We start from the raw sequence: 57,671 nt of genomic DNA on the forward strand, positions 1-57,671 counted from the left end.
GGCCCGGTGGCAGGTGCAATAGCGTGACCGCGCCGGCCGCTCCCGCGGCGGCCAGACAGATGGCGGCCGGTGGCCAGGCGGTGCCGAACGCCTGGAGGAGCAGTGCTGTCCACAGGGTGGCCGCGAGCAGGAGCAGGGTGGCCGGTGCGGCGCCCGTGAGGTACGCGGCGGGCAGCAGCGGGAGCAGATAGCCGAGCAGGCACAGTCCCAGGACCGCCGCCGAGCGCAGCAGGAATCCCGTGGGGGTGGCGGCCCTGCGCAGGGCGGCGACGGACAGGCCCCGGTAGCGGTACAGCAGCCATTCGGCGGGGCCCATGCTGACGGTCAGCACGATCACCGCGTACGGCTCCCGGCGGCCTTCCAGCAGGACGAGCAGGCCGGCGGCGAGCCCGAACAGCCCGTACGGCAGGGACCACCGCAGCGGGAGCCTCTTGGCGTCGGCCGCCACCGGGGCGGTGAGGGCACCGCGCAGCGCGTGCGCGGTCACGGCGAGCGTGGCCAGCAGCGCCAGCAGGGGCAGTCCGGTGCGCAGCAGGTCGCCGGGGTCCCGCCAGGGCAGTACCGCGGTACCGGCGACGAGCGGGCTGAGGGCGGCCAGCAGCAGCCGTTCGCGGGCCAGGACGAGCAGGACGCCCGCCGCGGCAAGGTACAGCGACTGCGCCGCCGCCGCCAGGATCGCCGGGCCGCCGCCGGCGAGCGGTACGGCGGTGGCGGTGGCGACCGCCGCGCCCAGGACGGCGCCGGTGAGCAGGGTGCGGGCGGCCTCCCGGCGTCCGGCCACCATGCGTAGGTGGGCGCGGTGGCCGAGCGCCTGGCCCCACGCCCAGGAGACCAGGCCGGCCACGACCAGCGCGGCGGCGTGCCGTCCGGGGTGCCACAGGGGGGCGGTGAGCAGGTAGGCCGTTCCCGGCAGCGCGAACAGCACGCCGCGCAGGAGGCACCGGAGGGTGTCCGGCCGCCAGGGGTCGGCGGCCGGCGCGGGCTCGGGGAAGGTGCGGGGCACCTGTTCGTAGAGGGCGGTGGCCAGGGAGAAGAGGTTCGGGTAGCCGTAGCGTTCCTTGATCTGGTCGGCGGTCAGGCCCTCTGCCTCCAGCAGGGCCGCGACTTCGTAGGGGTGGACGGCGGGGCCGACGCGGTCGGCGAGTTCGGCGGCCAGTCGGCTGACCGCCTCCTCGTCGGGGCCTTGGCCGGGCAGGCGCAGGGTCAGCGTGTGGTCGTCACGGCGCAGGGGTGGGCCGACGAGCCGCAGCGCGAGGGTGTCCTGTTCCGTGCCGCCCGGTTCGAGGGCCATGGGTCCGCTCATCCGGCCAGGCTCCCCGCGGCGGCGATCCGGAGGTCGGGCACCTGTTCGACCGGTGCGGTGAACGGGGTCGCGTGGGTGGGCAGTTCGAGGTAGATGGAGCGGAAGGTGTCGATGGTCTGGCGCAGGGTGAACTGTTCGATGACCCGCAGCCGGGCCGCCTCCCCCATCGCCCGGCGCCGCGGGCTGTCGCCCAGCAGGCGCAGCGCGGCCTCGGCCATCCGGGCCGGGTCGCGCGGCGGGACGACGAGTCCGGTGTCGCCGACGGCCTCCCGGACGCCGCCCACGTCGGTGGAGACGGTCGCCCGGCCACAGGACATCGCCTCGATCAGGGTGAACGGGAAGCCCTCGCTGATGCTGGAGAGCATCACGACGTTCCCGGCCGCGTAGGCGTCCTTGATGTCGTCGACCCGGCCCTCGAAGGTGACCGCGTCGGCGTGTCCCAGTTCGGCCGCCAGCGCCTCGCACCGTTCCCGGTACGCCTCGCCGCCTCGCGGTGTGCCGCCGAACAGGCGCAGCCGGGCCTCGGGTATCCGTGCCCGGACCAGGCCGAAGGCGCGGATGAGGGTCTCCAGGTCCTTGATGGGGTCGACCCGGCCGGCCCAGCTGAGCGTGGGCACGTCCGGCTCGGGTCCGGCCGCCGGGAAGGCGGCGGGGTCCACGCCGTTGTAGACCGTGCGGATCGACTGCGGGTCGGCGCCGCCCTGCTCCTCCCAGAGCCGGTTGTAGCGGTTGCCGGGGGTGATCAGGGAGGCCCGGCGGTAGCTCTCCTCGGCGAGCAGCCGGAAGAACCCCAGGACGACGGCCTTCACGGGCCAGCGGTAGGGGGCGGTGCGGTAGCCGAGGTAGCGCTCGCGCAGATAGACGCCGTGCTCGGTGAGCAGGAGCGGCACCTCGTAGCGGTCCAGGCCGGCGAGGCCGGGCAGTACGGCGACGCCTCCGCTGACGGCGTGGGCGACGCCCCGGCGGGGCGGTGGGGCGGCGAGAGGGCGCAGGGCGTGTTCGAGGAGGGCGGTGGCGGTGACCGCGTCGTGCAGGGTGGGCCGGGACTCGTGGACGGCCAGTCCCGGGCGGTTCCACACCGCCGCGAGGATGGAGATGGCCTGGTCGCCGCGGAGGAACGGGCTCAGCGCGCCGTCGGCCGCGGCCCGCGCCATGGCGTACAGCGCGGGCGCGAACTGGTCCTCGGCGTGCGGGTCGAGGAGGGCGGTCAGGAAGCGCTCGTAGGCGGCGCCCAGTCGGTTGCGGGCGCGTCCCCGGGGCGGGCGGCCGCCCGGCGGGGCTCCCCACATGGGGACCGTGAGTACCTCGCCGACGTGGGTGGGCAGGTCCCATACGACGGGTTCGCGTCCGGTGCCGGTGACGGCGATGACGTCGAAGTCGAGGTCGGGCATGCCCTGGACGAGTTGGTCGCACCAGACGCTGACGCCGCCATGGCTGTGCGGGTAGGTGCCTTCGGTGAGCAGGGTGACGTGTGCCGCGCCGGGGCGGCGCACACCGTGCTGAACGTGCATCGATTGTGCTCCACGGCCGATGTGTGGGGTGGTCGTGCGGGTTGCGGCCGCCGGTGGGCGGCCGGAACCCGGGCCCGTCCGGGCGGCTCCCGCCGGCAGTGGGCGGGAGGCGTCGCAGGGGCCCTCGGGTCGGTGCGCCGTTCAGTGGTCCGGAGTGAAGGGGACCTGCTCGCTCACGCCCGCCGGGACCTCGGTGCGCGGGGCCGGTGCGGTGGCCGCCGCCTTGGCCCGCGGGCCGGCGGCCGGGGCGGTGGTGGCGGACGGCAGGGTGTAGGTGAGCGCGTTGCCGTCGGAGACGGTCCAGCCGGACACCTCGCCCGCGTATGCGCTGCCGAAGGCGTTGCCGCCGAGGGTGGTGCCGCCGGGCAGGGTGGCGGTGACGGCGGTGCCGTCCGGGGCCTGCACGGCCACGGTGTCGCCGATGCGGTACGCGGTGACCTGTCCGGCGGTGAGCGCGCTCTTCCAGGCGGCGCGGCGCTGGAGTTCGGTGCCGATGTCCTTCATCCGCAGGTTCACCACGGGGGTGTTGTCGGCGAACAGGGCGTCGTAGCCGTCGAGTACGCCGCTCAGCACCGGGTAGGCCAGGCGGTCCTCGGCGAGGTTGGACTGGTGGATGAAGTGCGGCTTGGGGTCGTTGGACAGCACGTGACCGAGGGCGGTCCGGGTCTCCAGCGGCACGATGTAGTCGCCGTAGCCGGTGGCGGTGTCCAGCGGCGCCGGCAGACAGGTGGTGGTCGCGGGGTTGTCCTCGCAGATGCCGCTGCCGCCCTGGGCGCGGCTGGTGTAGAGCCAGTTGTACTCGTCGACCTGTTCGGTGGCGTGGCCGGCGTTGTAGAAGACGTTCATCGGGTAGCGGGAGACCGTCGTGGCGGGGCCGACCCGGCGCTGCGCGGGGTCGCGGGAGTTGTCCGAGGCGAGCCACTTGACGCCGTCGTCGGCGAGAGCGGGGGCGAGGTAGGGGTTGTCCTGAGGCTGCTGCGGCAGGATCCTCAGTCCGGAGTGCTCCCCCGTGACCAACTCGTCGGTCTGCAACGGGAGTCCGGCGGCCTGACCCCAGGCCCGGTTGGTGGCGATCTCGTGGTCGATCGTGGCGCGGTCGACCCACTTGGTGCTGCCGTCCGCGTTGGTCTGGCAGGTCCAGGGCACGACGGTGACGTTCTGCTCGCAGCCCAGGAAGGCGTGCGTGTAGGTGTGGTTGACCCAGCGGAACCGGTCGCGGTCGGCGATGAGCTTGTCGGCGAGCAGGTCCACGCCGTCGTTGTCCTCGCGTTGGTCGACGCTGCCGGAGCCGTTGTAGACCAGGTCGAGGGTGAAGTCGTGGCTGTCCTGCCAGGCGGTGGCGTAGTCGACGTCCGCCGGGGTCATCCGGATCGGGCTGGGTGTGCCCGCGGCGCCCGCGCAGTCGACGTCGCCAGGGGTGCAGTCGAGACGGGTGTCCCAGCGGTCGTCGGCAGCGAAGACGTCGTCCACGTGGACGGCGAAGTAGTTGCGGGAGGCGCCGAGGTGTACGCCGCCGGTCATCCACTCCACGATGCCGCGGGCCAGCAGCCGGAACTGCTGCTGGTACTGGTTGTAGACGAAGGTGACGACCAGCTCGCGCCGCCCTTCGTGCCGGTACTCGCCGATCAGGGAGCCCTGGGTGGTGGTGCCGGGGATCGGCGCCTGGACGTACGGCGTGAAGTCGGCGCCCGGGGCGGGGGACGACAGATAGGCGTAACTCTCTCCGGCCGTGGGCGAGTTGTCCTCGAACGGTACGGCGCCGTCGAGGTAGCCGAAGGGTCCGGCCTTGCCCGCGGCGGTGACCTGGGCCCGCACCCCGTCGATGCTGCCCGAGTAGCCGCCGGAGGACGGGACCTGGAGTCCGGCCTGGGGGCGGGCGTAGGTGTAGGCGTCGACCTGTGGGACGGCGTAGGTCTGCTCGTAGGCGGAGAGGGCGGCCATCTCGGCGGAACCGGTCGCGAACGGGTTGTCGTCGGGCAGGACGACGGCCTGGAACCTGGCCCGGGGCCGGCCGTCGACGGTGTCCGCCAGGAAGGCGGCGTCGATGGTGGGCCGGTCGGAGTTCGTGAGGTCTATCTCGGTGTACGGCGTTCCGGCGGCGGCGAGTTCGGCGGCGATGGCGTCGGTGGCCGGACCCCCGTCGCTCACCACCAGGACTCTGAGGTCGATGCGTGGAGCCGTGGTGTCGGCCTGTGCCGGGCCTGCCTGCAGGCCGAGCGCGCCGACGAGCGCGCCCACCGTCAACGCGGTGGTGCGTATGGTCCGCTTCATGCGGTGAAGTTCCCCTCCCCGGGCAGGGGTGAGCACGGCTCACATGGAGCGGACGCACCCCCTTGTGCGGCGCCGGCATTCCCCCTCAGAAGCCGGTCGACGCACATCCGTCGCGTCACATGGTGATGGCGCTGTGTAGCTTTTGTGGTCGAATCACGAAACCAGACGGAAAAGTGTAAGTGTCCGCCAACATTCGGAAGCAACCTGACAGACCGTTCTTCCATCCCGGTCACAAAGGGGCGGCGCCACCGGCGGGACCCCGACCCCTGGTCCGGCCGCTCGACGCCACACCGGCGGACCGAGGGGGTCCGCCGGTGTGGCGTCGATGTGATCCGCGATGCGGCAACGAGTCGACGGACAGGGCGTTTTCGGGCCATCCGCCCGGAACCGGGTGGTCCGTCAGGCGCAGAGCACGCGGGTCTCGGGTGTGTAGACGGGCCCGCCGCTGGTGTTGCCGCTGTCGCTGAACTCGGCGTAGAAGTACGAGTAGAAGCCGATGTTGCCGTTGCAGCCGGAGTCGGCGGCGACCTGGAGGGTCAGCGTGACGGTGCGGCTCTGGCCGGGCGGGATGGTGGAGCCGTAGTCGGCGCCGAGGTTGCTCGGGCCGGTACCCGAACAGGGGGTGCTCCCGGTGGCGGTGGCCAGGCTGCATCCGGTGAAGCCGTACTTCAGGTCCGGGCGCTGGGTGGTCAGCCAGGTCGGGTCGATGGTCTGGTACACGAACCAGACGTCGTAGGTCTTGTTGTTCGTGATCGTCATCGACAGGTTCACCGTGCCACCGGGCGTGGTGGTCGCGCTGTCGGTGGCGAAGGTGAGCGCGGCCGGTGCCGGGTCGGCGCTCGCGGCGGGTGCGAGGCCGAAGACGGCGAGGAGGACAGTGAGGACGGCGGTGAGGCCGAGGCGCCTCATCAGAGGGGATCGCATGGCCCGGGAGGCTAGGCAGGGCGCCGTGACGGCGTCTGCCCCGCCGGACGCCCTCGAACGGCGATCGGCCGAAAGTGCTTGTCCCGTGAAGAAGGTGCGACGGAGTTGTGACGAGGCGTCTCGGGCCGTGGACCCGCGCTTCCGGTTCGCGGCGGCGCGGTGCGCCAAAGGGGCGGCCCGCGTGACGGCATTGGCGCGGAGGCGACCTCCCCGCGCGGCCGGAAGCACGGCCACCGGTTGCCCACGGCCGCCTTCTCGGCCAAACAGCGCTTTTCGGACCGGGGAGCGGGTGGGTTCGCGCGGGTCGGGGCCGGCGTGGGCGCCCGTGCCGCCAGGGGGCCGGTGTCCGGCCCCCTGGCGTCGGTGGACGCGGTCAGTGCGAGGTGCGGGTGTGCGCTCGTTCGAAGGCGGCGAAGGCGACCTCCTGGCTCCATTCGAGCCGCGCCCTCGGGCTGTCCGCGAGGAGGTGCCGGCAGGCCGCGCCGCGCACGGGCAGACCGGCCTGTTCGGCGTGGCAGGCCGTGCCCAGGCGGTAGCCCCGGGCGGTGGGGTCGTCCCGCCACAGGCTCGTGCCGGGCAGGAAGCCGTACTCCAGCGAGGCGCGGGCCAGATCCTTCAGCTCGGGGTAGCGCAGGCCGTAGGTCGCGGCCGCGTATTGGTACTCGTGGCTGATGTCGATCCGGGACACCCCGGGGTCGTCGGTGGCGAGGACCACGGGGACGCCGTAGCGGCGGTAGGTGGTGAAGGGGTGGTCGGCGCCCTTGACGCCGAGGATCTGGGCGTTACTGGAGAAGGGCACCTCGACGGCGATCCGGCGGGCGGCCATGGTGCGGGCGGTGTCCTGCCAGTGGTCCTCGTGGACGAGGTCGACGCCGTGTCCGACCCGTTCGGTGCGGGCGACGTCCACGGCCTCGCGGATGTGGAAGCGCAGGTCCTCGGGCTTGACCAGGCCGGGCCACAACTCGCCCGCGTGCAGGGTGACATGGGCCTTCGGGTACTGGGTGCGCAGATAGCGGACCATACGCATCTGCAGGCTGTAGTCGCGCAGCGAGCTGTCCCAGTCCTCCGGCTGGACGAGGTTGACGGCGACGAACCGCGGGTCGGCCTCGGCCAGCCGCATGCCGAGGGCGAGCTGGGTGAAGACGCGTTCCGGTGCGCTGCCCCGGGAGGCCTGGGAGATCCAGCGGACGGTGAGTCCGCAGCCGGGCCGGGCCCGTGAGGTGCCGCAGTGCTCGGTGGCCCGGAACTCCTCGTCGCCGTCGTCGGCCTCCGCGCGGGCGTCGGCGACGAGCTTGTCCAGCCTGCCGCCCGCCAGCAGTTTGCGGTGCAAGGCGGCGAGGTCGTCGTCCCAGCCGACCTCGGCGGCGAGGTTGCGCGCGCCGTCGGAGGCGGGCGTGACCATCGTCTCCAGATAGAACTGGTTGCCGCGCACGACGGTGTCGGCGACCTCGGCGAGCAGCTTGCCCCGGTGCCGCCAGGTGACCTCGCCGAACTTGCCGAAGGTGTCGAAGAAGTGGTCGTGGCCGTTCCGGTCCGGCGGGAAGTCCTCCATGGACCAGGCGCGCACGATCGCCTCGCGGAAGGCGCTGTCGGTGCGCGCGTCGGCGGCGGGGCGGGTGCCGGGGCCGCAGGGCGGGGCGAGCGCGGTCAGCGTCGCGGTGTCGACGCACAGCCCGTCCTCGGCGGCCAGCTCGATCAGGTACTCCGTGGACACCGCGCCGGACAGGTGGTTGTGCAGATCGCCGCCCTTGGGCAGCTGCCGGAAGAAGTCCCGCAGGGCCGTGGGCCGGTCGCGCACGGACCGGAGGTAGGCGTCGGTGCGCGCCTCCGCCGCCGTGACCTGCCGGGGCGGCGGGGCCGCACGGTGGTCGTCCTGCCGAGCCGGCTGTGCGGCGGCGGGCAGGGCGGACAGCAGGGAAAGGGCACTGAGCGTGCCGAGCGCGGCCGGAACGACCCGGTGGCGTACGGCTCTTCGACGTTGCAGAGTCACACGGGCATGATCACGGAAAGATCACGGCCGGATCGTCGCGCCGTGCGGGCCGCGACCGGAGAGCACCCGACCGGGTGACGCCCCGCGGTGCCGGCGGGGTGATGGCGGTTCGACGGCGTCGTGGTGGTGGGGCGAAGGCGGGCTGACGGCGGGTCGACGGCAGGGGCGGATGGACGGGGCAGACGGACGGGGCAGATGGACGGCGGCCACCTGGTCGACGGCCATCGCGCGTGCGGGCGCCGGGAGGCGGGCGGCCCGCGCACGCGGGTACGTGCGCGGGGATTTCGCACATTGGCGACCGACCAGGAGGCCCCACCCATGCTGATGGCACACCCCGCGGTACTGAAGGACCTCATCGCCCAGTACGAGGCCCTCACGCTGCTCGGGGCCGAGGAGAGCACCTCGCAGGGCCGCCGGCGCCTCGCGGACATCTCCTGCTCGCTGTGCGTGGCCACCGGCACCAGGGACGTCGACATGGCCCTCATCGCCGCCCGGCACCGCCTCTCCGGAGCCCGCCCCGAGGACGATTCCCTGCTCACGCCGGCCGCCACGGCGGCACCGGAACCCGCCTGCGGGGTGTGACGCACCCGGTGCGCGCACCTTCCCCCTGAAGTCGTCGCCTCCCGCTTCTGGTCGGCGCGACCTACCGGACGGTATACAGGCCCCGTCGAACACGCGAGGGCCGCTCTCCGTTGCCGTCCCGCGCGTGCAGCAGCGGCTTTTCAGGGGGAGGATCCATGGCGCACGACACACGCCGGGCGGACAGGGCGGGACACCGGCGGCGAGCCGCCGTACTGGGGGCGGCGTTGAGCGGCTGCGCCCTGGTCGCCGCGTCCACGACGCCGGCCGCCGCGCACACCGGCGGCTCCGGCCGCGACATCGCCTACGTGGCGCTCGGCGACTCCTACACCTCGGGGCCGGGCATTCCCCGCCAGGTGGACGTCGACTGCGCCCGCTCCGACCACAACTACCCCTCCCTGGTGGCGGCACAGCGACGGGTGGCCTCGTTCACGGACGTCAGCTGCGGCGGGGCCACGACCGCGCAGATGTGGCAGGCCCAGGGCGACAACGGGCCCCAGCTCGACGCGCTGGACCGGAACACGGACCTGGTGACGGTGCAGATCGGCGGCAACGACGTCGGGTTCGGCCCCATCATCGCCACCTGCGCCCGCCTCGCCGCCCAGGATCCGGCGGGCAACCCCTGCGAGCGCTCCTACCGCACGTCCGGGTACGACGAACTGGCCGTCGCCGTCGTGCGGACCGCCCCGAAGGTCGACCGGGTGCTGCGGGCCGTGCACGCCCGGGCGCCGCACGCGCGGGTGGTCGTCGTCGGTTATCCGGACCTGCTTCCCGACGACGGCAGCGGCTGCTTCCCGCAGGTTCCGTTCGCGGCGCGGGACTTCCCCTACCTGCGCGACACGGAGAAGCGGCTGAACCTGATGCTGCGCCTGGTGGCGGCCGTGAACGGGGCGGACTACGTCGACACCTACCGCCCCACCGTCGGCCACGACATGTGCAAGGCGCCCGCGGACCGCTGGATCGAGCCGCTGCGGCCCGCCTCGCCCGCGGCTCCGGCCCACCCCAACGCCGTGGGTGAGGCGGCGATGGCGGGGGCGGTGCTTGACCGGCTGGACGCGGGGCACGGGCACCGCTGAGCCGTACGGCGGCCCCCCTGACGGTGTCACGGGGGCCGCCGTGCGGTGCCGTCAGCCGCCGAGCGCCGCCAGCACCACGTCCTGGGCCTCCTGCTGTACCCGGGCGAGGTGGTCGGGACCGAGGAAGGACTCGGCGTACACCTTGTACACGTCCTCGGTGCCCGAGGGCCGGGCCGCGAACCAGGCGTGCTCGGTGCCGACCTTGATGCCGCCGATGGGGGCGCCGTTGCCGGGCGCCTCGGTCAGCACGGAGGTGACCGCCTCTCCGGCCAGGGTGTCCGCGGTGACCTGGGCCGGCGACAACTTGGCCAGCAGGGCCTTTTGTTCGCGGGTCGCGGGCGCGTCGATGCGCGCGTAGGCGGGCTCCCCGAAGCGCGCGGTCAGGTCGGCGTAGTGCTGCGAGGGGGTACGGTCCGTGACGGCCGTGATCTCCGAGGCCAGCAGGGCGAGGATGATGCCGTCCTTGTCGGTGGTCCACACCGAGCCGTCCCGGCGCAGGAACGACGCGCCGGCCGACTCCTCGCCGCCGAACCCGAGCGCGCCGCTGCTCAGTCCGTCCACGAACCACTTGAATCCGACCGGTACCTCGACCAGCGGGCGGCCGAGGTCGGCGGCGACGCGGTCGATCATCGTGGAGGAGACGAGGGTCTTGCCGACGCCCGCGTCGGCCGGCCACCGCTCGCGATGCCGGTAGAGGTAGGAGATGGCGACGGCGAGGTAGTGGTTGGGGTTCATCAGACCGGCGTCCGGGGTGACGATGCCGTGCCGGTCGGCGTCGGCGTCGTTGCCGGTGGCGATGGAGTACCGGTCGCGCTGCTCGATGAGGGAGGCCATCGCGTACGGCGAGGAGCAGTCCATGCGGATCTGCCCGTCCCAGTCCAGCGTCATGAACCGCCAGGTAGGGTCGGTGTGGGGGTTGACCACGGTGAGGTCGATGCCGTGCTGGTCGGCGATCCGGCCCCAGTAGGCGACGGAGGCGCCGCCGAGCGGGTCGGCGCCGATGCGCACCCCGGCCGCGCGGATGGCGTCGAGGTCCAGCACGCTCGGCAGGTCGGCGACGTAGGTGCCGAGGAAGTCGTACCGCCCGGTCGTGTCCGCGGCGAGCGCGCGGGCGTACGGCGTCCGGCGTACGTCCTTCAGGCCGCCGGAGATGATCTGGTTGGCGCGGTCCTGGATCCAGGAGGTCGCGTCGGAGGCCGCCGGGCCGCCACTCGGCGGGTTGTACTTGAAGCCGCCGTCGGCGGGCGGGTTGTGCGAGGGCGTGACGACGACGCCATCCGCGAGGCCGGCGCTGCGGCCCCGGTTGTGGGCGAGGATGGCGTGCGAGACGGCGGGGGTGGGCGTGTAGCCGTCCTCGCTGTCGACGAGCACGCGCAGCTCGTTGGCGGCGAACACCTCCAGCGCCGTCACCTTCGCGGGTTCGGACAGGGCGTGGGTGTCGGCCCCCAGGAAGAGGGGGCCGTCGATGCCCTGGGCCGCGCGGTATTCGCAGATGGCCTGGCTGGTGGCGGCGATGTGGTCCTCGTTGAAGGCGGTGTCCAGGGACGAACCCCGGTGCCCCGAGGTACCGAACGCCACCCGCTGCCCCGGGTCGGCGGGGTCCGGGTGCAGTGCGTAGTACGCCGTGACCAGCCGGGCCACGTCGACAAGGTCCTCGGGACCGGCCGGCCGGCCGGCTCGCTCGTGCGGCATGAGTCCTGTTCCTCCGCATCGTGGGGTCGTGCACTCATCGCCCATCTTTCCTCGTCAGGGGCGTGCCATGCACGTGCGCCGGCCGGCCTGTCGCACGCCTTGCGGGACGGCGGTCAGCCGATGTGGTAGCTGTCGCCGTACACCTTCCAGTCGAGCGGGGTGTTCAGGTCGAGGTTGCCCTTCTTCAGGAAGACCCGCTGTTCGGTGTCCACGCGGGTGGTGTCGCTGTGTGCCTCCTCCTGCTTCATCGCCCAGACCCGGGCGTCGAGGAAGGCGTTCAGATACGTCGTCTCGTTGCCGCCCTGCGCCGGGGGCTTGGCGCTGCGCAGGGCGCGCCCGCGGATGTTGCGGAAGCTGGTCGGGTCGTCGCCGTCCCCGTGCATGACGATGGCGTCGTAGTAGGCGAACTGGCCGAGCGCGCGCAGTCCGTCGGTCTTGCCCTGGGCGACGGCCGGGTTGAAGTAGACGCGGTCGCGCTCGTCGTTCTGGGCCTGCTGGAAGACCGTGTCCTGGGCGGCCGTGCGCCAGTCCTTGGGGAAGTTCGGGTCGAGGCCGGAGTGCGAGTCGGTGCCGTTGACCCTGCGCAGGGCGGGCAGGTACTTGGCGAGGACGTTGCCGGGCTTGCGGTCGGTGTAGAGCTGGACCAGGTCGAGCATGTCGCCGGTGCCGGAGCAGAAGCCGATGATGCCGGCGGTGTAGCCGCGGCCGTCGCCGATGTCCTCGATGTACTTGTACTGGGCCTTCCAGTCGAGCGAGGAGTTCTCCGCGCTCGACACCAGCTTCATCGCCGTCTCCTTCTTCGCCGGGTCGTCCAGGCCCGGCGCCGCCGCCGGCGCGGCGACGGCGGTCCGGGTGCCCACCAGGGCACCGGTGGCGATGGCGCCGAGCGCGGCGACCACGGTTCGGCGGGAGAGGCGGGTGGGGACTGCCGTGTCGCGTTCTGCGTGCACCACAGGGACTCCAAGGGGGAGTGGGGGGTGGGTGGTTGGACCGTACCGGTACTGGTAGGAAAGTTTCCTATCAAACTCGGTGCGGACCGGAAACCCGGCACGCGAGAACTTCGTAGGATCCGACAGCTCCCGGACGGTCAGCCGTGCCGCGCCTTCTCCCGCTCCTGCGCGTAGGCGTACAACTCCTGGGAGGTGGTGATGAGTTCGCCCCGTTCCGCACGCGAACCGACCATCGGCTGCGAGCCCTTGAGCGGCACCTGGGCGCTCTCCGGGAGGAACTTGACGGTCACCAGGCCGATGAGGCCGGCCAGCATCAGGTAGTAGGCCGGCATCAGGTCGTCACCCGTGGCGTCGACCAGGGCGGCGGTGACCAGCGGGGTGGTGCCGCCGAAGGCCGCCACGGCGAAGTTGAAGCCGATGCCCATGGCGGCGTAGCGCACCGCGGTCGGGAAGAGGGCCGGCAGGGTGGCCGCGCTCGGCGCCGCGAAGCAGGCCAGCAGGGTGGACAGGAGCAGCACACCGAGGATCGGCGGCCAGGTGCCCTGCGCCTTGATCAGCAGGAAGGCCGGAATGGCGAGCACGATCATCGCGACGGCGGCGACGGCGTAGAGCGGTCGCCGGCCGACGCGGTCGCTGAGCCGGCCGAGGAAGGTGATCAGTACGACGATCCACACCATCCCGACGAGCACGAGGATGTCGGCGGAGCCGCTGGAGCGGTTGAGGGTCTCGGTCTGGTAGGTCGGCAGATAGCCGGTGACCATGTAGTTGGTGACGTTGTAGAGCAGCACCAGACCCATGCAGACCAGCAGCGACCGCCAGTGGTTCTTGACGATGTCCTTGAACTCGCTGCCCGCGGACTCCTGCGCGAGGCTCTTCTCGTGTTCGTCCAGTTGCTGCTGGAAAGCCGGGGACTCCTCCAGCTTGAGCCGCATGTAGAGGCCGATCACCCCGAGCGGGCCCGCGATCAGGAAGGGGACACGCCAGCCCCAGGAGAGCATCTGATCGTCGGTCAGCGCCAGGTTCAGCACGGTGACCAGGGCCGAACCCAGGGCGTAGCCGACGAAGGTGCCGAAGTCGAGCCAGCTGGAGAGGAAGCCGCGCCTGCGGTCCGGTGAGTACTCGGCGACGAAGGTGGTCGCCCCACCGTACTCGCCGCCGGTGGAGAAGCCCTGGACCATGCGGGCGAGCAGGAGCAGCACGGGTGCCGCGACGCCGATCGTCGCGTAACCGGGGATGACGCCGATGACGAAGGTTCCCACCGCCATCATGATCATGGTGGTGGCGAGTACTTTCTGCCGGCCGATCCGGTCACCGAGCGGCCCGAACACCAGGCCGCCCAAGGGCCGTACGACGAACGCCGCGGCGAAGGTCGCGAACGAGGAGATGACCTGCGCGGCCGGGGAGGCGCCCGGGAAGAAGACCTTCCCGATGGTGGCGGCGAGATAGCTGTAGACGCCGAAGTCGAACCACTCCATGCAGTTGCCGAGCGCGGAGGCGCCCACGGCGCGCCGGAGCAGGGGCCCCTCGACGACCTGGACGTCGTCCTTGCCCAAGGCCCCGCGGTTGCGGCGGAGCCTTAGCGTCAGCTCCTCACGGACCTGATGCGGCAACCTGCCCACGGCCTTGGGCACCCGGGGCCGGTTCCCGTTCTCTCGCTCCCCGTCGGGCATCGCGCCGCTCACTGACGTCTCCATTCTCTCGCACCACTGATCACCCGCCTGCCCCGGCGGCCGATTCAGAAACGGAACCGCTCAATCCCATACGGGACGGCGGTTGGACTTCACCTGGTGCCAGGACGGAGGGTGGGCGAGCCCCCGCGCACCCGCGGGGCCCCCTACGGCACCACCCGGAGAAGACCCGATGACGTACGTCGCGGACCCCGCTCGCTACGACGGCACCATGCGCTACCGGCGCACCGGCCGCTCGGGGCTGGACCTGCCGGTCCTGTCCCTGGGCTACTGGCACAACTTCGGCGACGACCGCCCCTTCGAGGCCCAGCGCGAGATCGCCCTGCGCGCCTTCGACCTCGGGATCACCCACCACGACCTGGCCAACAACTACGGTCCGCCGTACGGGGCCGCCGAGGTCAACTTCGGCCGGCTGCTCCGGCGGGACCTGGCGCCGTACCGCGACGAGCTGGTGATCTCCACCAAGGCGGGCTGGGACATGTGGCCCGGCCCCTACGGGCAGGGCGGCGGCTCCCGTAAGTACCTGCTCGCCTCGCTGGATCAGTCGCTCCAGCGCATGGGCCTGGACTACGTGGACATCTTCTACTCCCACCGACTGGACGCGAGCACGCCGCTGGAGGAGACGATGGGGGCGCTGGACACCGCCGTCCGCCAAGGCAAGGCGCTGTACGTCGGCATCTCCTCCTACGACGCGGAGCGCACCCGGCAGGCGGCCGCGATCCTGCGGGACCTCGGCACCCCACTGCTGATCCACCAGCCGTCGTACAGCATGCTCAACCGCTGGATCGAGACCGACGGCCTGCTGGACGCGGCCGCGGAGGAGGGCTTCGGCGTGATCGGCTTCACGGCGCTGGCCCAGGGACTGCTCACCGGCCGCTACCTGGAGGGCCTGCCGCCGGACTCGCGCGCGGCGCGGGGGACCTCCTTCGACCCGGCGTGGCTCACGGACGACATGCGGCACCGGCTGCGCGCCCTGAACGACATCGCGGCCCGGCGCGGGCAGACCCTGGCCCAGATGGCACTGGCCTGGGCGCTGCGCGACGAGCGGGTGACCTCGCTGGTCGTCGGCGCCTCTCGCACCGAGCAGCTGGAGCAGAACGTGGCCGCGCTGGAGAACCTGGAGTTCGACGAGGCGGAACTGGCCGAGATCGACACCTACGCCACCGAGGGCGGCGTGGACCTGTGGCGCGAGGCCCGGCTCGGCACGCTCGGATAGGCCCTTGTCACTCGGTGCCGAAAAGTCAGGCACCAGGTGACAAAAACTCTGGACAATGCGGAAAAGTAAGACATAATAGAGGCAGGTCGGACAGCGTTGTCACCGTTACCACTGTCCCGCTCGTCCCCCTTCTCCCCCGCTTTGTTCCCCCCGCGTTCGTCCCGCGACTTCGAGGAGCCGCTCTCCGCATGGCGTACGGAGCTCACCACACCCCCCTGCTGCCTCCCCACCCCGATCTGGCCCTCGCCCGCGACTGCGAGCACTGCTTCGGCTGGGGAACCGTCGTCACCCGCGACGGCGACCACGAACTGTGCCTCGAATGCCAGCAACCCTCCGGTGACGACGAGGGCACCGCCCGCGCCGGCTCCTAGCGGAACCCACGGCGCCGGGCGCCGCCCGCACCGCCGTACCGGAAGGGCCGTACCGTGGGGGGATGTCCGCACCCCTTCCAGGACCGCTGGCCCCACTGGGGCCGCTGCTCGGCCACTACGGCTACTGGGCCGTGGGGGCCGTGATCCTCGTGGAGGACTTCGGGGTACCGGCACCCGGCGAGACGATTCTGCTCGCCGCGGGGGTGTACGCGGGCGCGGGACGGCTGAACATCGTGGCGGTGGCCGCCATCGCATTCGCCGCGGCCGTCGTCGGCGACAACATCGGGTATCTGATCGGCCATCTCGGCGGGCGGGCCTTCGTCCACCGCTGGGGCAAGTACGTCTTCCTGACGCCCGAGCGGTTCGCGACGGCCGAGGCGTTCTTCGACCGGCACGGCGGCAAGATCGTGACCGTGGCCAGGTTCATCGAGGGCCTGCGCCAGGTCAACGGCATCATCGCGGGCACGACCGGTATGCGCTGGCGCCGCTTCCTCGCCTACAACGCCCTCGGTGCCGCCCTGTGGGTCGGCCTCTGGGCGAGCCTCGCCTACCTGGCGGGTGACCACATCATGGCCGTCTACGAGGAGATCAGGCGCTACCAGCTCTATTTCGCCGTCGGCTTGGCCGTCCTGCTCGCGGCCCTCGTCGTCCGGCACCTCCTGCGGCGGCGCCGCCGACGCTGACCTCGCCGCCGGCCGCCGCCCGGCTCGGCCGCGTACGGGCCCGGCCCATCGCCCGCGAGGCGTCGCGGCAGCCGCGTCCCCGGCCTCACCGAGCAGCGCCTAGGACGAGGTGCGCGCGGGCCGGTCCGGTGCGGTGCGTTCCGGTCCGTCGCGCCGGGTGTCCTCCTCGGCGCCCTCGTGGCCGCCGCGTAGCGCGGAGGCGAGCGCCGCCACCAGTGCCATCCCGGCGGCGACGCCGAAGACGATGCCCAGCCCGTGGTGGAAGGGCCCGGAGACCAGTTCCGGGAAGAAGGTGTGCCCGGTCAGGGTGGCGCGCTGGGCCGCGGTCAACTGGTCGAGGGTGCCGCTGGAGCCGAGCAGATGGCCGATGGGGTTGTCGCCGAGGAACGTGGCGAACAGGGTGCTGACGGGCGGCAGCGAGGCGACCTCGTGGGCGGTCGGGGCGGGCACGCCGTTCGCCCGGAGACCGCTGCTCAGGGTCGCCGGCAGGCGGGAGGCCAGCCCGGAGACCATGAGGGAGAAGAAGACGCCGATCGACAGGGCCGTACCGGAGTTCTGGAAGGTGGAGCGCATACCGGAGGCCACGCCCCGGTGGCGGGGCGGCACGCTGCCCATGATGGAGGACGTGTTGGGCGAGGAGAACATGCCCTGGCCCAGGCCGCTGAGCAGCAGCAGCGCGGCGAAGAGGCCGTAGTCGAAGTCGACGGGCAGCGCGAGCAGGCCGACGAAGGAGGCGGCGACGAGGAGCAGCCCGGCGGTGGAGAAGACGCGGGCGCCGAACCGGTCGGACAGATAGCCGGACACCGGCCCGGCGATCAGGAAGCCCAGGGTGAGCGGCAGCATGAAGATGCCCGCCCACAGCGGGGTGTCCTCGAAGTCGTAGCCGTGCAGGGGCAGCCAGATGCCCTGCAGCCAGATGATGAGCATGAACTGCAGGCCGCCCCGGGCGATGGCGGTGAGCAGGGCGGCGAGGTTGCCCGCGGCGAACGCCCGCACCTTGAACAGCGGCAGGTGGAACATGGGCTCGGCGACCCGGGTCTCCACGAGGCAGAACACCAGCAGCAGGAAGACCCCGCCGCACAGTCCGGCCAGGACCCAGGGGCTGCTCCAGCCGGTGGCGTGGCCGCCGTAGGGCTGGATGCCGTAGGTGATGGCGGCGAGCAGGATGCCGGCGCCCGAGGCGAAGGTGAGGTTGCCTAGCCAGTCGACCCGGCCGCGTGCTCCGGTCGCGGTCTCCCTCAGGCTCAGGTACGACCAGATGGTGCCGGTGACGCTGATGGGGACGCTCACCCAGAACACCGCCCGCCAGTCGACGGCCGCGAGCAGGCCGCCGGCCAGCAGACCGAGGAACTGGCCCGCGAGCGCGGTGATCTGGTTGACGCCGAGGGCCATGCCCCGCTGCCGGGCCGGGAAGGCGTCGGTCAGGATGGCGGCCGAGTTGGCGGTGAGCATGGAGCCGCCGAACGCCTGCACGACGCGCCAGAGGATCAGCCAGAGCGCCCCCGCGCCGGCCCGGAAGGGGTCGAGGGACAGGGCGATGGAGGCACCGGCGAAGATCAGAAAGCCCAGGTTGTAGATCCGGACCCGGCCGAACATGTCGCCGAGCCGGCCGAGGACGACGACCAGCACGGCCGAGACCAGCAGATAGCCGAGGATCATCCACAGCAGGTAGCCGATGTTCCCGGCGGCCAGCGGGTCCAGGCCGATGCCGCGGAAGATCGCCGGCAGCGAGATGATCACGATGGAGGCGTCCATCGTCGCGATCAGCACGCCGAGCGTGGTGTTGGACAGCGCGACCCATTTGTAGCCGGGGCCGGGGGGTGTGTCCCGCAGCCGGGCCGAGTGGGCGAGGACGCGGGCCCGCAGCCCCCCGGCCGCGGACGTCTGGAGGTCGGGTGCCTGGCCGGTCACAGCTGTTCCGCCAATCGTTCGAGCAGGGGCAGGATCTCGTGCAGCGCCTGTCGCTCCCGCGGGGTGAACGTGTCCAGGGCGTGGGCGAGACGGCTGACGGACTCGGAGCGGCGCTGCTCCAGCACCGCCCGTCCCTCCTCGGTGACGGACACGATGACCCGGCGCCCGTCGGCCGCGTCGGGGCCGCGGCTGACCAGCCCGCGCTGTGCGAGTCCGGCCAGCGTCGCGGCCATCGCCTGAGGGCGTACGCGTTCCAGGTCGGCGAGCGAGCCGGGCGAGTCGGGGCCGGTGCGGGAGAGCCTGGCCAGCACCGAGACACCGGAGAGGGACACGTCCCCCACGGCGTGCGCCTGGCGCAGACGGCGCACGATCCGGCCCATGGCCAGCCTCAGCTCGCCCGCGAGTGCAGTGGTATCCACGGTCGATAACATTAGGTTTATCAGTCTGGACTGTGCAACCAAGACTGGGTAATGACCGGGTCGCCCGGGCCTTCCACCCGGCCCGAGACCGGCTTTCTGGTTTGGAGGGCGGTCCAGTGGCAACGCGGATGTCGACCGCATACCGCGAACACGTTGGGATGTGAAACCCATGGCTGGCAACCAGAAGGGCAAGAGCAAGATCGAGCAGGCCAAGGGCAAGACCAAGGAGGCCGTGGGCCGGGCCGTGGGCAACGAGCGCCTGGAGGCCGAGGGTCGTGCGGAAGGCGCCAAGGGGGACGCCCGGCAGGCCAAGGAGAAGGCGAAGGACGTCTTCAAGCACTGATCGTGCCGTCCGCTCGGATTCGAACGGGTCCGGGAAATCCGCTCCGCGGGATTTCCCGGACCCGTTCTTCCATGGGGGCCCACCGGGCCGCGTCCCGTGGGCGAGCTCTCATCGGGCGTTCGTGTGCAACCGGAGGAATGCCGGTGAACGTCCCCTTGATCGACCGCCCAGTGGGTAGCCGAAGTCAAGGACGGCACGATCCCGATGTGCACAGGAAGGGACCCCGACCCCGAGGGAAAAGGGCAACGAGGTATGGACATGCCGCTCACGACGCACACGACGACACAGGACCGCCCCGCATCCCTGCGTTCCAGCCGCACCTGGGACACCGGCGTCACGAGCATCGCCGAGGCGAGAGACGCCGTCGCGGCGCTGCTCGCACAGGTGCGGCCGGCGCCCGGGACACGCTCGACGCAGGACGCCCAGCTGGTCGTCAGCGAACTCGTCACCAACGCGGCCAAGCACGCCCCCGGACCCTGCGCCCTGCGCCTGGAGGTGCCGGCGGGTGGGCTGGTGATGCGGATAACCGTGACGGACACGTCCACGGATCCGCCCCGCAGGCGCCCTCCCGACCCCGGCCGGGTCGGCGGTCACGGTCTGCATCTGGTCACGATGCTCTGCTCCGAACTGGAGGTGACCACGCTTCCCCGCGGCAAGCGGGTCGCCGCCACCGTACCGCTCACCGGCGAGCGCGCCGGCTGAGCCGCGCGCCCCTCAGGCGACCCTGATGCCCACGATGCAGGTGTCGTCGTCGGTGTCGGACCTGCTGTAGGTGAGCAGCCGGTCCAATTGCTGGTCCAGGGCCGCCGGCGCCGAGCGCGCCGTCTCCAGCAGATGGGACAGGGACTCCTCCACCGAGCGGTCCCGGCGCTCGATCAGCCCGTCGGTGTACATCAACAGGGTGTCCCCGGCGGCGAGTTGCACCTCGGTCTCCTCGTACACCGCCTCGGGCAGGGCGCCCAGCAGCAGGCCCTTGAGAGTGGGCAGGGCCGTGGCGTCCCCCTCTCGCACGAGCACCGGCGGAAGATGCCCCGCCCGCGCCCAGCGCAGCGTCCGCCGCTCGCCGTCGTACAGGCCGCACACGGCGGTCGCGGTGACCGCTCCCGTCAGATGGTGGGCGACGATGTTCAGCCACGACAGCAGCTGCGCCGGGCCCGCGCCGGTGACCGCGAGACCGCGCAGCGCGTTGCGCAGGACGACCATGCTGGTGGCCGCCTCGATGCCGTGCCCGGCGACGTCACCGACGCACACCAGGACCAGTCCGGACGGCAGTACCACCGCGTCGTACCAGTCGCCGCCGACCAGTTGCTCGGTCTCGGCGGGCCGGTAGCGCACCGCCACCTGGAGGTCCGGCACCCGCAACGGGGCCTGGGTCGGCGGCATGATGGCGTGCTGCAGCTGCAGGGCCAGCCGGTTGCGCTCGTCGGCCTGCTGCTCGGTGTGGGCCAGCTGGTCGCGGGTGGCGGCGAGGGCCACCTCGGTCCAGTGCTGGGCGGAGATGTCCTGGTAGGCGCCCCGGACGCCGATGAGCTGGCCGTCGGTGTCGAGGACCGGTTCGGCGACCACCCGCATGTGCCGGGTCACGCCGTCCGGCCGCAGCAGCCGGAACGCGGCGGACGCGGGCCTGCGCTGGTGCAGCAGCGTGCGCAGGAAGCGGCCGATGGAGACGGCGTCGTCGGGGTGGGCGTGCGCGGGCAGGTCCTCCAGGGCCACCGGCACGCTCGTGGGGGGACGGCCGTAGAGGTCGAACAGCTGGCCGTTCCAGGTGATCTCGCCGGTGAGCAGGTTCTCCTCGAAGCCACCGATCCGGCCGAGGCGCTGGGCGTTCTGGAGCAGACTGGCCAGGCGGGCCGTCTCGTCCTCGATGCGCCAGATGAGCAGCACACTGGAGCCGTGCCGGCTGACGCTGATGTCGGCGACGGCCGACAGCGGCACCTGGTCGACCAGGGCGGTCAGCCGCATACGGCGGGCACGGAACGGCTCGCCCGTGGCGTAGACGCGCTCCACGCGCTGGAACAGCTCGCTGGCGGCGGCCGCCATGGGGTAGGCCTCCAGCAGCAGGGCGCCGTTGACGACGGCCCGCGACCGGCCCGCCGGATCGAGGAAACGGCCGTTGACGTGCTGGATGCGGAAGTCGACGAGCTGCCCGTCGGCGTCGAGGTGCGGCACCAGCACCAGCGCGGGATCGTGCAGCCCGTCCGCCAGGTCCATCAGCTCCACCACGTCGGGCAGTATCCGGGGCTCCTGCCCCGCTCCCGGCGGCAGGTGGAAGGTCTCCAGCGTGTGCGCGCAGAGTTCGGCGAGGGCCTCGACCTGTCGGATCACCGGGCGCGGCAGCGGGCTCTCGGGGCCCGGCCAGGCGATCTCCAGGACGCCGTGGATACGGCCGCCGACGCCGGCGGGCAGCGCGATACGGGCACCGTCGGCGTACTCCCGGCGGCCCATCGTGGGCAGCCCGGAGGCGGCGAGCGAGGACAGCCACTGGCCGTCGGGCTGGGTCAGACCGCGCCGGGCCACCGTGGCCACGTCCGGCGGGACGTACCGCCAGCGCTCGGCCTCGCCGGCCGGGAACCCGGCGCTGCCGGCGAGGGTCAGCGAGCTGTCCGAGGCGGCCGCCCAGATGGCGACGGCCACGGCGCCCAGCGGCCGCAGGGCGTGCTCGAGCAGCGAGTCGGCCATGGCCTGGGCATCGTCCGCGGCGAGCACCCCGCTCTCGGCGGCGCGCAGCCGTACGGCGGCGGACTCCTCGACGGATCCGGCCGGGTCGGCGGCGACGGACAGGAACGCCTCGGTCACCTCCGAGACGCGGTCCCGGGCCGCCTGGTTGATGACGTCCACCGCGAACTCCAGCGGGGTCACCTGGGCCTGCTCCGCCAGCTCGGCGAGCTGGCGTGCGGCCTGGGCCGGGCCGCAGCCGAGGCGTTCGACGAGGATGCCCTTGGCCAGTTCGAGCAGTGCCCGGCCCTCGGCCTCGGCCTGCGCGGTGCGCACCTCCTTGCGCAGCCGCTCGACGGTGGCGGCGAGCCGGCCCACCGACGAGGCGGCCGGCGGGTCGCTCGGGGGCCCGTCCGGACCGGGGATCCGGACGGGCAGGTCGTCCGGCGGGTCCGGTACGACGGCGTTCTCGTGGATGTTCACCGGATCCGTACTCCTCGGCCCGCGGGCGGCCGGGCGCGCCGCGCTGTGCTGACTGCTGCCATCGTCGCCGTCCTCACGCGGGGAGCCAGCGCCGGACGCAGGCGATGAGGTCATGGGTGTCCACCGGCTTCGTGACGTAGTCGCTCGCGCCCGAGGCCAGGCTCTTCTCCCGGTCGCCCTGCATGGCCTTGGCGGTGACGGCGATGACCGGCAGGTCGGCGTAGCGCGACATCTTGCGGATCTCCGCCGTGGCCGTGTAGCCGTCCATCTCGGGCATCATCACGTCCATCAGCACGAGTTCGACGTCCGGATGGTTCACCAGCGTCTCGATGCCCTTGCGGCCGTTCTCCGCGTGCAGCACGCGGAAGCCGTGCAGTTCGAGGATGCCGCTGAGCGCGAACAGGTTGCGGGCGTCGTCGTCGACGACGAGGACGGTACGACCGCGGGTGTGCTCGTCGATCAGGTGCGGGGCGGTGATCTGCGGCTCGTCGTTGCGGACCAGGGTGAGTACCTCGCCGGGCTCCTCGGCCGACAGGTGCAGCGCGATCCGCTCGCGCAGTTCGTCGAGGCTGAACAGGTACTCCAGCGGACCCTCGGCCCCGTCGACGGCGTGCTCGCTGCGGTGCGAGCTGTGCACCAGTACCGGGACGCTCGCCAGGGCGGAGTCCCCGCGCAGGGCGTCCAGGAAGCGGGCGGACTCCCCGTCCGGCATGCCCAGTTCGACCACGACGCAGTGGCAGGGCTCGGCGGCGAGGGTGCCCGCCGCCTCCTGGGCGCCGACCGCGGTGATGATGTCGACGGGGGTTTCGGTGTCGTCGGCGCGAGCGTGCGCGAGGTCTCCGACCACGCTCTCGGCGACGAGCGTCAGCAGTCCGCGCGGGCGCTCCTCGACGACGAGCAGACGGCGCACGCGCTGCCGCTTGGCGGTGACGAGCGGGGCGCCCGGCGGGCCGTCCTCGCTCGTCTCGTCGGTCCGGGCCGGCTCGATGGGCTTCGGGACGGTGCGTCCGCCGCGCAGGACCTCTTCGAAGTCCGGCCGGGCCACGGGCAGGAAGAGCGTGAAGGTGCTGCCCTTGCCCGGCGTGCTGTCGACGCTGACGGCGCCGCCGAGCAGGTGGGCGATCTCGCGGGTGATGGACAGGCCGAGGCCGGTGCCGCCGTACTTGCGGCTGGTGGTCCCGTCCGCCTGCTGGAACGCGCCGAAGATCGTCTCCAGTTGCTGTTCGGGGATGCCGATGCCGGTGTCCCGCACCCGGAACGCGACGATCGCGCTGCCGCGCACCACGCCGGGGGGCACCTCGTCGTCGGCGGCGGGTTCGACGCGCAGTTCGACGCCGCCCTGCTCGGTGAACTTGACCGCGTTGGACAGCAGGTTGCGCAGGATCTGCCGCAGCCGGGAGTCGTCCGTGAGCAGGTCGGCGGGGGCTCCGGCAGCGGTGGCGACGGTGAACTCGAGGCTCTTCTGCGAGGTCATCGGGCGGAAGGTGGCCTCGACGTAGTCGATCAGCTGGCGCAGCGGGACACGCTCCGGTGTCACGTCCATCTTGCCCGCCTCGACCTTGGACAGGTCCAGGATGTCGTTGATCAGCTGGAGCAGGTCCGAGCCGGCGGAGTGGATGATGCCCGCGTACTCCACCTGCTTGGGGGTGAGGTTGCGCGAGGGGTTCTGGGCCAGCAGCTGCGCGAGGATGAGCAGGCTGTTCAGCGGGGTGCGCAGCTCGTGGCTCATGTTGGCGAGGAACTCGGACTTGTACTTCGAGGCGAGCGACAACTGCTGGGCACGCGCCTCCAGTTCCTGCCGGGCCTGCTCGATCTGCAGGTTCTTCGCCTCGATGTCGCGGTTCTGGTCGGCCAGCAGCGAGGCCTTCTCCTCCAGTTCGGCGTTGGAGCTCTGGAGTTCCTCCTGGCGCGCCTGCAACTCCGCCGAGCGGGACTGCAGTTCGCTGGTCAGCCGCTGCGACTCCTCGAGCAGTTCGTCGGTGCGCGCGTTGGCGACGATGGTGTTGACGTTGACGCCGATGGTGTCCACCAGCTGCTGCAGGAAGTCCCGGTGGATCTGGGTGAACCGGGTGACCGAGGCCAGTTCGATGACGCCGAGGACCTGCTCCTCGAAGACGATGGGCAGCAGCAGCAGCGCGGTGGGCTCGATCTGTCCCAGCCCGGAGGAGATGGTGACGTACCCGGTCGGCAGCGCGTCCACGGCGATGGTGCGGCGGCTGCGCGCGGCCTGACCGACCAGGGTGCGGCCGAAGGACATGCGGACGGGCCGGGTGTCCTCCTCGGGACGGCCGTAGGAGCCGACGAGGCGCAGCTCGGGGCCGGACTCGCCGTCCTCGGCGAGGTAGAAGGCGCCGTACTGCGCGGACACCTGGGGGGCCAGCTCGTCCATGATGAGTTCGGCGACGACCGGCAGGTCGCGGTGGCCCTGCATGAGGCCGGAGATCCGGGCGAGGTTGGTCTTGAGCCAGTCCTGTTCCTGGTTGGCCAGGGTCGTCTCGCGCAGGGACTCCACCATGGAGTTGATGTTGTCCTTGAGGTCGGCGACCTCGCCGGAGGCGTCGACGGTGATCGAGCGGGTCAGATCGCCCTCGGCGACGGCGCTGGCCACGTCGGCGATGGCGCGGACCTGCCGGGTGAGGTTCCCGGCGAGTTCGTTCACGTTCTCGGTGAGCCGCTTCCAGGTGCCCGAGACGCCCTCGACCTCGGCCTGTCCGCCGAGCCGGCCCTCGGTGCCGACCTCGCGGGCGACGCGGGTCACCTCGTCGGCGAACGCGGACAGCTGGTCGACCATCGTGTTGATGGTGGTCTTCAGTTCGAGGATCTCGCCGCGGGCGTCGACGTCGATCTTCTTCGACAGGTCGCCCTTGGCCACGGCGGTGGTCACCAGCGCGATGTTGCGCACCTGGCCGGTGAGGTTGTTGGCCATGGAGTTGACGTTGTCGGTGAGGTCCTTCCAGGTGCCGGCGACGTTAGGCACGTGCGCCTGGCCGCCGAGCCGGCCCTCGGTGCCCACCTCGCGGGCCACGCGCGTCACCTCGTCGGCGAACGCGGACAGGGTGTCGACCATCGTGTTGATGACGTCGGCGAGGGCGGCGACCTCGCCCTTGGCCTCGACGGTGATCTTCTGGGAGAGGTCGCCCTTGGCGACGGCGGTGGCGACCTGGGCGATGGAGCGGACCTGGCCGGTCAGGTTGGAGGCCATCACGTTGACGTTGTCGGTGAGGTCCTTCCAGGTGCCGGCGACCCCGCGCACCTGAGCCTGGCCGCCGAGCCGGCCCTCGGTGCCCACCTCGCGCGCGACGCGGGTCACCTCGTCGGCGAACGCGGACAGCTGGTCGACCATCGTGTTGATGGTGTTCTTCAGCTCCAGGATCTCGCCCCGCGCGTCCACCGTGATCTTCTGCGACAGGTCGCCCTGCGCCACCGCCGTGGCCACCTGGGCGACGTTGCGCACCTGGGCCGTCAGGTTCCCGCCCATGAAGTTCACCGAGTCCGTCAGGTCGCGCCAGGTGCCCTTGACGCCCTTGACGTCCGCCTGGCCACCGAGCCGGCCCTCGGTGCCCACCTCGCGCGCGACGCGGGTGACCTCGTCGGCGAACGCGGACAGCTGGTCGACCATCGTGTTGATGGTGCTCTTCAGCTCCAGGATCTCGCCCCGCGCGTCCACCGTGATCTTCTGCGACAGGTCACCCTGCGCCACCGCGGTCGTCACCTGGGCGACGTTGCGCACCTGAGCCGTCAGGTTCCCGGCCATGAAGTTCACCGAGTCCGTCAGGTCGCGCCACACACCGGCGACCCCGGGCACCTGTGCCTGGCCCCCGAGGCGGCCTTCCGTGCCGACCTCCCGCGCGACACGGGTCACCTCGTCGGCGAACGCGGACAGCTGGTCGACCATCGTGTTGACGGTCTCCTTCAGCTGGAGGATCTCGCCGCGCGCGGGAACGTCGATCTTCTGGGAGAGGTCGCCCTTGGCCACGGCGGTGGCGACCTGCGCGATGTCCCGGACCTGGGTGGTGAGGTTGCCCGCCATGGCGTTGACGGAGTCGGTGAGGTCGGCCCAGGTGCCGGAGACGCCCGGTACCTGTGCCTGGCCGCCGAGGGTCCCCTCGGTGCCCACCTCCCTGGCCACACGGGTGACTTCCGAGGTGAACACGGACAACTGGTCGACCATGCCGTTGAAGACGGTCGCGATGTCGCCCATGAGCCCGGTGGAGTCGTCCGGCAGCCGGGTGCCGAAGTCTCCGTCGCGCACCGCGGTCAGCCCCGCGAGCAGTCTCCTCAGTTCCTGGTCCCCCGGGACCGCGTCGGTCGTCCCGATTACCTTGCCGGCCATGCGCACCCTCGTTCCGCTCCCCAGGAGCCCTCGGGCGGGAGGGCTCGGAACCACTGCCGGGCACGCGGCCTGCCCCGGACACTGGTGTGTGCATTTCCGCAGTTCACGGATCTGCGTGATGAGAAAAATACGCCGCAGAGTAACTCAGTTCCGCGGCATCGGACAAAGCGATCGGCCAACCTCGGACGATCATGAAATGACCCAGCCGAGACCGGCATGAAGACGAATCGAGCGGGTAGTGGGTTGGGTTCGACACCCGCGTCACCCGCGTCACCCGCGTCACCCGCGTCACCCGCGTCGCCTTCCCGGGTCGTTTCGCACGAGCGGAGCCCGGGCACCCGTGCCACGCTCGTAGGGAGCACCGGGAGGCACGCATGAGCGGGACCGGCGGGTGGAGCGCGGTGGGCGGCGGCGCGGATCGTCACGACCTGTTGTACGGGCCGCAGCCGGACGTGGCCGGGGCATCCGGCTACCCGGACGCCCCGCCGCGGATGGGGTTCTTCACCGACACCTCCGTGTGCATCGGCTGCAAGGCCTGCGAGGTGGCCTGCAAGGAGTGGAACGCCGTCCCCGAGGACGGCCTGGAACTGACCGGCATGTCCTACGACAACACGCAGGCACTGGGTGCCGACACCTGGCGGCACGTCGCCTTCATCGAGCAGCGCAAGCCGCTCGGCGGCCAGGAGCCGGGGGTGGCGCACGAGGACCAGGAGGACATGGACGTGTTCGCGGCCGCCTCCCGCCTCGGCACCGGCGCCCCGCCGCCCGGCCGGGCGGCCACCGCTCCCCCGCCGGCCCCGGCGTCCGATTCCGGCGCCGCCGACCGGATCGCCCCGGTGTCCCCCGACGGCCGCACCGAACTGCGCTGGCTGATGTCCTCCGACGTGTGCAAGCACTGCACCCACGCGGCCTGTCTGGACGTGTGCCCCACGGGGGCGCTGTTCCGCACCGAGTTCGGCACGGTCGTCGTGCAGGAGGACGTCTGCAACGGCTGCGGCTACTGCGTGCCCGCGTGCCCCTACGGCGTCATCGACCAGCGCAAGGACGACGGCCGGGTGTGGAAGTGCACGCTGTGCTACGACCGGCTCGGCGTCGGGATGGAACCCGCCTGCGCCAAGTCCTGTCCCACCGAATCCATCCAGTTCGGTCCGCTCGACGAGCTCCGCGAGCGGGCCCGGGGCCGGGTGGCACAGCTGCACGCGGCCGGGGTGACCGACGCCCGCCTCTACGGCGAGGACCCGGGCGACGGGGTCGGCGGCGACGGGGCGTTCTTCCTGCTGCTCGACGAGCCGGAGGTGTACGGGCTGCCCCCGGACCCGGTGGTCACCACCCGGGACCTGCCCGACATGTGGCGGCACGCGGCGCTCGCCGCCGTCTCCCTGACCGCCCTCGCGGTCGGCAGCTTCGTGCGACGGCCGCGATGAACGGCGGCGAGGACACCCGCCACCTCGCCGCGGGCGTGCGCGGGCCGGCGGCGCGCGGAGCGCGGTGGCGTGCGGCGGCCGGTGGCGCGGGGCGAGAGGAGGCCGGGGCGTGAGGCGGCCATGGCGCGCGTACGCGGGTGCCACGCGGTGGGCGCGGCGTGCGGAGACCGGGCCCGCCGGGACGACCGGCTCGGATGTCACGCGTGCGGGTGTGCGGGGCGAGCGGCCCGGGCGGGAGGCGACGACGGGTGCGCAGGCGGGCCGCCGTCGGCGCCGTCGCGGGCGGGGCGAGCAGCCGATGGTGCCGGACGCCGAGTTCTCGTCGTACTACGGCAGGCCCGTGCTGAAGAAGCCGACGTGGAAGGCGCTGGACATCGCCGGCTATCTGTACCTCGGCGGTCTGGCCGGGGCGTCCTCACTGCTGGCGGCGGGGGCCGAGATGACCGGCCGGCCGGGCCTGGGCAGACCCGCGAGGCTCGGGGCCGCGGCGGGCGTCTCGCTGTCGCTGGCGGCCCTGGTGCACGACCTGGGGCGGCCCGGCCGTTTCCTGAACATGCTGCGTGTCTTCAAGCCGACGTCGCCGATGAGCGTGGGCTCGTGGCTGCTGACGGGCTACGCGCCGCTGACGCTGGCATCGGCGGCGGCCGACGTGACCGGCCGCTGGCGTGCGGTGGGCGTCGCGGCGACGGCGGGCGCCGCCGTGCTCGGTCCGGCGGTCGCGACCTACACCGCGGTGCTGATCGCGGACACGGCGGTGCCGTCCTGGCACGAGGGCTACCGGGAGCTGCCGTTCGTCTTCGCCGGCTCGGGCGCGACCGCCGCGGCCGGCCTCGCCCTGATCGCGGCACCGGCCGAGGAGGCCGGACCGGCCCGCCGGATGGCCGCGCTCGGGTCCGTGCTGGAACTGGGCGTCTTCCGTCTCATGCGGGGGCGCATGGGCCTGGCCGCCGAGCCCTTCGAGCGGGGCACGCCGCACCGGCTGCTGCGGGCGGCGGAGAGCCTCACCGCGGGCGGTGCGGTGCTGGCCTGCCTGTCGGGGCGGGGGCCCGACAGGCGCCTGGCCGCGGTCGCGGGCGCGGCCCTGCTGACCGGGTCCGCGGCCCTGAGGTTCGCCGTGTTCTACGCCGGGGTGGCGTCGGCCGAGGACCCCAAATACACGGTCGTACCGCAGCGGGAGAGGGTCCGGGCGCGCGAGCGTTGACGCCGTGGCGCGTGGCCACGGGCCGCGTTTGGCACCGACGGGAAGGGGTACTTCGCCGCTCGCGCGGCGAAAGTGCCGTGACCGCGGGATGATCGAGGCAGCGAGCGGAAGGAGGCGGGCGTGGGCGTACGCACCTGGATCGAGTCCTGGCCGGTCTACCGGCAGCTCACCGGCACCGATCCCCTGGGCCGGGGCGCCGCCGCCAAGAGCGGGCCCAGTGAGCGGCTCAGCCCGCGGGTCGCCACCGCGGACCGGGTGGTGAAGTCGATCTGCCCGTACTGCGCGGTGGGCTGTGGCCAGAACGTGTACGTGCAGGATGAACGGGTCACCCAGATCGAGGGCGACCCGGACTCCCCCATTTCCCGCGGACGGCTGTGCCCCAAGGGCGCGGCCAGTCTCCAGCTGACCACCGGCGACGCTCGCGAGCACTATGTCCTCCACCGGCGCCCGTACGGCACCGGGTGGGAGCGGCTGGACCTCGACACCGCGATGGACATGATCGCCGAGCGGGTGATCGAGGCCCGCCGGGCCGGCTGGCAGTGGGAGGCCGACGGCGCCCGCACCCGGCGCACGCTCGGCGTCGCGAGCCTGGGCGGCGCCACGCTCGACAACGAGGAGAACTACCTCCTCAAGAAGCTCTACACCGCGCTCGGCGCGATCCAGATCGAGAACCAGGCGCGTGTTTGACACTCCTCCACCGTTCCCGGTCTGGGAACCTCGTTCGGCCGCGGTGGCGCGACCACGTTCCAGCAGGATCTGCAGAACGCGGACTGCATCGTCGTCGAGGGCTCCAACATGGCCGAATGCCATCCGGTGGGGTTCCAGTGGGTGATGGAGGCCAAGGCGCGGGGCGCGAAGGTGATCCACGTCGACCCGCGGTTCACCCGCACCAGCGCGCTGGCCGACGTGCACGTGCCGCTGCGCGCGGGCTCGGACATCGCGTTCCTCGGTGGGATCATCAACTACGTCCTGCGGCAGGAGAAGTACTTCCGCGACTACATCGTGGCGTACAGCAACGCCCCGACGATCCTGCGGGAGGACTTCGAGGACACCGAGGACCTGGACGGCGTCTTCTCCGGGCTGGCCTCCCGCACCCGCAGCTACGACAACACCACCTGGCAGTACGAGGGCACCGAGACGCGGGCGGTCTCCGGCGAGCAGGACCAGGAGTCCGGGGCGGGTGACGGGGCCGGTGCCTCGGTCGCCGAGGCGGCGCGCGGCGAGTCCCACGGCTCGGGCGGCGCCGACATCGGTGAGGGCGAGCCGGAGCGGGACGAGACGCTGACCCACCCGCGCTGCGTCTTCCAGGTGCTCAAGCGGCACTACGCCCGGTACACGCCGGAGATGGTCGAGCAGGTGTGCGGGGTGCCGCCCGAGCTGTTCCGGCAGGTGTGCGAACTGGTCACGGAGAACTCCGGACGCGACCGGACGACGGCCTTCGCCTACGCCGTCGGCTGGACGCAGCACACCGTGGGCGTGCAGTACATCCGCGCCGCCTCCATCCTGCAGACCCTGCTGGGGAACATCGGCCGGCCGGGCGGCGGCATCCTGGCGCTGCGCGGGCACGCCTCCATCCAGGGATCCACCGACATCCCGACCCTGTTCAACCTGCTGCCCGGCTACATCCCGATGCCGCACGCGCACCAGAACCAGGATCTGGACGCCTTCGTCCGGGCAGAGGCGGTCCGCAAGGGCTACTGGGGCAACATGCGCGCTTACCTGGTGAGCCTGCTCAAGGCCTACTGGGGTGACGCGGCGAGCGCGGACAACGACTACTGCTTCGACTACCTGCCCCGGCTGACCGGTTCGCACTCGACGTACGAGACGACGATGGCCCAGCTGGAGGGCGTCTGCAAGGGTTACTTCCTGATCGGTGAGAACCCGGCGGTGGGCAACGCCGACGCCAAGCTGATGCGGCTCGGGATGGCGAACCTGGACTGGCTGGTGGTCCGCGACTTCTCCCTGATCGAGTCGGCGACCTGGTGGAAGGACGGCCCCGAGATCGAGACCGGGGAGCTGCGCACGCGGGACATCCGCACCGAGGTGTTCTTCATGCCGGCCGCGGCGCACACCGAGAAGGACGGCAGTTTCACCAACACCCAGCGGCTGTTGCAGTGGCACCACCAGGCGGTCGAGCCGCCGGGTGAGGCGCGCAGCGACCTGTGGTTCGCCTACCACCTGGGGCGGCGGGTCCGGGAGAAGCTGGCCGGGTCCTCCGATGAGATGGACCGGCCGGTGCTGGACCTGGCCTGGGACTATCCGACGAAGGGGCGCCACGCGGAACCGGACGCGGAGGCCGTCCTCGCCGAGATCAACGGCCATGACGCGCGGGGCCGGCCGCTCTCCTCGTACGAGGAACTGAGGCCGGACGGCTCGACGGCCTGCGGCTGCTGGATCTACTGCGGCGTCTACGCCGACGGGGTCAACCAGGCGGCCCGGCGCAAGCCCGGCCGGGAGCAGGACTGGGTGGCGGCCGAGTGGGCGTGGGCCTGGCCGGCCAATCGCCGCATCCTGTACAACCGGGCCTCCGCGGATCCGGAGGGCAGGCCGTGGAGCGAGCGCAAGGCGCTGGTGTGGTGGGACCGGGACAAGGGCGAGTGGTCCGGGCACGACGTGCCCGACTTCAAGAAGGACAAGTCGCCCGGTCACCGGCCGCCCGAGGACGCCACCGGCCCGGAGGCGCTGGCGGGCACGGACCCGTTCATCATGCAGGCCGACGGCAAGGCCTGGCTGTACGCGCCGTCCGGGCTGACCGACGGTCCGCTGCCGGCGCACTACGAGCCGCAGGACTCGCCGATCCCCAACCTGCTGTACGGCAGGCAGCGCAACCCGGTACGGCAGCTGCTGCCGCCGCATCCGGACAACCGCTATCAGCCCAGCGGCGACGAGCCCGGCGCGCAGGTGTACCCGTACGTTGCCACCACCTACCGGCTCACCGAGCACCACACCGCGGGTGGCATGTCCCGCTGGCAGCCCTATCTGGCGGAGCTGCAGCCGGAGTTCTTCTGCGAGGTCTCCCCGGAGCTGGCCGCGGAGCGGGGTCTGGAGCACACCGGGTGGGCGACCATCGTCAGCGCGCGGGGCGTGATCGAGGCACGGGTGCTGGTGACCGACCGGATGACGCCGCTGACCGTGCAGGGGCGCAGGCTCCAGCAGGTGGGCCTGCCCTACCACTGGGGCCCCAACGGCTACACCACCGGGGACGCGGCCAACGAGCTGGTGCATCTGTCGCTGGACCCGAACACCCACATCCAGGAGACGAAGGCGTTCGCCGTCGACATCCGCCCGGGGCGCCGGCCGCGGGGACCGGACGCCCCGGCGCTGGTGCGGGCCTACCGGCGGCGGGCGGGCATCGACGAGAACACCGGAAGGGAGCCGTGAGGGGCCCTACTTCAGGACGATCGAGTGGGGCCCCCGCGGCACCAGCTCCCCCACCACCGGCGCGCCCGGCACCTCTCCCGCGACGAGGAGGCCCCCGGAGGTCTGCGCGTCGGCCAGCAGCAGCCGGGTGTCCTCGTCGGTGTCCCCGAAGTCGGTGTGCGGGGCCACCCAGGCGAGGTTGCGCCGGGTGCCGCCGCTGACGTAGCCGTCGCGTACGGCCTCCCGGGCGCCGTCCAGGTAGGGCACGGCCGCGGTGTCGAGGACTGCGGTGACGCCGGAGGCCCGGGCCAGCTTGTGCAGATGGCCGAGGAGGCCGAAGCCGGTGACGTCCGTGGCGCACTCGGCGCCGGCGGCGAGCGCGGCTTCGCAGGCCTCCCGGTTCAGGGCCGCCATGGTGGCGATGGCCTGCTCGAACCGTTCACCGGTGGCCTTGTGCCGGTTGTTCAGGACGCCGACGCCGAGCGGTTTGGTCAGCGACAGGGGCAGTCCGGGCCGGCCGGCGTCGTTGCGCAGCAGCCGTCCCGGGTCGGCGATCCCGGTGACGGCCATGCCGTACTTGGGTTCGGGGTCGTCGACGCTGTGTCCGCCGCCGACGTGGCACCCCGCCTGGGTGGCGATGTCCAGGCCGCCGCGCAGCACCTCGCGGGCCAGGTCGAACGGGAGCCGGTCGCGCGGCCAGGCCAGCAGGTTGACGGCGAGGACGGGCCGGCCGCCCATGGCGTACACGTCGGACAGGGCGTTGGCGGCGGCGATGCGACCCCAGTCGTAGGGGTCGTCGACGACCGGGGTGAAGAAGTCGGCGGTGCACACGAGCGCCGTTCCCCGGTGCAGGACGACGGCCGCGTCGTCGCCGGTGGCGAGACCGACGAGCAGCGGGGTGTCGCCCCCGGCGAGTGTCGGCGCGGTCAGCCCGGCGACCACCTCCTCCAGCTCACCCGGCGGGATCTTGCAGGCGCAGCCGCCGCCGTGGGCGAACTGTGTGAGGCGGACGGGCGCCTGGCGGGTCGGTGGGATCATCCCGGTCTCCTGGGGCAGTAGCCTGACGAGCGGTGGAGGCGTGTGGGTGCCTGGTGGCCCTCCCGGTCTTCAAAACCGAGGTGCCCGAGGATCTCGGGCAGGCAGGTTCGATTCCTGTCCGCCTCCGTTCACCGCGTCGGGACGGCAGCATCGTCGCTGGTCGTCGACGCGTTCGGTGTGGCCGCGTGCGTCCAGGTACTCCAGCAGCGGTACGGCCACCCGGCGCGTGGTGTCGAGGGCGCGCCGGGCCTCGCTGAGGGTGAACGGCTGCGGCAGGGCGCGCAGTACGGCGGCGGCCCGGGCGTCCGCGCCGGGCAGCAGCACGATCCCGTCAGCGATACGCAGCAGGACCCCGGCGGCCACCGCGGCGCCCAGCGCCTTGCGGTCCAGCCCCAGTTCGGAGAGCCGGCCGGCCTCGGGTGCGCGGAACGGGGCGCGGGCGAGGTCCCGGCGCACGGCGTCCACGGCCCGGCCGACGGACGCGGGGAGGACCGGCCGGAGGTGGTCGGACGGGTACAGGCGCCCTTGTCCGGACCGGAGTCGGGGTGTCGCGGTGGCGAGCGCGTCGACCAGGGCGCGGTCGGGCAGGCCGAGCAGCCGGCGCGCCTCCTCGGTGGGCAGTCCGGGTTCGAGCGGGTGGGCGCGGGCGTGCTGCTCGGTCTCGGCGGCCAGCCGCTCCGCGAGGGAGGTCCAGTACGCGGGGTCCGCCAGCCAGTCCCCGGCGACGGGTTCGCCGGGCGCGGGGACACCCATGGCCCGCAGGTCGGCGCGGCGGACCAGTCGGCGGCGGCGCAGTTCGGCGGTGCCGTCGGGGCGGCCCGTCAGACCGGCGAGTTCGCTCGCGCGGGCCCGGCCGGCGCCGCGCCGGGCCAGCCGGGGCGGCCGTACGTCCAGGACGGTGACCGCGCACGGTGTGCGGCCGCCGCCGGGTTCGCGCAGTACCGCGCGGTCGCCGACGCGCAGGGGCAGGGCCCGGTCGAGGGTGAGCCGGGCGGTGTTCCCGCCGAGCGGGCGCACGGTGACCGGTACGGCGGCGGTGCCGATGTGCAGGGTGAGGAAGCGGGGCAGGTCCGCGACCGGCTCGCCGGTGATCCGGACGTCGGTGACCTCGGTGGTCAGCCAGCGGTCCGGGGTCAGCAGCACCTGCCCGCGGCCCAGGCCGTCGGCGCCGTGGCCGTGCACGTTGACGGCGACCCGGGCCACCGCGCCGACGGCCGTGTGCGGCTCGTGCAGGCTCTGCAGGCCGCGCACCCGCAGGAGGTTCTCGCCGTCCCCGCTGACCAGCCGGTCGCCGACCCGCAGGGTGCCCGCGCCGAGGGTGCCGGTGACCACCGTGCCGTGTCCGTGGACGGTGAAGGACCGGTCCAGCCACAGCCGCACGTCGGCCTCGGCGTCGGGCGCGGGCAGGGCGCGGGCCAGCCGGGCCAGTTCACCGCGCAGCTCCGTCAGGCCCGCGCCGGTGACCGCGCTGACCGCGACCGAGGCCACCGTCCCCAGGGAGGTGCGGGCCAGCCGCTCGAGGGCGTCGGCGCGTACGGGTGCGGGGTCGGCGAGGTCGCTGCGGGTCACCGCGAGGACGGCGTGCCGGACGCCGAGCGCGTCGAGGATCGCCAGGTGCTCCTCGGACTGGGGCTGCCAGCCCTGGTCGGCGGCGACCACGAACAGCACGGCGGGCACCGGGCCGACGCCTGCCAGCATGGTGGCGACGAACCGCTCGTGGCCGGGTACGTCCACGAAGGCGAGGTGGTCGCCGTCCGGGTCGAGCCTGGTCCACACGAAGCCCAGGTCGAGGGTGAGGCCACGGCGCCGCTCCTCGGCGTACCGGTCGGGCTCCATGCCGGTGAGGGCGCGTACCAGGGCCGACTTGCCGTGGTCGACGTGTCCGGCGGTGGCGAGGACCCGCATCACGACCGCCTATCCCTCCTCGGCGCGCCGGTCGCGCCGGCCGCCCGCCACCGCCCGGACGGCCTGGGCGAGTCGTTCGTCGTCGTCCTCCGGTACGGCCCGCAGGTCCAGCAGGCAGCGGCCCGCCTCCAGCCGGCCCACCACCGGGACGCTGCCGGTGCGCAGCGCGGCGGCGTACGGCTCGGGCAGCGAGAGCGCGGCGCTCGGCAGGGTGACGCCGGGCGCGCCGCCGCCGCCGACGGTGGCCGCGCAGGCGACCGCCTGCACGTCGACGCCGTCGGCGGCGAGGGCGGCGGCGAGCCGGGTCGCCCGGCCGGTCAGCAGGAGCGGGTCGGACGTGAGCGCGAGGGCGGTCGGGGTGGGCGGCCCGGTGAGGGTGGCCTCCAGGGCGGCCAGGGTGAGCTTGTCGACGCGCAGGGCGCGGGCCAGTGGGTGCCGGGCGAGGGTGCGGACCAGCTCCTGGTCTCCGAGCAGCAGACCGCACTGGGGGCCGCCGAGCAGTTTGTCGCCGCTCGCGGTGACGAGCGCGGCACCGGCACGCAGCTGGGTGTCGGCGTCGGGCTCCTCGGGCAGGGACGGATGCGGCGCGAGCAGTCCGGAGCCGATGTCGACGACGACCGGGACGCCGAGACCGGTGAGTTCGGCGATGCCGGCGGCCCGGGTGAAGCCGGTGATGCGGAAGTTGGAGGGGTGCACCTTCAGCACGAATCCGGTGTCCGGGCCGATCGCGTCGGCGTAGTCGGCGGCGCCGGTGCGGTTGGTCGTACCCACCTCGCGCAGCCGTGCGCCGGTGGAGACCAGCAGGTCGGGCAGCCGGAAGCCGTCGCCGATCTCCACCATCTCACCCCGGCTGACGATGATCTCCCGGCCCGCGGCGAGCGCGGTGGCGGCGAGCACGAGCGCGGCGGCGCCGTTGTTGACGACGTGCACGGCGGCGGCGGACGGCACCCGCTCGTGCAGCGCGGCGAGGGCGGACCGTCCCCGGCGGGCCCGTACGCCGGTCTCCAGGTCCAGTTCGACGTCGGTGGGGCCGGCCGCCTCCTGGACGGCCTGCCGGGCGGCGGCCGACAGCGGGGCCCGGCCGAGGTTGGTGTGCAGCAGCACCCCGGTGGCGTTGATCAGCGGACGCAGACCGCCGGCGGTGCCGGGCAGCAGGGCGAGAGCCGTCAGCGGTACCTGTTCGGGCGCGATGCTCCCCTGCCGGGCCCGCTCCTGGGCCTCCCGGACGGCTGCCTTCACCACGCGCGTGCCGAGCCGGCCGACCGCCTCGGCCAGCCGGGGGTCGCGCAGCAGCAGGTCGGTGCGCGGGATACGGCGGCGTACGTCGGTGTCGTCACCCGAGGGCGGTGGGATCCGCTCGTCCCGGCGGCGCCCGGGGTCATCGGCGCCCGCCACGGCGGCCCCCCTCTCCTGGTCCGCCGCGCCCGCCGGCCCCCGTGGTGCCGCGCGCTGCTCCATGCCGCTCTCGTCCTCCGGTCCGCCCCTCACCCGTGGGGCCCCGCCCATCGTCTCCCAGTGCCCCGGGCCCGGCGTTCGACACGCCGTCCGCGCCCCGTCGCGCCGGTCGCCTCGGACGCCTCAGGGAGCCCCGCCGGGCCACGGCCGCTCGTCGGTGTCGTCGGCGCCCGGGTGCGGCCGGGGCGGCGGGGCGTCGCCCGCGGTGAGGTGTTCCAGCACCTCGATCAGCTCCTGGCATGCCTTCTCCACCGAGCGCCGGGTGTGGCGCTGCTCGGTGATCAGGGCGGACAGCAGCAGCGCGGTCAGGGCCATCGCGCCGTTGAAGGCCTGTAGTTTCGCCATGACCTCGATCCGGCTCAGCCCGGCGAAGGAGCCGACGCCGTCGGTCGCCGCGACGGTGGCCACGACGGACGTCAGCAGGGCGCACAGCGCGCTGCCCGCGAGCTGGAAGCGCAGGGCGGCCCAGATGATGAGGGGATAGACGAGGAAGAGCACGCTGGTGCGGTTGTAGACGGCCAGCGGTACGAGGAAGCAGGCGACGACGGTCAGCGCGGTGGCCTCCTTCCACCGGTCCATCGGTGGCGGTCGGCGGGCCCGGTGCAGCAGGAGCAGCAGCGGGGTGACGATCAGGACGCCCATCGCGTCTCCCACCCACCAGGCCAGCCATACCGGCCAGAAGCTGTGCGCGGCCAGCCGGTCGGCAAGGACGAGCAGGCCGACGCCGAAGGTGGCGCTGATCGTCATGGCGGTCAAGGCGGCCAGGAAGACCAGGGCGAGGCCGTCCCGCAAGCGGCCGAGGTCGTCGCGGAAGTGGGCCCGGCGCAGCAGGAGCACGGCGCACACGGGTGCGGCGGTGTTGCCGACGAGGATGCCGAGCACGTCGGGGCGGAAGCTGGTCACGGAGAGCACGACGCCGAGGGCGCCGAGGGTGATGCCGGGCCAGCAGCGCAGGCCGAGGATCAGCAGGGCGGCGACGGCGACGCCGGTCGGCGGGTAGATGGGGGTGACGACGGCGCCCTCGACGGACAGCTCCCGCAGCAGACCGAGCCGGCCGGCCCCGTAGTAGCAGACCGCGACGGCGAGCACCTGGGCGATGTAGCCGCCCGGCCGGCGCAGATGCTCGATACCCACCACAGCAGCCATCTCACACCGGCCGCCAGGGCTCGGCGAGGCGGGAGTCGGCGTGCTCCGGCCCTCTGGCGTAATGGCGTACCCGTTGTCCCACCGGTGCGGTCGGCCGCCGACCGTCGGTCGCGGGGCCGTCAGTCGGCTCGTCGCCGGTCGGCGGGGCCGTCGAGGCCTACGACGAGGACGGCGGCGTCGTCCTCGTGTCCGACGCTCTCGGCGCCCTTGATGACGGCCCCGGCCAGGGTGTGCGCCTCCAGCCCGGCCACGGCGGCGATGCCCGCGAGGCGCACCACCTGGTCGAGTCCGTCCTCGATGTTCAGGGAGGGTCCCTCCACCACCCCGTCGGTGACCAGGACGAAGACTCCGCCGGTCGTGAGCCGGTGCCGGGTCACCGGGTACTCCATGCCCTTGCCGATCCCGAGCGGCGGTCCTCCCTCGTCGTCGACGACGCCGGACTTGCCGTCGGCCGTGGCCCACACATACGGGGTGTGCCCGGCCCGCGCGCTCTCCAGCACCGCGGTGACCGGGTCGAGGCGCATGAAGGTACAGGTGGCGAACAGCTCGCTGCCCAGGGAGAGCAGCAGGTCGTTGGTGCGGGCGAGGAGTTCGCCCGGTTCGCTGCTGACCGAGGCGAGGGCGCGCAGGCCCGCCCGGACCTGGCCCATGAAGGCGGCGGCCTCGATGTTGTGCCCCTGGACGTCACCGATGGACAGACCGATCCGGCCGTCGGGCATGGCGAAGGCGTCGTACCAGTCGCCGCCCACGTTGAGGCCGAAGTTGGCCGGCGCGTACCGCACGGCCAGGTGCAGACCCGGGGCGGTGGGCAGGTCCCGGGGCAGCATGCCCCGTTGGAGGGCGATGGCCAGCTCCACCTGGGTGCGCTGGAGCTCCGCGCGGCGGCGCGCCTGAGCGGTGAGCGAACCGAGCCGGGCCAGCAGCTCGTCGCCTTCGTCCGTCACGCGCTTGCGGGGCATCGGCCTCTTCCGGCGGAGGGCGACGGACCCCCGGTGGGCACGCCGCCGGAACGTTCGGCAAACGCCTTGATTTTATCTATATCGGGTTATTTCGCCCTCCGGGGTGACGTCGACGCGATCCGATCAGCGGATCTCGGAGTCGATGCCGGTGATCACCGCGGGTCCCAGCGGCGTGCTCCCGTCGTCGAGCCCGGCGTCCCGCAGCGCGGCGTCGGCGAGGCGGCGGGCCTTCTCCTCGGCGTGCGGCCCGCTGTCCGCCTCGACGGTCAGACGCAGGGTGAACGTGTTGTCGTCGTTGACGCTGAGCACGTCCAGGTCCTCGGCGTTGCCCAGCCGCGTCTCGTGCGGATCGGCGGGCCGCAGCGCACGGGCCAGCCGCGATCGGGTCTCCGCCGCGGCCCCCGCGGTGAAGGTACCGGGCACGCTGATCACATAGGTCGTCATGACGATCCTTTCCTCGGATCCCCTCGCCTACCCACTATCGCGGCCTTCGCACGGCGGCCCGCGCATCCGATGCGACGCGTGGCGCGGCATCTGCCGCGACACGCCCGATCCCACCCGGTCGGCGCAGGACGCGGCGCACCGGGCCACCGCCGCGGCCGGCGGCCATATCGGCATCCCGGTGAACAACGCGCGAGATCGGCACCTTCGGTCCCGCCAGGGCTTATCGCTCCGGCCATGGCCACGGCCTGGACGCGATGGCCGCGCAGCCGTCTGGGGCCCCGGTACCCAGTCCTCTTTGAGTATCCGTACGCAGGCGCGGGGCGTCCCCGTGCCTGGAGGATCGGGGGCAACGGCGTGACCGGGAAAGCCGGTTGCCTCCACCGACGCAGCTACGGAGAACTCCCATGTCACGACGTATCGTCCTGTCCGCGGCCGCCGGCGCCGTCGTCCTCGCCGCTGCCGGTGGCTTCGCCCTCGCCTTCGCGGGGGACCGGCCTCCCGCCCTGGCGCACGGCGTCGCCCGCTACACCGCGCCCGATGCCGACCGTGCCGGCTCGTTCAGCTTCACCACCGAGGTCACCGCGTCCTCCGGCGTCAGAAGCGTGCGGGTGCTCGCCTGGCCGGCGCACTCCTCGTTCGCCAAGAAGGAGCCGACCGCCAAGGAGGTGGCCACGGCGGAGACGGCCACCTGCCGGCCCGCCGGTGGGGACGCCGTGCGCTGCGTCTACACGACCGGTGTGACCGTTGCGGAGGCGGCACGCTCCCCGCGCGGTCCCTGGCACGTCGCCGTCCTCGCCACCGCCGAGGACGGCGGCACCACCCTGGACACCAAGGCGGCGGGCTTCACCGTCCGCTGAACGGACCGATCCGGCCGTACGGCACGCTCCCCGGACGGACGGCCGGCCCCTCGCTGGACGGCGGGTCCCCCGGACCGCCGGTCCTCCGGACGGCTGACGTGCCCGTGTCGGCGATGGGGGCGGGCGTGGCGGCGGTGTGAGATGGCGGATGCGGCCGTCGTCCGCGTCTCGTACCCCTCCCCCACCCCACGAAGGACACCGACATGCGCCTGTGTCGTCCGCTCGTCGCCGTGCTCGGCGGGCTCACCCTCGCTCTGACCTCCACCGGTTCCGCCCTCGCCGCCGACGACACGTTCCTGTGGATCGGCCCCGACGGCAAGGCCTACTCCATCACGGCCCCGCCGCGGAACAAGTGCCTCGACATGGCCCAGGACGCGCGCGGCCCACGGAACTTGACGAAGAGGCCGCTCGTCGTCTACCCGCGAAAGAAGTGCAAGGGCACCGCGACACGGCTCGCCGCCGGCCACGCCGCGCCCGCCGGCAAGCACTTCGCCAGCGTCGTCTTCGACCCGCGCTGAGCCGACCGGTCGACTCCGGCCCGAGGGGCGGTGGCTCACAGCGGGGAGTGGACCACCGCCACCACATAGGCGCCGAACAGCAAGGACGCCACGGTCAGGGCGCCGTAGACGACGACGGCGGCGGCCGGTCGCCCGCGCCAGGACCGGGCCAGCGCGCGGGCCGGCGGGATGAGCAGGGGGAAGGCCGGCAGCAGGAACCGCGGCTTGGACGAGAAGGACCCGGAGCCACCGAGCACGAGCAGGATCAGGATCCCGGCGAAGACCACCAGGGCCAGCGGGGCCCGCTCCAGGCACAGCAGCGCGAACAGCAGGACGGCCGCCGCGAGGATCAGCACGGCGGCCGGGTAGACGAATCCGCCGCCGTGCAGGAGCAGGGCGCGCAGGAAGCGCAGCGAGCCCGCGCCGAAGTCGAAGCGGGAGTCCCAGGCGCTCTGCACCCGCAGATAGCCGCCGAGCGGATCGCCGGTGCGCCGCCCCACCCACAGCACATAGCCGAGCCAGCCCGCCGGGGCCAGCACCGCCCCGGCCCACAGGCTCGCCGGGACCCGGCCGCGCCGCCGCAGCACCTCGTAGGCGGCCCCGACCGCGACGGCCGCCGCCACCGCGAACCCGCTGGGCCGGGCCAGTCCCGCCAGCGCGGCCAGCCCGCCCGCCCACCACCAGCGGCCCTTGAGGACGCAGTACAGGGACCACGCGGCCAGCGCGGCGAACAGTGACTCGGTGTAGGCGATGGTCAGTTCGACGGCATGCGGCAGTACGGCCCACAGGGCGACCAGCGCGGTGGCGACGCCCCGCCCGTACAGCTGGTGGCCGATGACGTAGACGCCGTACGCGGCCGCGGCCGCCGCCACCCAGGCGACGAGCATCGCGGCCTGGCCGGGAGTGAGGGGCGTCAGGTCGGTCAGCGCCCTGATGAGGGCGGGGTACAGGGGGAAGAACGCCCAGTCGGTCTGGACGGCACCCTGCGGGGTGACGTCGATGAGGCGGCCGTAGCCGTGGGTGGCGATGTGCAGGTACCAGCGGGAGTCCCAGGAGTGGGCGAGGTTCCGCACGAGCGGGCGTCCCCGGGACGCGTTGAGGAGGATCACGGCGAGGATCCCGGCGAGCCGGACGACCGTGAACAGGACGAGGGCCGGCAGCGCCCCCTGCGGTGCACCGCGTCGGGCGATCCGGGGCAGGACCGGGCGACGGGGCCGGGAGGGCGCGGCAGGCTCGGGCCGGGGGACGGAAGAGGTGCTCACGTGACCGACCTTGGGCACGCCCCCGGCGGCACCCCCTTCGCGACTCGGGTTTCTCCCTTACTTCCACCCTGATTCAGGAACGCGCCCCCGACGGACCCCCGGGGTCCGGCCCCCGAGATGATCCACGTAAGGTGTGGTTAGCATATGAGCGCTGCCTAGCTCGAAAGATAGATCTGTGACTGTCAACGACGACTCGTTCACCAACTGGAAGATCCGCGAGGAGATCGCGGAGTCGATGATCCCGCTCATCGGGAAGCTGCACCGCGAGCGGGACGTGACCGTCCTGCTGCACAGCCGCTCCCTGGTGAACAAGTCGGTGGTCAGCATCCTGAAGACGCACCGCTTCGCCCGGCAGATCGCCGGCGCGGAACTCTCGGTCACCGAGACCATGCCGTATCTGCAGGCCCTGACCGCCCTGGACCTCGGGCCCTCGCAGATCGACCTCGGCATGCTGGCCACCCTGCACCAGGCCGACGACCGCGGCCTGAGCGTCGCGGAGTTCACCGCCGAGGCCGTCGCCGGCGCCACGGGCGCCGCCCGGATCGAACGCCGTCAGCCGCGCGACGTCGTGCTGTACGGCTTCGGCCGCATCGGCCGACTGGTCGCCAGGCTGCTGATCGAGAAGGCCGGCTCCGGCAACGGCCTGCGGCTGCGCGCCATCGTCGTCCGCGGCGGCGGCCAGGCCTCCGGCGACCTCGTCAAGCGCGCCTCGCTGCTGCGCCGCGACTCCATCCACGGCCAGTTCCAGGGCACCATCACCGTGGACGAGGACAGCAGCACGATCATCGCCAACGGCAACGAGATCAAGGTGATCTACGCCGACGACCCGTCGCACGTGGACTACACCGAGTACGGCATCCGCGACGCCATCCTCATCGACAACACCGGCAAGTGGCGCGACCGCGAGGGCCTGTCCCAGCACCTGCGCCCCGGTATCGACAAGGTCGTGCTGACCGCGCCGGGCAAGGGCGACGTCCCGAACATCGTGCACGGTGTCAACCACGACACCATCAAGCCGGACGAGCAGATCCTGTCCTGCGCCTCCTGCACCACCAACGCCATCGTCCCGCCGCTGAAGGCGATGGACGACGAGTACGGCGTGCTGCGCGGGCACGTGGAGACCGTCCACTCGTTCACCAACGACCAGAACCTGCTGGACAATTACCACAAGGCCGAGCGCCGTGGCCGCTCCGCGCCGCTCAACATGGTGATCACCGAGACCGGCGCCGCCTCCGCCGTCGCCAAGGCGCTGCCCGATCTCAAGGCGAAGATCAGCGGCAGCTCGATCCGTGTCCCGGTGCCGGACGTCTCGATCGCGATCCTCAATCTGCAGCTGGCCCGCGAGACCACCCGCGAGGAGGTCCACGACTACCTGCGCGAGGTGTCGCTGACCTCGCCGCTCAAGCGCCAGATCGACTTCACCACGGCGCCCGACGCGGTCTCCAGCGACTTCATGGGCTCGCGCCACGCCTCGATCGTGGACGCCGGCGCGCTCAAGGTCGACGGGGACAACGCGATCCTCTACCTCTGGTACGACAACGAGTTCGGCTACTCCTGCCAGGTGGTCCGGGTCGTCCAGCACGTCTCCGGCGTGGAGTACCCGACCTTCCCGGTGACGGTGGCCTGACGCCGGGGCCGCGCACGCACACGGCCGCCGACCGGGGTCCCCGGTCGGCGGCCGCCTTGTCGGCGCGTGCGGTCAGGCCGTGGCGGGCCTGGCGCAGGCGCCCGCGGCGCACGCGGTGAGCCACTGGTCGAAGTCGGCGTCGTAGCGGGTGCCGATGCCGTCGTGGTAGACGGCGTATCCGCCGGCGTAGTCACCGACGCGGAAGCGGGCGAGCATGCGCTGGACGTCGTCGGGGTGCCGCTGGGTCATATAGCGCACGGCGAGGTAGCCCCACGGGTAGGTCCGGGTCACGTCGCTGTTGTCGTAGGTGCTCTCGAAGAGGGTGCTGAGCTTGTAGGTGTGCTTCCCGGCCTCCCGGACCGCCTCGTCGTCGGCGATGCCCCGATAGCCGTAGGAGACGTACTCGGCGAGGCCCTCGATCCACCACACGTCGGGGACGGAGACCTGCCGCGTGAAGTCGCCCAGCATGTCGTCACGGGCGTCCAGGAAGTGCGTGTACTCGTGGTTGAGATTCCAGATCCGGGCCGTGAAACCGTCGTCGGAGGCCTTCTGGTACATGATCGAGGTGGCCTGGTTGGCCGGGTCCGAGGGGTTCCCCTCCAGGGTCATGCCGCCGTTGTCGGTGCTGATGCCCCAGATCGCGCCGGCGTAGGTCTGGTAGTCCGCGCGGCTCGCGAAGACCACGAGCTGGAGGGACGAGACGTACTGGCCGGGTATCGGGCCGGCCGCCCGCACCAGTGAGCGGAAGTAGGCGTCCTGGTTCAGGACGCTCGCGCAGGCGGCGTCGAGCTCGGCGGCGGTCAGGGCCTGGGCGCGGAGGGTGATGTGCGCGTCGCAGTGGCGGGTGGTGGGCAGGACGGCCGTGGTGAGCCGGTCCGGCAGGCCGCACACGTCGTAGTAGGAGCAGTTGCCGCTGTCGTAGTAGTTCACCTGGGTGGCCACGGCCACCCAGAGTCCGGCCGTCGGGCCGACGATCTCCGTCTCGTCCAGCAGGTCCCTGGCGAGCGGCGCGGCGATGTCGCGCAGTTCCGGATGCTCGACGTAACGCCCCAGGTTCATTCCCGCGTTGGAGTCCAGGAAGGCCGAAGTCGTGCCCAGCAGATCCGTGTTGGCGAGCGCGAAGTCGTACAGGGTGTCGACGACGCGCGGGTCGGCGGCGACCGCCCGCACGTACTGCGGGTTCCAGTTGCCGCGCCACAGGGGCGTGTAGACGTCGTTGACGGCCGCGATCATGCTGTCGACGGAGTCGTAGGAGCTGTCGTAGCCGTTCAGCAGCCTCCGGTACACGTAGAGATAGCGGCCCTGCTGGTCGGCGCTGTCGGTGAGGATGACGGTCTCGCCGAGAATGTCGCCGTTGGCCGCGCTGACGTCGCGCGAGTGGGAGCGGGCGAAGAAGGAGTCGAGGCCGGCGGTGACGGCCTTGGTGAGCCGGGAGTCGTACGAGCCGACGTCGCCGGGGTGGTTGAACTGCGCGTAGTAACCGGCGCGCAGGAAGAGGACCAACTGCTCCAGGCTGCCCGAGTTGTCGCCGCGGTACTGCCCGGCGCCGCTCCTGTACGCGTTCGCCACGGTCAGCATCTGCGCCTGGCGGAAGACGTCGTGGGCATCCTTGCCGGTGACCGAGAACAGGGTGTTGACGCAGTCCGTCGACGAGGCCTTCACCAAGGAGACCAGGGCGGAACCGGTACGGCCGCCGAAGTCGGCCGGAGCGCAGGAGGCCGCGGCGGCCACCTTGGTCCCGGGTGTCTCCTGGTGCCCGCGCGTCGACGGCGTTCGCAGCAAGGGGAGTCGGGGCCGGAGCCGGGGCGGGCTCAGCGGCCGGAGCTGGGCCGAGGGACGCTCGTCGGCGGTCGTGGTCGCACCGGTGGGCGACGGCCGGGGCACCGCCTTCCGGGGCGCGGTGGCGGCCGGCCCGGTGTGCTGGCGGGGAGCGGCCAGGGCGGGGGTGGACAGCAGCCCGGCGACGGTGACGCAGACGGCGGCGGCGCCGGCCGCGCGTCCGGCCAGGCGACCGGCCGCGCGTCTGACGGTGCGTTCGGACCCGCGTCCGGGCAGGGCGGAGCGATAGCGCATGGGGGTGTCCTCCACAACGGATGCGCCCCGGTGGGGTGTCGAGGCGTGTGAGGCACTGTCTCAGCGGTCGGCGCGCCCCAACAATGGCGTGTGACATAGCACATGACACCCAGGGCTCATAACATCGCGGCGCGCGGACAGCCGTGCGGGTGCCGCTACGACCCTGCCACGCTCCAGGTCCGGGAGGCCCACGCCCGCAGGTGGGGGGCCTGGGCGACGAGGTCGCGGTAGGCGGCCATGGCGGACTGGCTCACCGTCTCCACCACGTCGTCGGTGACGGCGTCGGGCCGCCAGGCGAGGACGTAGCGGCACCACAGCGGGGAGCCGACCAGAGGTTTGACCGTCACATGCGGAATGGGCCGCAGCGTCGGCTGTACGAGCGACACGCCGAGACCGTCGGCGATCATGCTCTGCAGCTGGCTCTGGTCGCCGAGGAACTCGTGCACGGTGTCCGGGGTGAAGCCGGCCGCCGCGCAGGCGTCGTAGAACACCCCCGGCCAGCCCGCCCCGTCGTCCGGGGTCACGAACCACGCGTCCTGCGCCAGCTCGGCTAGCTGGATCTGAGCGCACTGCCGCAGGCGGTGCCGGGCGGGCAGGGCGACGAACGTCGGCTCGGTGACGATCCCGCGGTGTCGCAGGGCGCTCGAATGGCGCAGCTCCATGCCCGGGTAGTCGGCGGCGATGGCGATGTCCGCGGCGCCGTCCTCCAGGAGTTCCACGATGCGCGAGGAGGCGTAGACGCTGTTGACCGCGAGGGACAACTCCGGCAGCCGGGTCCGCACCCGGGAGAGCGTGCCGGAGAGCATGGGCGAGTTGGTCGCGGCCACGCGCAGGGTGCGGCCCGGCCGCTCGGGGGCCGGTCGGTGGCCGATGGCGTCGGCCCGGGCGAGGACGTCACGGGCCTGGGCGACCACCTCGGCGCCGTAGCGGGTCGGACGCGCCCCGCCGGTGCCGCGTTCGAAGAGCGGTTCGCCCAGGTGGCGTTCGATGCGCCGCAGCTGGGTGCTGACGGCGGGCTGCGAGTAGCCGAGCTGTGCGGCGGCGCGGCCCACGCTGCCCGCGTCGGCGATCGCGCACAGCACCCGCAGATGCCGAAGCTCCAGCTCCATCCGTCCACTCCCCGTCGTGTCCCGCGAGCGCGCGCCGCGCGGGGGCCCTGGTGCTCGCGGCCACCACCGCCCGTGGTGGCGGCCGGCGGACCGAAGCGTTCCATTGTGCCCCCACCCGCACAAGCCACGACTGCGCCGTCCCCGCACGACACCGGCCGGGCGGGATGTCAGTAGGCGCGCGCCACGATCGCGACGGTGCCCGGCCGCTCGTCCCCCTCGGGCACCGAACCGTCCTCGCCGACCAGGCACCGCACGAAGACGCCCCACCCCCACAAGCCACGGCTCCGCCACCCCCCACGACACCGGCCGGGCGGGATGTCAGTAGGCGCGCGCCACGATCGCGACGGTGCCCGGCCGCTCGTCGCCCTCGGGCACCGAACCGTCCTCGCCGACCAGGCACCGCACGGAGACGCCCCGCTCGGCGAGTCCGGCCTCGCCCCGTGGGCCCAGGGCTGCCCAGGGGATCCGCGCCCAGCCGGTGTTCGCGGCCTCGACGGCCTCCTCGATCGTGGCGACCTCGGCGGTACGGCTCTCGCGGCGCCGACGTGACTGCGCCAGCAGCAGCGCCTGGTCCTCCTCCAGGGCCGCGGGCACAAGCGCGGACAGCTCCCCGACCCCGGCCGGCCGCCTGCTGCCGGGGATGCGGCGGACCAGTACGGCGGTGCCGTTCTCCAGATCGCGCGGTCCCACCTCGATGCGCACGGGCACGCCCTTGAGTTCCCAGTCGACCGCCCGCCGCCCGAACGGCACGTCCGCGCGGTTGTCGACACGGACGCGTACGCCTGCCGCCCGCAGCCGCTCGGCGATCTCGCGCACCTCGGCCAGCACGGCGTCGTCGTCCTTGACCGCGACGACCACCGCCTGGACGGGCGCCAAGCGCGGCGGCACGCGCAGGCCGTCGTCGTCGCCGTGCGTCATCACCAGCGCGCCGATCATCCGGGTGGTGGAGCCCCAGGACGTCTGCCAGACGTACTCCTGGCGGCCGTCCCTCGACAGGTACCGCGTGTGGAAGGCCTTGGCGAAGTTCTGGCCCAGCTCATGGCTGGTGCCCAGCTGCAGGGCCTTGCCGTCGCCCATCATGCCTTCGAGGGTGAGCGTGTTGATCGCGCCGGCGAACCGCTCCCGGGCCGTCTTGCGCCCCGCGACGACGTCCATGGCGAGGACGTTCTCCATGAAGTCGGCGTACACGTTCCGGTGGATGTGGGCCGCGTACGCCCGGGCCTCCTCATAGGTGGCGTGCGCGGTGTGGCCCTCCTGCCACAGGAACTCGGTCGTCCGCAGGAACACGCGCGGGCGCAGCTCCCAGCGCACCACGTTGGCCCACTGGTTGATGAGCAGGGGCAGGTCGCGGTAGCTCTGCACCCACTTGGCGAAGTAGTCGTTGACGATCGTCTCGGAGGTGGGCCGGACCACGACGGGCTCCTCCAGCTCCTTGCCGCCCGCGTGGGTGACGACGGCCAGCTCGGGCGCGAACCCCTCGACGTGCTCGGCCTCCCGGGTCAGGTACGACTGCGGGATGAACAGCGGGAAGTAGGCGTTCTCGGCGCCCGCCTCCTTGATTCGGGCGTCCATCTCCTGCTGCATCCGCTCCCACAGGCCGTAGCCGTACGGTCGGATGACCATGGTGCCCCGCACCGGCCCGTTGTCGGCCAGTCCGGCCTTGCCGATCAAATCCTGGTACCAGCGCGGGAAGTCGTCCGCGCGGGGCGTGAGAACGGGTGCTTTGGCCATGGCGCGCAGATTAGGACGCGGACCGCGGGGAGCGCGAGCCGATTACTACCGCTTCCTCCCGGGGCGGGCTCCCTCGAAGCAGCCGGGGTGGCCAAGGATATTTGCCTAAACCCTTTAGGCAAATACATAATGGCGTACGGCGATGAGGAGGAAGCCAATGGTTCGCGTGGGACTCACCACCGACCGGCTGGTGCGTGCCGGTGCCGAGCTGGCGGACGAGGTCGGCTTCGACCAGGTGACGGTGTCGGCGCTGGCCCGGCGGTTCGACGTCAAGGTCGCGAGCCTGTACTCGCACCTGAGGAGCTCGAAGGACCTGAAGACCCGCATCGCGCTGCTCGCGCTGGAGGAGATGGCCGACCGTGCCGCCGAGGCGCTCGCCGGGCGGGCCGGCACGGACGCCCTGACCGCCTTCGCGAACGTCTACCGCGACTACGCCCGCGAGCATCCCGGGCGCTACGCGGCGGCCCGCCACCCGCTGGACCCCGCCACGGCGGCCGCGAGCGCGGGCGGCCGGCACGCTCAGCTGACCCGGGCGATCCTGCGCGGCTACGACCTGTCCGGGCCCGACGAGACCCACGCGGTCCGTCTCCTCGGCAGCGTCTTCCACGGCTACGTGAGCCTGGAGGCGGCCGGCGGCTTCAGCCACAGCGCACCCGACTCCCAGGCGTCCTGGACCCGCGTGCTGGAGGCCCTCGACGCCCTGCTGCGCAGCTGGCCGGACCCGGCCGGCACCGACTCCCCCGACCTACCGGAGGCCTGAGCCCCGTGACGCACCCCGCCCCGCACACCATTGCCCTCACCCCCGAGCTGATCCGCGGCGCCCTCGACCTGGAACGCACCGCCCACGGCCTGCTGCCGCACCGGCTGCCCGCCCGGGCCCGCGCCCAGTGCGCCGATCCCCAGCTGGCACTGGCCGAGTCCCAGCCCGCCGGTGTACGGCTGGCGTTCCGCACCCGCGCGACCACCATCGAGCTGGACACCCTGGCGACGAAACGGGTCTACGTCGGCGCGCCGTCCCGCCCGGACGGCGTCTACGACCTCCTCGTGGACGGGCTTCCCGCCGGCAGCGGTGTGGTCGACGGCGGCAACACCCTCTCCATAGACCTGCGCACCGGTTCCGTCGAACACCGGCCCGGCCCGGTCGGCACCGTACGGTTCGCGGGTCTGCCGGACACCGTCAAGGACGTGGAGATCTGGCTGCCGCACAACGAGACGACCGAACTCGTGGCGCTGCGCGCCGACGCGCCCGTGGAGCCCGCGCCGGACCGGGGCCGGAAGGTGTGGCTGCATCACGGCAGTTCGATCAGTCACGGCTCCGACGCCGCGAGCCCCACCACCACCTGGCCGGCCCGCGCCGCCGCACTGGGCGGGGTGGAGCTGATCAACCTGGGGCTGAGCGGCAGCGCGCTGCTCGACCCGTTCACCGCCCGCACGCTGCGCGACACCCCCGCCGACCTGATCAGCGTCAAGCTCGGCATCAACGTGGTCAACGCCGATCTGATGCGTCTGCGCGCCTTCGGCCCCGCCGTCCACGGCTTCCTCGACACCGTCCGCGAGGGGCACCCCGACGCCCCGCTGCTCGTCATCTCGCCGATCCTGTGCCCCATCCACGAGGACACCCCGGGGCCCAGCGCCCCGGACTTCTCCGCCCTGAGCCAGGGCCGGTTGCGCTTTCGCGCCACGGGGGACCCGGCGGACACGGCGGCCGGGAAGCTCACCCTCGGCGTCATCCGCGCGGAGCTCGCCCGGATCGTGCGCGAGCGGGCGGCCGACGATCCCGGGCTGCACTACCTCGACGGCCGTGAGCTGTACGGCGCGGCCGACTCCCGCGAGCTTCCGCTGCCCGACGACCTCCACCCGGACGCGGCCGCGCACCGGCTGATCGGTGAACGGTTCGCGTCGCTGGCCTTCACCGCCGGCGGCCCCTTCGCGGACCAGGCCGGCTGAGCCGCCGTGAACCCGTCCGAGCCGTAACCCGGTCCGAGCCGTAACCCCGTACGAGCCGTACCCGGGCGGTCACACCAGATGGGCGAAGACCACCAGGTTGTCGGTGTAGTCCCGCACCGTGCGGTCGTAGTCCCCGGCGCAGGTGATCAGCCGGACCTCGGGGCGCGACACGTCCGCGTACACGCGCTTGCTCGGGAAGTCGTCCTTCGCGTAGGTCTCCGTGTCGTCGACGACGAACCGTGTCTGGCGCCCGTCGGCGCGGTCGACGGAGAACTCGTCGCCGGGCTCGAGCGAGTCGAGGTTGGCGAAGACGGCGGCGGAGGTCGTCGTGTCGACGTGTCCGGCGATGATGGCGGTGCCCTGCTCACCGGGTGTGGCGCCCTTGGCGTACCAGCCCACGAGGTTGGTGTTGGCCGCCGGCGGGGGTTCGAGCTGTCCCGTGGCGGCGAGGTCCAGGGGGGTGAACGGGGCGTCCACCCCGATCTTCGGGATCAGCAGCCGGATGGGCACGGAGCGGGGCAGGCCGGTGTCGGGTTGGTCCGGATCCGCCGGGTCCGCCGGGACGGCCGTGCCGACGACCGGGGTCCGGGGTGCCGCCTTGGCGTCACCGGACTCCTGATGGCCGCCGAGGACGCTGACGGCGAGGGCGGCGAGGGCCACGCCCCACAGGGCCATGCGTCCGCCGCGGGCGGAATTCGGCTCGTCCGGTCCGACGGGGGCCGGGGAGGACGGTTCTGCTGCCATCGGGCATCACCTCACTCGGGCACGGCAGCGCGGGGGGGCGGAGCGGGGGCGGGTGGCCGGAACCGGTGGGCGCGACGCGCGGGCGGTTCCGCCGGGGGCGCGGGCCGCCGACACGATGGTCGAGCCGACGGCGCCCGCTGCCCCTGGGACGTGGCGCCTCGTCAGGACGCCGGCGCTCCCGCCTTCTTGCGGCGCAGCGCGTAGGCACCACTGGCGCCTACGGCGAGCACGGCCAGTCCGCCCGCGGTGACCCCGGGAGTGGCGAGCGCGCCGCCACCGGTGTGCATGCCGCCGCGCGGCTTCTCGCTGTCGTCGCCCCAGTCGCCCTTGCCCCCGCCACCACCGCCACCGCCGCCGTCGCCGTCGTCACCGCCCTTGCCGCCGCCCTTGCCACCCTTGCCGCCGCCACCCCCGCCGTCGCCACCCTTGTCCTTGTAGCTCTCGGGGTCGAACCGGCTGTCGCCGCCGCCCGAGTCGGAGCCCGATCCCCAGTCGCTGCCGCGCACCACCGTGGCGAGGGCTCCGCCACCCGTGTGCATTCCGCCGCGCGGCTCGTCGCGTCCGCCGTCGTCGTCGCGCTCCTTGCCGTAATCCTTGTCGTGGCCCCCGCCGGAGCCCTTCTCCCGGTCTCCGCCGGATCCCTGGTCGCGGTCTCCACCGGATCCTTTGTCCCGGTCTCCGCCGGAACCCTGTTCGTCGTCGGAGCCTTGGTTCCGGCTGTAGGAGGAGTCGTCACGGCCCCCGTCGTCGCCCCCCTGGGAGGCGAGCGCGGCGCCCGACGAGGCGATGGCGATGGCAGCGCCGGCGGCCGCCGTGGCCACAAGCATGCGGGCAGAACGCATAGTGATGTCCTTCCGCCGTGACCGGGCAGCGGATACCTCATCAGCTGGAAAGACCCGGCCTCGACATGAACCACCGTCAGCGAGGGCCCGGGCTCCCACCATCCGAGCCGCCCAGCCGGGGCACCGCACCACCCGTCTGCCCCAGCGAAACCCCTCCGCGCCCCCTCGTCCGGCCCAATCGGACGGCGCGGCGGAGATGGACATCGCGCCCTCGGCCACCCCGCGCCGCGCCCCGCCCGTCGCGGTAAGCGGCTGCCGGAGACCGCCCACCCCTTGCTATGACCACCGTCATAAAGCAGTCTGGGCGGGTCGCCGTGGGGCGCGGTGGACCGACTCGGTGGGAGGAAGCGGTGGCGGACGGAACGGCACGCGGCATGTGGGAGTTGTACGAGCCGGTGCACGACCTCGTGTACTTCGCGCCGGAGGCACGCCGAGCCGCGGACGCGCTCGGGATGCGCGGCTTCTGGATGGGGTACTTCGCCCTGCGGGCCGCCCCGCTCGGCCCGGTCTCCCCGGCGGTGGTCACCGGTTCCTTCTACGTCTTCCACCCCGACCGGGTGGCCCGCGCCCTGCCGGACGCCTGGGCCTACGCCACTCCGGCGCAGGTGCTGGCGGCGCGCCAGGAGGCCATGGACGCGGCGATGACACGACTGTTCGGGCCGCGGGTGGTCGGCTCCGCCGGTTTCGCCGAGGCCGCCGACCTCGCCTGGCAGGCCGCGGCGGGCGCGGACACCACCGGCCGGGTGCTCGCCGCCGCCAACCAGGCGCTGGAGCGCCCTGAGAAGCCTGCCGCGCGCCTGTGGCAGGGCCTGACGACCCTGCGGGAGCACCGGGGCGACGGCCATGTCGCGGTGCTGGTGAGCCTGGGGCTCGGACCGGTCGACGCCATGGTGCTGAAGGCGGCGGGCGGCGAGTCGGACGGGGCGTTCCTCCGGGAGACGCGGAAGTGGGACCGGGCCGCCTGGGCGGCGGCCGAGGCCCGGCAGCGCGCACGGGGACGACTCACGGACGACGGGCGGCTCACCCCGGCCGGGGCGGCGCTGCGCGCGCGGGTTGAGGAAGCGACGGACGCGGCCGCCGAGGGGCCGTGGACCACGCTGGGCGACGCCGGCACCGACCGCCTGGCCGCGGCGCTGGAGCCGCTGGCCCGTGCCGTCGAGGGCGCCGGGCTGCTGCCGCCCGGCAACCCGGTGGGGCTGACCCGGGGGCGGTACCCCTCCGGACGCTGACGGCACGACGCCGTACGGCGGCCCCGCCCGGGATGCCGGGTGGGGCCGCCGGTAGGCGGACGGGGCGTGGGCTACCAGGTCACCGGCAACCGCTCCGGGATCCGTTTCATGAAGCCGGTGCGCCAGACCAGTTGGGCGGGGGGCACGGCGAGCGCGAGGTCCGGCATCCGGTCGAGCAGTACCTCCAGGGCGATGCCGGCGTGGGCCCTGCCGAGGCCGGTGGCCGGACAGTAGTGGGCGCCCTCGCCGAAGGAGAGGTGGTCCGCCGCGTTGTCGCGGTGCGGGTCGAAGCGGTGCGGGTCGGGGAACTTCTCCGGGTCCAGGTTGGCGCCCTCGACCAGTACCAGGACGAGGTCGCCCCGCCGCACCTCGGCCTCCCCGAGCCGGAGGTCCTCGAGGGCCAGGCGCGGCAGGGCGTCACCGATGGAGAGGTTGACCCGCAGCAGTTCCTCGACACCGGGGCCGATCAGGTCCGGCCGATCCCTGAGGAGGTCGCGGACGTCCGGGTGGGTCAGCAGATGGACCAGGGCCATGGTGAGGAAGCCCGAGGTGGAGACGACACCGGCGCCGAACAGGGTGACGCCGACGGTCGCGAGCATCTCGTCGGTCAGCTGCCCGTGACCGGGATCGTCGCGCAGCGCCGCGAGTTCGCCCATCAGGCCGCGGGTGTCCGGGGCGTCCAGCAGGGTCGTCATCCGGGTGATGTCCCGGTCCCAGTTGATCCGGGCGCCGGTGACGGGGCACGCGGAGTTCATGAAGGCGATGTCCAGGCCACGCAGGAAGGCCGGGGCCTCGGTCTGCGGGATGCCGAGGAGCCGGCAGTGCAGGCCCGCCGAGTAGGGCTCGGCGAACGCCCCGCGCAGGTCGGCGGTCGGCCCGTCGGCGACCATCCGGTCCACCAGCCGGTGTGCCTCCCGACGCATCCAGTCGACCAGACCCGGCGCCTTGGGGTTGAGCGCCTTCATCACGGCGCGGCGCAGCCCGGCCCCGGTGATGTTGCCCATGTTGTTCACGACCTCGGGCGGGATCGTGAGCGCGTACTGCCTGGGCACGCCGGGCGCGGAGGTGTCCTTGAGGGAGAAGCGGTCGTCCTTGAGGACCTGCCGGCACAACGCGTACGACGACACCAGCCATGCCTCGTCGCCCGCGATGGTCCGTACGCGTCGCACGGGAGTGGCGGCGCGCAGACCCTCGATCTCGGCGGGCACCCGGGTGCCGTTCCAGGAGAACGGGAAGTCGAGCAGGGGCGGGGGGTCGATGCGGCGCTCGGGGGCAGTGGTCATGCCGCGGCTCCTTCCGGCGCGGCGGGGGTGACGACGGCGTGTCCCTGGTTGCGGGAGGCGCGCAGACCCGCGCCGCGGGAGTACAACAGCTCGGCCATCGGCAGCAGTTGGTGATAGCAGTTGAGCGAGGACGGGACCTTGAGGATGGCGGGGGTGTCCAGGAACAGCGGCGCCTCGGCGCACACGTACTCCAGGCACACCGCTCGCTGCCGCTCGGTCGGCGGTTCGCCGCGCGCGGCGAGGAAGCGGTGCACGAGCGCGTCGCAGACGGCCCGGAAGGCGCCGTCGGAGGCCAGCCGCGAGGTCAGCTCCCGGTGTATCTCCTGATAGGCGGGGTTGGTGCGGAATTCCGACATCGGATGCCAGTCCAGGCGCAGTCCCCGCGGGTCTGCCGTGGACACCGCGTCCCGCACCTTGGCGCGTACCCCGCGCAGGTTCTTGGTGGCCTTGCGGCGGGCCTCGTCGGGTGGATAGCCGGAGGCCTCGTACATCTCGGCCACGTACAGGTCGGTGTAGACGAAGTCGACCCTGTCGAAGTGGTCCAGTCCCCAGCGGGCGAGATCGTGCAGGCGTTGGGCGGAAAAGTAGCTGTTTCCCGGGGACACGCCGATCACGGCGTGCGCGCCCTCGCCGAAGATGATCTCGCAGTGGGAGGTGTAGGGCTGGACCTCGAAGACGTCGGCCAACAGCACGGATGCTGTGGTCACGGAGAAGTTCCTCCGCCGCACGCAAGTCCCGGCGGGGCCCAGTGCCCCTGGTGTGGCGTCGCGGCGCCCTCACGCTAGTCGTATGGGATCAGCACGGGTAGTAACTGCCGGGGTTTGGCCGAAAAGAGTCGTGGCAACGGTCGAAGTGCCGTGTCGTGGGGCTGTGTCGCGGTCGTACCCTGAGGCCGTGGCCGAGCGGGACGACGATCCAGGACAGGTGGCGTACCGGCTCACCGGACGTCCGGTCAGCGGCGCCCGCGCGGCGTCCGGGTGGCCCGCGGCGGTGACGCTGGACGACGGCACACCGGTGATGGTCAAGCGCGGACACGCTCCCGGGGCCGTGGCCGCCGAGGTCGCCGGACTGCGCTGGCTGGCCGCGGCGGACGCGGTCGTGGTGCCGGCGGTGCTCGGGCATGACGAGCACTGGATGGTGACCGAGCGCGTGCCGACCGGACGGCCCGGCCAGGAGGCCGCGCTGCGCTTCGGCCGGGCGCTGGCCGCCGTGCACGCCGCCGGTGCCCCCCGGTTCGGGTCACCGCCGCCCGGCGGCCCCACGGACGCGTTCATCGGCCTCGCCCCCATGCGCAACGCGCCGGGGCGGGACTGGCCCGGCTGGTACGCCGAGCACCGGGTACTGCCGTACGTGCGTGCGGCGGTCGACCGTGGGACGCTCGGCGCGGCCGAGGCTGCCGTGTTCGAGCGGGTCTGCGCGCGGCTGCCGGAGCTGGCGGGGCCCGCGGAGCCGCCCGCCCGGCTGCACGGGGACCTGTGGAACGGCAATGTGCTGTGGGGCGCCGACGGCGTGGTCCGGCTCATCGACCCGGCCGCGCACGGCGGGCACCGCGAGACGGACCTGGCCATGCTGCGGCTGTTCGGGTGTCCCGAGTGGGACCGGGTGCTCGCCGGTTACGACGAGGTGGCGCCGCCGGCCGACGGCCGGCGCGAGCGCGTCGGACTGCATCAGCTCTTCCCGCTGCTGGTGCACGCCGTGCTGTTCGGCCGCGGGTACGCCGAACAGGCCCTGACGGCGGCCCGGGACGCGCTGAGGGGATGACCCCGCTCCCCCGCGCGCGGCGGCCGGCGCCGCCGCGTCTCACCGAACGCGCGGGCCGTCCGCGCGCCCGTCGTCCCATCTGACGCCCTGCCGGATCTCCCCGAGACGAACGGTCGGCCGATGGCGACGCGGACCCCGAGGAGAGTCGGCGCGGCACCGTGGCCGGCGACTGTGATGTCCGACACGTCGTCACCGTCCGTACACCGCCGGTCCGTCGCCGTCGGCGGCGTGCCCGGGAGCACCGCGTGACGATGGACGCGGTGGGGACGGCGGGCCGTGGACGGCCGGTTCGGCCGGAAGAGCGGCGAGTCACAGACGGGCCGCGCCGCGGGCGTCATGTGCCATGCGGGCATGCTGTCCCGCCGCCCCGGCGGAACGACGTCTCGTTGTCCCCTGGCTCTCGGCACTCCCGCGACGGTCGCCCGAGGAATGATCACCCAGAGTAAGGAAACCATTCACCCGTTCGATTCGTATAAGGACGTGAAAGCCGAATCAGGGAGAGATCATGCAACCGTTCACGCTCAACTACGCGCGGCCAGCAGTGCAGTTGGACGTCACCACTCCGTATGCGTATGACTCCGGAATGCAGTTGAACGTCCTCCCCGACGGACGGATCGCCGCCACCGACCACGCCACCCTGAGAGCCCTCGGGACGACGACGTCGACCGCCGGTTCCAAGACGCACTTCGACGACTGAACCCCGGCCCGCGAAGATGACCGTGCTCATCCTGACCAGCAACGAGGACGTGACGGCGGACATGGTGGTCCTCCGGCTGAACGAGGCCGGCGTGCCCGTCGTCCGGTTCGATCCCGCCGATCTCACCAACGGGGTGGCGCTGTCCAGCGAATACGTCCGGGGCACCTGCCGTGGACATCTGTCCGTCGGCGGACGCCTGGTGAGCATGAGCGCGGTGCGCTCGATCTGGGTCCGCAGGCCCGGGGACGCGGCCGCCCGCGCCGCCCATCCGTCGGCGTGGCTGACGGAGGAGTCCGCCCAGGCCCTGTACGGCATGCTGCGCGCCACGGACGCGCGGTGGATGAATCACCCGGACGCCGCCCGCCGTGCCCGGCACAAGCCCTGGCAACTGCATCTCGCCCAGCTCGGCGGCCTGGCGGTGCCCGCCACGCTGATCACGACGTTCCCGCAGGCGGCACGGGAGTTCGCGGAGCGTTTCCCGGACCTGGTGGTCAAACCCGTCTCCGGCGCGCATCCGCAGGAGCCGCCGCGTGCGGTGCCGACCAGCCGGGTCGCACCGGACGCCGACTTCGCCGCGGTGGCCTTCGGTCCGACGCTGTTGCAGCGCCGGGTCGCCAAGCGGGCCGACATCCGGCTCACCGCCGTCGGTGACACGCTGCTGGCCGCGCGCAAGCCCGTCGCC

General features: G+C 72.8%; 44 protein-coding genes, 1 tRNA gene and 1 pseudogene (2 of these 46 cut by a window edge). 20 read left to right on the plus strand and 26 right to left on the minus strand.

The window, feature by feature from the left end; genetic code table 11:
- The 5 genes from ACIBA9_RS29085 to ACIBA9_RS29105 all read right to left on the minus strand — a co-directional run.
- Window positions 1-1,303: the 5' portion of a hypothetical protein gene (locus ACIBA9_RS29085; RefSeq protein ID WP_399367563.1), read on the minus strand. The gene continues 92 nt to the left of window position 1, outside the view; 1,303 of the gene's 1,395 nt are visible here — the first part of the coding sequence; its start codon is at window positions 1,301-1,303; the stop codon falls past the left edge of the window.
- Complete coding sequence (gene pelF, locus ACIBA9_RS29090) at window positions 1,300-2,814, minus strand: GT4 family glycosyltransferase PelF (protein WP_399367565.1); 1,515 nt, start codon at window positions 2,812-2,814, stop codon at window positions 1,300-1,302. Before pelF ends, ACIBA9_RS29085 begins: the two co-directional genes overlap by 4 nt.
- A 141-nt stretch (window positions 2,815-2,955) precedes the next feature.
- Entirely contained in the window at window positions 2,956-5,085 is a 2,130-nt protein-coding gene (locus tag ACIBA9_RS29095; protein ID WP_399367567.1) for a hypothetical protein, read from the minus strand.
- Window positions 5,086-5,484: 399 nt separating this feature from the next.
- Entirely contained in the window at window positions 5,485-6,009 is a 525-nt protein-coding gene (locus ACIBA9_RS29100) for a hypothetical protein (RefSeq protein ID WP_399367569.1), read from the minus strand.
- A 373-nt stretch (window positions 6,010-6,382) separates the two neighbouring features.
- On the minus strand, window positions 6,383-7,999 hold the full coding sequence (locus ACIBA9_RS29105) for an adenosine deaminase (RefSeq protein ID WP_399367571.1): 1,617 nt from the start codon (window positions 7,997-7,999) through the stop codon (window positions 6,383-6,385).
- A 318-nt stretch (window positions 8,000-8,317) separates the two neighbouring features.
- Between ACIBA9_RS29105 and ACIBA9_RS29110 the strand changes: the two genes are divergently transcribed.
- Both ACIBA9_RS29110 and ACIBA9_RS29115 read left to right on the plus strand, forming a co-directional pair.
- Window positions 8,318-8,581 (plus strand): DUF5133 domain-containing protein, encoded by a 264-nt coding sequence (locus ACIBA9_RS29110; RefSeq protein ID WP_399367573.1) that lies wholly within the window; start codon window positions 8,318-8,320, stop codon window positions 8,579-8,581.
- Between the two features lie 155 nt (window positions 8,582-8,736).
- Window positions 8,737-9,654: an SGNH/GDSL hydrolase family protein gene (locus tag ACIBA9_RS29115; protein WP_399367575.1), complete on the plus strand. Its 918-nt coding sequence runs from the start codon at window positions 8,737-8,739 to the stop codon at window positions 9,652-9,654.
- A gap of 51 nt (window positions 9,655-9,705) precedes the next feature.
- Here the strand turns inward: ACIBA9_RS29115 and pgm are convergent, their stop codons facing one another.
- From pgm to ACIBA9_RS29130, 3 genes are all read right to left on the minus strand, one after another.
- The gene (pgm, locus tag ACIBA9_RS29120; protein ID WP_399367577.1) at window positions 9,706-11,346 is read right to left on the minus strand and encodes a phosphoglucomutase (alpha-D-glucose-1,6-bisphosphate-dependent); all 1,641 of its coding nucleotides are present in this window, start codon (window positions 11,344-11,346) and stop codon (window positions 9,706-9,708) included.
- Window positions 11,347-11,459: 113 nt separating this feature from the next.
- A complete protein-coding gene (locus ACIBA9_RS29125; RefSeq protein WP_399367579.1) occupies window positions 11,460-12,299 on the minus strand; it encodes a chitosanase in 840 nt (279 codons plus the stop codon).
- Window positions 12,300-12,433: 134 nt separating this feature from the next.
- Complete coding sequence (locus tag ACIBA9_RS29130; protein WP_399367736.1) at window positions 12,434-13,966, minus strand: MFS transporter; 1,533 nt, start codon at window positions 13,964-13,966, stop codon at window positions 12,434-12,436.
- A 190-nt stretch (window positions 13,967-14,156) separates the two neighbouring features.
- Here ACIBA9_RS29130 and mgrA point away from each other — a divergent pair, with 190 nt between their 5' ends.
- The 3 genes from mgrA to ACIBA9_RS29145 all read left to right on the plus strand — a co-directional run bounded on the left by mgrA (window position 14,157) and on the right by ACIBA9_RS29145 (window position 16,254).
- Window positions 14,157-15,200 (plus strand): L-glyceraldehyde 3-phosphate reductase, encoded by a 1,044-nt coding sequence (gene mgrA / locus ACIBA9_RS29135; RefSeq protein WP_399367581.1) that lies wholly within the window; start codon window positions 14,157-14,159, stop codon window positions 15,198-15,200.
- Window positions 15,201-15,388: 188 nt separating this feature from the next.
- Entirely contained in the window at window positions 15,389-15,571 is a 183-nt protein-coding gene (locus ACIBA9_RS29140) for a hypothetical protein (protein ID WP_399367583.1), read from the plus strand.
- A 62-nt stretch (window positions 15,572-15,633) separates the two neighbouring features.
- Window positions 15,634-16,254, plus strand: coding sequence for a DedA family protein (locus ACIBA9_RS29145; protein WP_399367585.1), 621 nt, complete (start codon window positions 15,634-15,636; stop codon window positions 16,252-16,254).
- Between the two features lie 99 nt (window positions 16,255-16,353).
- Here the strand turns inward: ACIBA9_RS29145 and ACIBA9_RS29150 are convergent, their stop codons facing one another.
- Window positions 16,354-18,009, minus strand: coding sequence for an MFS transporter (locus tag ACIBA9_RS29150; protein WP_399367738.1), 1,656 nt, complete (start codon window positions 18,007-18,009; stop codon window positions 16,354-16,356).
- A 152-nt stretch (window positions 18,010-18,161) separates the two neighbouring features.
- Window positions 18,162-18,584, minus strand: a complete 423-nt coding sequence (locus ACIBA9_RS29155) for a MarR family winged helix-turn-helix transcriptional regulator (protein WP_399367587.1) — start codon at window positions 18,582-18,584, stop codon at window positions 18,162-18,164.
- 169 nt (window positions 18,585-18,753) lie between these two features.
- Here ACIBA9_RS29155 and ACIBA9_RS29160 point away from each other — a divergent pair, with 169 nt between their 5' ends.
- Together ACIBA9_RS29160 and ACIBA9_RS29165 are read left to right on the plus strand one after the other, a co-directional pair.
- Window positions 18,754-18,927 (plus strand): CsbD family protein, encoded by a 174-nt coding sequence (locus tag ACIBA9_RS29160; RefSeq protein ID WP_399367589.1) that lies wholly within the window; start codon window positions 18,754-18,756, stop codon window positions 18,925-18,927.
- 258 nt (window positions 18,928-19,185) lie between these two features.
- Window positions 19,186-19,629: an ATP-binding protein gene (locus tag ACIBA9_RS29165; protein ID WP_399367591.1), complete on the plus strand. Its 444-nt coding sequence runs from the start codon at window positions 19,186-19,188 to the stop codon at window positions 19,627-19,629.
- A 12-nt stretch (window positions 19,630-19,641) separates the two neighbouring features.
- On the opposite strand, the gene ACIBA9_RS29170 is transcribed toward ACIBA9_RS29165, so the two are convergent.
- Window positions 19,642-22,065 carry a SpoIIE family protein phosphatase gene (locus ACIBA9_RS29170; RefSeq protein WP_399367593.1) on the minus strand — a complete coding sequence of 808 codons (2,424 nt, stop codon included), beginning with the start codon at window positions 22,063-22,065 and terminating at the stop codon, window positions 19,642-19,644.
- Between the two features lie 73 nt (window positions 22,066-22,138).
- A complete protein-coding gene (locus tag ACIBA9_RS29175) occupies window positions 22,139-26,398 on the minus strand; it encodes a HAMP domain-containing protein (RefSeq protein ID WP_399367595.1) in 4,260 nt (1,419 codons plus the stop codon).
- A 374-nt stretch (window positions 26,399-26,772) separates the two neighbouring features.
- Between ACIBA9_RS29175 and ACIBA9_RS29180 the strand changes: the two genes are divergently transcribed.
- From ACIBA9_RS29180 to fdh, 3 genes are all read left to right on the plus strand, one after another.
- Entirely contained in the window at window positions 26,773-27,822 is a 1,050-nt protein-coding gene (locus ACIBA9_RS29180) for a 4Fe-4S dicluster domain-containing protein (protein WP_399367597.1), read from the plus strand.
- A 298-nt stretch (window positions 27,823-28,120) separates the two neighbouring features.
- Entirely contained in the window at window positions 28,121-29,023 is a 903-nt protein-coding gene (gene nrfD / locus ACIBA9_RS29185; RefSeq protein ID WP_399367740.1) for an NrfD/PsrC family molybdoenzyme membrane anchor subunit, read from the plus strand.
- Between the two features lie 120 nt (window positions 29,024-29,143).
- Window positions 29,144-32,404, plus strand: coding sequence for a formate dehydrogenase (fdh, locus tag ACIBA9_RS29190; protein ID WP_399367599.1), 3,261 nt, complete (start codon window positions 29,144-29,146; stop codon window positions 32,402-32,404).
- Between the two features lie 6 nt (window positions 32,405-32,410).
- Here fdh and selD read toward each other — a convergent pair whose 3' ends face one another.
- Entirely contained in the window at window positions 32,411-33,421 is a 1,011-nt protein-coding gene (selD, locus tag ACIBA9_RS29195) for a selenide, water dikinase SelD (RefSeq protein ID WP_362164442.1), read from the minus strand.
- Window positions 33,422-33,455: 34 nt separating this feature from the next.
- Between selD and ACIBA9_RS29200 the strand changes: the two genes are divergently transcribed.
- Window positions 33,456-33,548, plus strand: a tRNA-Sec gene (locus ACIBA9_RS29200).
- A gap of 35 nt (window positions 33,549-33,583) precedes the next feature.
- On the opposite strand, the pseudogene ACIBA9_RS29205 reads toward ACIBA9_RS29200, so the two are convergent.
- From ACIBA9_RS29205 to ACIBA9_RS29225, 5 genes and pseudogenes are all read right to left on the minus strand, one after another.
- A pseudogene (locus ACIBA9_RS29205) lies at window positions 33,584-35,326 on the minus strand (SelB C-terminal domain-containing protein); the annotation flags it as partial.
- 9 nt (window positions 35,327-35,335) lie between these two features.
- Window positions 35,336-36,784, minus strand: coding sequence for an L-seryl-tRNA(Sec) selenium transferase (selA, locus tag ACIBA9_RS29210; RefSeq protein WP_399367601.1), 1,449 nt, complete (start codon window positions 36,782-36,784; stop codon window positions 35,336-35,338).
- A gap of 120 nt (window positions 36,785-36,904) precedes the next feature.
- Window positions 36,905-37,918: an MASE1 domain-containing protein gene (locus ACIBA9_RS29215; RefSeq protein WP_399367742.1), complete on the minus strand. Its 1,014-nt coding sequence runs from the start codon at window positions 37,916-37,918 to the stop codon at window positions 36,905-36,907.
- Window positions 37,919-38,046: 128 nt separating this feature from the next.
- A complete protein-coding gene (locus tag ACIBA9_RS29220; RefSeq protein WP_399367603.1) occupies window positions 38,047-38,886 on the minus strand; it encodes a PP2C family protein-serine/threonine phosphatase in 840 nt (279 codons plus the stop codon).
- 123 nt (window positions 38,887-39,009) lie between these two features.
- The gene (locus ACIBA9_RS29225; RefSeq protein ID WP_399367605.1) at window positions 39,010-39,330 is read right to left on the minus strand and encodes a hypothetical protein; all 321 of its coding nucleotides are present in this window, start codon (window positions 39,328-39,330) and stop codon (window positions 39,010-39,012) included.
- A gap of 404 nt (window positions 39,331-39,734) precedes the next feature.
- Between ACIBA9_RS29225 and ACIBA9_RS29230 the strand changes: the two genes are divergently transcribed.
- Together ACIBA9_RS29230 and ACIBA9_RS29235 are read left to right on the plus strand one after the other, a co-directional pair.
- The gene (locus ACIBA9_RS29230) at window positions 39,735-40,187 is read left to right on the plus strand and encodes a DUF5707 domain-containing protein (RefSeq protein ID WP_399367607.1); all 453 of its coding nucleotides are present in this window, start codon (window positions 39,735-39,737) and stop codon (window positions 40,185-40,187) included.
- Window positions 40,188-40,390: 203 nt separating this feature from the next.
- Entirely contained in the window at window positions 40,391-40,705 is a 315-nt protein-coding gene (locus tag ACIBA9_RS29235) for a hypothetical protein (protein ID WP_399367609.1), read from the plus strand.
- A 35-nt stretch (window positions 40,706-40,740) separates the two neighbouring features.
- On the opposite strand, the gene ACIBA9_RS29240 is transcribed toward ACIBA9_RS29235, so the two are convergent.
- Window positions 40,741-41,946, minus strand: coding sequence for a hypothetical protein (locus tag ACIBA9_RS29240; RefSeq protein WP_399367611.1), 1,206 nt, complete (start codon window positions 41,944-41,946; stop codon window positions 40,741-40,743).
- 175 nt (window positions 41,947-42,121) lie between these two features.
- Between ACIBA9_RS29240 and ACIBA9_RS29245 the strand changes: the two genes are divergently transcribed.
- Complete coding sequence (locus ACIBA9_RS29245; protein ID WP_362164427.1) at window positions 42,122-43,573, plus strand: glyceraldehyde-3-phosphate dehydrogenase; 1,452 nt, start codon at window positions 42,122-42,124, stop codon at window positions 43,571-43,573.
- 72 nt (window positions 43,574-43,645) lie between these two features.
- Here the strand turns inward: ACIBA9_RS29245 and ACIBA9_RS29250 are convergent, their stop codons facing one another.
- The 3 genes from ACIBA9_RS29250 to proS all read right to left on the minus strand — a co-directional run bounded on the left by ACIBA9_RS29250 (window position 43,646) and on the right by proS (window position 48,486).
- The gene (locus ACIBA9_RS29250; protein WP_399367613.1) at window positions 43,646-45,646 is read right to left on the minus strand and encodes a collagenase; all 2,001 of its coding nucleotides are present in this window, start codon (window positions 45,644-45,646) and stop codon (window positions 43,646-43,648) included.
- A gap of 155 nt (window positions 45,647-45,801) precedes the next feature.
- Complete coding sequence (locus ACIBA9_RS29255) at window positions 45,802-46,755, minus strand: LysR family transcriptional regulator (RefSeq protein ID WP_362164423.1); 954 nt, start codon at window positions 46,753-46,755, stop codon at window positions 45,802-45,804.
- Between the two features lie 318 nt (window positions 46,756-47,073).
- Window positions 47,074-48,486, minus strand: coding sequence for a proline--tRNA ligase (gene proS, locus ACIBA9_RS29260; RefSeq protein ID WP_399367616.1), 1,413 nt, complete (start codon window positions 48,484-48,486; stop codon window positions 47,074-47,076).
- Between the two features lie 157 nt (window positions 48,487-48,643).
- Between proS and ACIBA9_RS29265 the strand changes: the two genes are divergently transcribed.
- Both ACIBA9_RS29265 and ACIBA9_RS29270 read left to right on the plus strand, forming a co-directional pair.
- Window positions 48,644-49,246, plus strand: a complete 603-nt coding sequence (locus tag ACIBA9_RS29265; protein WP_399367618.1) for a TetR/AcrR family transcriptional regulator — start codon at window positions 48,644-48,646, stop codon at window positions 49,244-49,246.
- A gap of 5 nt (window positions 49,247-49,251) precedes the next feature.
- Window positions 49,252-50,433: a GDSL-type esterase/lipase family protein gene (locus tag ACIBA9_RS29270; protein WP_399367620.1), complete on the plus strand. Its 1,182-nt coding sequence runs from the start codon at window positions 49,252-49,254 to the stop codon at window positions 50,431-50,433.
- Between the two features lie 69 nt (window positions 50,434-50,502).
- On the opposite strand, the gene ACIBA9_RS29275 is transcribed toward ACIBA9_RS29270, so the two are convergent.
- Both ACIBA9_RS29275 and ACIBA9_RS29280 read right to left on the minus strand, forming a co-directional pair.
- Window positions 50,503-51,177 (minus strand): class F sortase, encoded by a 675-nt coding sequence (locus tag ACIBA9_RS29275; RefSeq protein WP_399367622.1) that lies wholly within the window; start codon window positions 51,175-51,177, stop codon window positions 50,503-50,505.
- 161 nt (window positions 51,178-51,338) lie between these two features.
- On the minus strand, window positions 51,339-52,019 hold the full coding sequence (locus ACIBA9_RS29280; RefSeq protein WP_399367624.1) for a hypothetical protein: 681 nt from the start codon (window positions 52,017-52,019) through the stop codon (window positions 51,339-51,341).
- 350 nt (window positions 52,020-52,369) lie between these two features.
- Here ACIBA9_RS29280 and ACIBA9_RS29285 point away from each other — a divergent pair, with 350 nt between their 5' ends.
- Window positions 52,370-53,248 (plus strand): hypothetical protein, encoded by an 879-nt coding sequence (locus ACIBA9_RS29285; RefSeq protein WP_399367626.1) that lies wholly within the window; start codon window positions 52,370-52,372, stop codon window positions 53,246-53,248.
- A 71-nt stretch (window positions 53,249-53,319) separates the two neighbouring features.
- On the opposite strand, the gene ACIBA9_RS29290 is transcribed toward ACIBA9_RS29285, so the two are convergent.
- Both ACIBA9_RS29290 and ACIBA9_RS29295 read right to left on the minus strand, forming a co-directional pair.
- Window positions 53,320-54,531, minus strand: coding sequence for a cytochrome P450 (locus ACIBA9_RS29290; protein ID WP_399367628.1), 1,212 nt, complete (start codon window positions 54,529-54,531; stop codon window positions 53,320-53,322).
- Window positions 54,528-55,238: a tRNA-dependent cyclodipeptide synthase gene (locus ACIBA9_RS29295; protein ID WP_393899758.1), complete on the minus strand. Its 711-nt coding sequence runs from the start codon at window positions 55,236-55,238 to the stop codon at window positions 54,528-54,530. The genes ACIBA9_RS29290 and ACIBA9_RS29295 overlap by 4 nt, the downstream gene beginning before the upstream one ends.
- Before the next feature lie 187 nt (window positions 55,239-55,425).
- Between ACIBA9_RS29295 and ACIBA9_RS29300 the strand changes: the two genes are divergently transcribed.
- The 3 genes from ACIBA9_RS29300 to tgmB all read left to right on the plus strand — a co-directional run.
- Window positions 55,426-56,292: a fructosamine kinase family protein gene (locus ACIBA9_RS29300; RefSeq protein WP_399367630.1), complete on the plus strand. Its 867-nt coding sequence runs from the start codon at window positions 55,426-55,428 to the stop codon at window positions 56,290-56,292.
- Between the two features lie 505 nt (window positions 56,293-56,797).
- Entirely contained in the window at window positions 56,798-56,989 is a 192-nt protein-coding gene (gene tgmA / locus ACIBA9_RS29305; protein WP_362164406.1) for a putative ATP-grasp-modified RiPP, read from the plus strand.
- 16 nt (window positions 56,990-57,005) lie between these two features.
- Window positions 57,006-57,671 carry the 5' portion of an ATP-grasp ribosomal peptide maturase gene (tgmB, locus tag ACIBA9_RS29310; protein WP_399367633.1) on the plus strand. It continues 288 nt past the right edge of the window, so 666 of the gene's 954 nt are visible here — the first part of the coding sequence; the start codon lies at window positions 57,006-57,008; its stop codon lies beyond the right edge, outside the window.

Origin of the sequence: Streptomyces sp. NPDC051452, assembly GCF_044454765.1 — a bacterium.
GTDB lineage: Bacteria > Actinomycetota > Actinomycetes > Streptomycetales > Streptomycetaceae > Streptomyces.

What these genes read in the sequence shown, in the direction of transcription:
- ACIBA9_RS29230 (WP_399367607.1), top strand. Translation starts at nt 39,735, where the DNA reads ATGTCACGACGTATCGTCCTGTCCGCGGCCGCCGGCGCCGTCGTCCTC.
- pgm (WP_399367577.1), bottom strand. Translation starts at nt 11,346, where the DNA reads ATGCCGCACGAGCGAGCCGGCCGGCCGGCCGGTCCCGAGGACCTTGTC.
- ACIBA9_RS29160 (WP_399367589.1), top strand. Translation starts at nt 18,754, where the DNA reads ATGGCTGGCAACCAGAAGGGCAAGAGCAAGATCGAGCAGGCCAAGGGC.
- ACIBA9_RS29095 (WP_399367567.1), bottom strand. Translation starts at nt 5,085, where the DNA reads ATGAAGCGGACCATACGCACCACCGCGTTGACGGTGGGCGCGCTCGTC.
- ACIBA9_RS29150 (WP_399367738.1), bottom strand. Translation starts at nt 18,009, where the DNA reads ATGGACGCCTCCATCGTGATCATCTCGCTGCCGGCGATCTTCCGCGGC.
- ACIBA9_RS29220 (WP_399367603.1), bottom strand. Translation starts at nt 38,886, where the DNA reads ATGCCCCGCAAGCGCGTGACGGACGAAGGCGACGAGCTGCTGGCCCGG.
- ACIBA9_RS29275 (WP_399367622.1), bottom strand. Translation starts at nt 51,177, where the DNA reads ATGGCAGCAGAACCGTCCTCCCCGGCCCCCGTCGGACCGGACGAGCCG.
- tgmA (WP_362164406.1), top strand. Translation starts at nt 56,798, where the DNA reads ATGCAACCGTTCACGCTCAACTACGCGCGGCCAGCAGTGCAGTTGGAC.
- ACIBA9_RS29250 (WP_399367613.1), bottom strand. Translation starts at nt 45,646, where the DNA reads ATGCGCTATCGCTCCGCCCTGCCCGGACGCGGGTCCGAACGCACCGTC.
- proS (WP_399367616.1), bottom strand. Translation starts at nt 48,486, where the DNA reads ATGGCCAAAGCACCCGTTCTCACGCCCCGCGCGGACGACTTCCCGCGC.
- ACIBA9_RS29265 (WP_399367618.1), top strand. Translation starts at nt 48,644, where the DNA reads ATGGTTCGCGTGGGACTCACCACCGACCGGCTGGTGCGTGCCGGTGCC.
- ACIBA9_RS29255 (WP_362164423.1), bottom strand. Translation starts at nt 46,755, where the DNA reads ATGGAGCTGGAGCTTCGGCATCTGCGGGTGCTGTGCGCGATCGCCGAC.
- selD (WP_362164442.1), bottom strand. Translation starts at nt 33,421, where the DNA reads ATGATCCCACCGACCCGCCAGGCGCCCGTCCGCCTCACACAGTTCGCC.
- ACIBA9_RS29110 (WP_399367573.1), top strand. Translation starts at nt 8,318, where the DNA reads ATGCTGATGGCACACCCCGCGGTACTGAAGGACCTCATCGCCCAGTAC.
- ACIBA9_RS29235 (WP_399367609.1), top strand. Translation starts at nt 40,391, where the DNA reads ATGCGCCTGTGTCGTCCGCTCGTCGCCGTGCTCGGCGGGCTCACCCTC.
- ACIBA9_RS29130 (WP_399367736.1), bottom strand. Translation starts at nt 13,966, where the DNA reads ATGCCCGACGGGGAGCGAGAGAACGGGAACCGGCCCCGGGTGCCCAAG.
- pelF (WP_399367565.1), bottom strand. Translation starts at nt 2,814, where the DNA reads ATGCACGTTCAGCACGGTGTGCGCCGCCCCGGCGCGGCACACGTCACC.
- ACIBA9_RS29100 (WP_399367569.1), bottom strand. Translation starts at nt 6,009, where the DNA reads ATGCGATCCCCTCTGATGAGGCGCCTCGGCCTCACCGCCGTCCTCACT.
- nrfD (WP_399367740.1), top strand. Translation starts at nt 28,121, where the DNA reads ATGGTGCCGGACGCCGAGTTCTCGTCGTACTACGGCAGGCCCGTGCTG.
- ACIBA9_RS29145 (WP_399367585.1), top strand. Translation starts at nt 15,634, where the DNA reads ATGTCCGCACCCCTTCCAGGACCGCTGGCCCCACTGGGGCCGCTGCTC.
- ACIBA9_RS29140 (WP_399367583.1), top strand. Translation starts at nt 15,389, where the DNA reads ATGGCGTACGGAGCTCACCACACCCCCCTGCTGCCTCCCCACCCCGAT.
- ACIBA9_RS29225 (WP_399367605.1), bottom strand. Translation starts at nt 39,330, where the DNA reads ATGACGACCTATGTGATCAGCGTGCCCGGTACCTTCACCGCGGGGGCC.
- ACIBA9_RS29180 (WP_399367597.1), top strand. Translation starts at nt 26,773, where the DNA reads ATGAGCGGGACCGGCGGGTGGAGCGCGGTGGGCGGCGGCGCGGATCGT.
- ACIBA9_RS29115 (WP_399367575.1), top strand. Translation starts at nt 8,737, where the DNA reads ATGGCGCACGACACACGCCGGGCGGACAGGGCGGGACACCGGCGGCGA.
- mgrA (WP_399367581.1), top strand. Translation starts at nt 14,157, where the DNA reads ATGACGTACGTCGCGGACCCCGCTCGCTACGACGGCACCATGCGCTAC.
- ACIBA9_RS29175 (WP_399367595.1), bottom strand. Translation starts at nt 26,398, where the DNA reads ATGGCCGGCAAGGTAATCGGGACGACCGACGCGGTCCCGGGGGACCAG.
- ACIBA9_RS29165 (WP_399367591.1), top strand. Translation starts at nt 19,186, where the DNA reads ATGCCGCTCACGACGCACACGACGACACAGGACCGCCCCGCATCCCTG.
- ACIBA9_RS29290 (WP_399367628.1), bottom strand. Translation starts at nt 54,531, where the DNA reads ATGACCACTGCCCCCGAGCGCCGCATCGACCCCCCGCCCCTGCTCGAC.
- ACIBA9_RS29280 (WP_399367624.1), bottom strand. Translation starts at nt 52,019, where the DNA reads ATGCGTTCTGCCCGCATGCTTGTGGCCACGGCGGCCGCCGGCGCTGCC.
- selA (WP_399367601.1), bottom strand. Translation starts at nt 36,784, where the DNA reads ATGGAGCAGCGCGCGGCACCACGGGGGCCGGCGGGCGCGGCGGACCAG.